Source organism: Mycobacterium sp. SP-6446 (genome assembly GCF_001954045.1).
GTDB lineage: Bacteria > Actinomycetota > Actinomycetes > Mycobacteriales > Mycobacteriaceae > Mycobacterium.
Map to the genome: position 1 here is coordinate 57,672 of NZ_MBEM01000003.1, position 41,900 is coordinate 99,571.

45 protein-coding genes and 1 pseudogene (1 of these 46 only partly in view) are annotated in these 41,900 nt (G+C 66.8%); 26 read left to right on the top strand and 20 right to left on the bottom strand.

Annotation, left to right across the window (positions count from 1 at the left end):
- On the top strand, window positions 1-320 hold the 3' portion of the coding sequence (locus tag A5736_RS00330; RefSeq protein WP_076243894.1) for a FadD7 family fatty acid--CoA ligase. Its footprint begins 1,219 nt before the window's first position; only the last 320 of its 1,539 coding nucleotides appear in the window; the start codon falls outside the window, past its left edge; the stop codon is at window positions 318-320.
- On the opposite strand, the gene A5736_RS00335 is transcribed toward A5736_RS00330, so the two are convergent.
- From A5736_RS00335 to A5736_RS00345, 3 genes are all read right to left on the bottom strand, one after another.
- Window positions 236-781, bottom strand: coding sequence for a DUF2231 domain-containing protein (locus tag A5736_RS00335; RefSeq protein WP_076243896.1), 546 nt, complete (start codon window positions 779-781; stop codon window positions 236-238). The genes A5736_RS00330 and A5736_RS00335 overlap by 85 nt on opposite strands.
- A gap of 5 nt (window positions 782-786) precedes the next feature.
- On the bottom strand, window positions 787-2,946 hold the full coding sequence (locus A5736_RS00340; protein ID WP_076243897.1) for an elongation factor G-like protein EF-G2: 2,160 nt from the start codon (window positions 2,944-2,946) through the stop codon (window positions 787-789).
- Window positions 2,947-3,113: 167 nt separating this feature from the next.
- A complete protein-coding gene (locus A5736_RS00345) occupies window positions 3,114-3,539 on the bottom strand; it encodes a TIGR03668 family PPOX class F420-dependent oxidoreductase (RefSeq protein WP_076243899.1) in 426 nt (141 codons plus the stop codon).
- 46 nt (window positions 3,540-3,585) lie between these two features.
- On the opposite strand from A5736_RS00345, the gene A5736_RS00350 reads away from it, so the two are divergent.
- The 5 genes from A5736_RS00350 (at window position 3,586) to A5736_RS00370 (ending at window position 9,227) form a co-directional block, all read left to right on the top strand.
- Window positions 3,586-4,038, top strand: a complete 453-nt coding sequence (locus A5736_RS00350; protein WP_076121436.1) for a nuclear transport factor 2 family protein — start codon at window positions 3,586-3,588, stop codon at window positions 4,036-4,038.
- Window positions 4,039-4,182: 144 nt separating this feature from the next.
- On the top strand, window positions 4,183-5,256 hold the full coding sequence (locus A5736_RS00355; protein ID WP_076243900.1) for a S1C family serine protease: 1,074 nt from the start codon (window positions 4,183-4,185) through the stop codon (window positions 5,254-5,256).
- 109 nt (window positions 5,257-5,365) lie between these two features.
- Window positions 5,366-7,138, top strand: coding sequence for a maltose alpha-D-glucosyltransferase (gene treS, locus A5736_RS00360; RefSeq protein ID WP_076121627.1), 1,773 nt, complete (start codon window positions 5,366-5,368; stop codon window positions 7,136-7,138).
- On the top strand, window positions 7,135-8,496 hold the full coding sequence (locus A5736_RS00365; protein WP_076243902.1) for a maltokinase: 1,362 nt from the start codon (window positions 7,135-7,137) through the stop codon (window positions 8,494-8,496). Before treS ends, A5736_RS00365 begins: the two co-directional genes overlap by 4 nt.
- Before the next feature lie 38 nt (window positions 8,497-8,534).
- Complete coding sequence (locus A5736_RS00370; RefSeq protein ID WP_076121629.1) at window positions 8,535-9,227, top strand: YoaK family protein; 693 nt, start codon at window positions 8,535-8,537, stop codon at window positions 9,225-9,227.
- A 67-nt stretch (window positions 9,228-9,294) separates the two neighbouring features.
- On the opposite strand, the gene ag85C is transcribed toward A5736_RS00370, so the two are convergent.
- From ag85C to A5736_RS00395, 5 genes are all read right to left on the bottom strand, one after another.
- Entirely contained in the window at window positions 9,295-10,287 is a 993-nt protein-coding gene (gene ag85C, locus A5736_RS00375; protein ID WP_076121441.1) for a diacylglycerol acyltransferase/mycolyltransferase Ag85C, read from the bottom strand.
- 222 nt (window positions 10,288-10,509) lie between these two features.
- A complete protein-coding gene (locus A5736_RS00380; protein ID WP_076243904.1) occupies window positions 10,510-11,334 on the bottom strand; it encodes an ABC transporter permease in 825 nt (274 codons plus the stop codon).
- Complete coding sequence (locus tag A5736_RS00385; RefSeq protein WP_076243905.1) at window positions 11,324-12,139, bottom strand: ATP-binding cassette domain-containing protein; 816 nt, start codon at window positions 12,137-12,139, stop codon at window positions 11,324-11,326. Before A5736_RS00385 ends, A5736_RS00380 begins: the two co-directional genes overlap by 11 nt.
- Window positions 12,136-12,597, bottom strand: a complete 462-nt coding sequence (locus tag A5736_RS00390; RefSeq protein WP_076121447.1) for a MarR family winged helix-turn-helix transcriptional regulator — start codon at window positions 12,595-12,597, stop codon at window positions 12,136-12,138. Before A5736_RS00390 ends, A5736_RS00385 begins: the two co-directional genes overlap by 4 nt.
- 71 nt (window positions 12,598-12,668) lie before the next feature.
- The gene (locus A5736_RS00395; RefSeq protein WP_076243907.1) at window positions 12,669-13,166 is read right to left on the bottom strand and encodes a metallophosphoesterase; all 498 of its coding nucleotides are present in this window, start codon (window positions 13,164-13,166) and stop codon (window positions 12,669-12,671) included.
- 38 nt (window positions 13,167-13,204) lie between these two features.
- On the opposite strand from A5736_RS00395, the gene A5736_RS00400 reads away from it, so the two are divergent.
- Window positions 13,205-13,660, top strand: coding sequence for a MaoC family dehydratase (locus A5736_RS00400; protein ID WP_076243908.1), 456 nt, complete (start codon window positions 13,205-13,207; stop codon window positions 13,658-13,660).
- Between the two features lie 87 nt (window positions 13,661-13,747).
- Here A5736_RS00400 and A5736_RS00405 read toward each other — a convergent pair whose 3' ends face one another.
- Both A5736_RS00405 and A5736_RS00410 read right to left on the bottom strand, forming a co-directional pair.
- The gene (locus A5736_RS00405; protein WP_198938102.1) at window positions 13,748-15,040 is read right to left on the bottom strand and encodes an acyl-CoA dehydrogenase family protein; all 1,293 of its coding nucleotides are present in this window, start codon (window positions 15,038-15,040) and stop codon (window positions 13,748-13,750) included.
- Window positions 15,041-15,139: 99 nt separating this feature from the next.
- On the bottom strand, window positions 15,140-16,234 hold the full coding sequence (locus A5736_RS00410) for a F420-dependent hydroxymycolic acid dehydrogenase (RefSeq protein WP_076243910.1): 1,095 nt from the start codon (window positions 16,232-16,234) through the stop codon (window positions 15,140-15,142).
- Window positions 16,235-16,285: 51 nt separating this feature from the next.
- Between A5736_RS00410 and A5736_RS00415 the strand changes: the two genes are divergently transcribed.
- Window positions 16,286-16,891 carry a GNAT family N-acetyltransferase gene (locus A5736_RS00415; protein ID WP_076243911.1) on the top strand — a complete coding sequence of 202 codons (606 nt, stop codon included), beginning with the start codon at window positions 16,286-16,288 and terminating at the stop codon, window positions 16,889-16,891.
- 4 nt (window positions 16,892-16,895) lie between these two features.
- On the opposite strand, the gene A5736_RS00420 is transcribed toward A5736_RS00415, so the two are convergent.
- Complete coding sequence (locus A5736_RS00420; protein WP_076243913.1) at window positions 16,896-17,570, bottom strand: TetR family transcriptional regulator; 675 nt, start codon at window positions 17,568-17,570, stop codon at window positions 16,896-16,898.
- Between the two features lie 70 nt (window positions 17,571-17,640).
- Between A5736_RS00420 and A5736_RS00425 the strand changes: the two genes are divergently transcribed.
- Both A5736_RS00425 and A5736_RS00430 read left to right on the top strand, forming a co-directional pair.
- On the top strand, window positions 17,641-18,756 hold the full coding sequence (locus A5736_RS00425) for a flavin reductase family protein (protein ID WP_076243914.1): 1,116 nt from the start codon (window positions 17,641-17,643) through the stop codon (window positions 18,754-18,756).
- 95 nt (window positions 18,757-18,851) lie between these two features.
- Window positions 18,852-19,952 carry an acyl-CoA desaturase gene (locus A5736_RS00430; protein ID WP_076243916.1) on the top strand — a complete coding sequence of 367 codons (1,101 nt, stop codon included), beginning with the start codon at window positions 18,852-18,854 and terminating at the stop codon, window positions 19,950-19,952.
- A 90-nt stretch (window positions 19,953-20,042) separates the two neighbouring features.
- On the opposite strand, the gene A5736_RS00435 is transcribed toward A5736_RS00430, so the two are convergent.
- Together A5736_RS00435 and A5736_RS00440 are read right to left on the bottom strand one after the other, a co-directional pair.
- A complete protein-coding gene (locus A5736_RS00435; RefSeq protein WP_076243917.1) occupies window positions 20,043-21,149 on the bottom strand; it encodes a DUF1214 domain-containing protein in 1,107 nt (368 codons plus the stop codon).
- Window positions 21,146-21,721 carry a TetR/AcrR family transcriptional regulator gene (locus tag A5736_RS00440; RefSeq protein WP_076121467.1) on the bottom strand — a complete coding sequence of 192 codons (576 nt, stop codon included), beginning with the start codon at window positions 21,719-21,721 and terminating at the stop codon, window positions 21,146-21,148. The genes A5736_RS00435 and A5736_RS00440 overlap by 4 nt, the downstream gene beginning before the upstream one ends.
- 43 nt (window positions 21,722-21,764) lie before the next feature.
- Here A5736_RS00440 and A5736_RS00445 point away from each other — a divergent pair, with 43 nt between their 5' ends.
- Together A5736_RS00445 and A5736_RS00450 are read left to right on the top strand one after the other, a co-directional pair.
- A complete protein-coding gene (locus tag A5736_RS00445) occupies window positions 21,765-22,994 on the top strand; it encodes a sulfotransferase (RefSeq protein ID WP_175611149.1) in 1,230 nt (409 codons plus the stop codon).
- 21 nt (window positions 22,995-23,015) lie between these two features.
- Entirely contained in the window at window positions 23,016-23,915 is a 900-nt protein-coding gene (locus A5736_RS00450) for an alpha/beta fold hydrolase (RefSeq protein WP_076121471.1), read from the top strand.
- Between the two features lie 22 nt (window positions 23,916-23,937).
- On the opposite strand, the gene A5736_RS00455 is transcribed toward A5736_RS00450, so the two are convergent.
- Both A5736_RS00455 and A5736_RS00460 read right to left on the bottom strand, forming a co-directional pair.
- The gene (locus tag A5736_RS00455) at window positions 23,938-24,150 is read right to left on the bottom strand and encodes a molybdopterin-binding protein (protein WP_076243920.1); all 213 of its coding nucleotides are present in this window, start codon (window positions 24,148-24,150) and stop codon (window positions 23,938-23,940) included.
- A gap of 9 nt (window positions 24,151-24,159) precedes the next feature.
- Entirely contained in the window at window positions 24,160-24,777 is a 618-nt protein-coding gene (locus A5736_RS00460) for a TetR/AcrR family transcriptional regulator (protein WP_076121475.1), read from the bottom strand.
- Window positions 24,778-24,901: 124 nt separating this feature from the next.
- On the opposite strand from A5736_RS00460, the gene A5736_RS00465 reads away from it, so the two are divergent.
- Window positions 24,902-26,227, top strand: a complete 1,326-nt coding sequence (locus A5736_RS00465) for a cytochrome P450 (RefSeq protein ID WP_076243922.1) — start codon at window positions 24,902-24,904, stop codon at window positions 26,225-26,227.
- 4 nt (window positions 26,228-26,231) lie between these two features.
- On the opposite strand, the gene msrA is transcribed toward A5736_RS00465, so the two are convergent.
- Window positions 26,232-26,768 (bottom strand): peptide-methionine (S)-S-oxide reductase MsrA, encoded by a 537-nt coding sequence (gene msrA / locus A5736_RS00470; protein WP_076121479.1) that lies wholly within the window; start codon window positions 26,766-26,768, stop codon window positions 26,232-26,234.
- Between the two features lie 90 nt (window positions 26,769-26,858).
- Between msrA and A5736_RS00475 the strand changes: the two genes are divergently transcribed.
- The 3 genes from A5736_RS00475 to A5736_RS00485 all read left to right on the top strand — a co-directional run bounded on the left by A5736_RS00475 (window position 26,859) and on the right by A5736_RS00485 (window position 28,850).
- A complete protein-coding gene (locus A5736_RS00475; RefSeq protein WP_076121481.1) occupies window positions 26,859-27,365 on the top strand; it encodes a nuclear transport factor 2 family protein in 507 nt (168 codons plus the stop codon).
- Entirely contained in the window at window positions 27,362-28,402 is a 1,041-nt protein-coding gene (locus A5736_RS00480; protein ID WP_076243923.1) for an NAD-dependent epimerase/dehydratase family protein, read from the top strand. The genes A5736_RS00475 and A5736_RS00480 overlap by 4 nt, the downstream gene beginning before the upstream one ends.
- 73 nt (window positions 28,403-28,475) lie before the next feature.
- Complete coding sequence (locus A5736_RS00485; protein ID WP_076243925.1) at window positions 28,476-28,850, top strand: DUF427 domain-containing protein; 375 nt, start codon at window positions 28,476-28,478, stop codon at window positions 28,848-28,850.
- 3 nt (window positions 28,851-28,853) lie between these two features.
- Here A5736_RS00485 and A5736_RS00490 read toward each other — a convergent pair whose 3' ends face one another.
- A complete protein-coding gene (locus A5736_RS00490) occupies window positions 28,854-29,237 on the bottom strand; it encodes a nuclear transport factor 2 family protein (protein ID WP_139329496.1) in 384 nt (127 codons plus the stop codon).
- Between the two features lie 81 nt (window positions 29,238-29,318).
- Here A5736_RS00490 and A5736_RS00495 point away from each other — a divergent pair, with 81 nt between their 5' ends.
- Complete coding sequence (locus A5736_RS00495) at window positions 29,319-30,230, top strand: DNA-3-methyladenine glycosylase (protein WP_076243926.1); 912 nt, start codon at window positions 29,319-29,321, stop codon at window positions 30,228-30,230.
- Between the two features lie 68 nt (window positions 30,231-30,298).
- Window positions 30,299-30,847, top strand: a complete 549-nt coding sequence (gene dps, locus A5736_RS00500; protein WP_076243928.1) for a DNA starvation/stationary phase protection protein Dps — start codon at window positions 30,299-30,301, stop codon at window positions 30,845-30,847.
- Window positions 30,848-30,859: 12 nt separating this feature from the next.
- Here the strand turns inward: dps and A5736_RS00505 are convergent, their stop codons facing one another.
- Complete coding sequence (locus A5736_RS00505; protein ID WP_076243945.1) at window positions 30,860-32,308, bottom strand: chloride channel protein; 1,449 nt, start codon at window positions 32,306-32,308, stop codon at window positions 30,860-30,862.
- A gap of 95 nt (window positions 32,309-32,403) precedes the next feature.
- On the opposite strand from A5736_RS00505, the gene A5736_RS00510 reads away from it, so the two are divergent.
- The 6 genes from A5736_RS00510 (at window position 32,404) to A5736_RS00535 (ending at window position 38,501) form a co-directional block, all read left to right on the top strand.
- Window positions 32,404-33,441, top strand: a complete 1,038-nt coding sequence (locus A5736_RS00510) for a pirin family protein (protein WP_083667087.1) — start codon at window positions 32,404-32,406, stop codon at window positions 33,439-33,441.
- Complete coding sequence (locus A5736_RS00515) at window positions 33,389-34,024, top strand: TetR/AcrR family transcriptional regulator (protein WP_076243929.1); 636 nt, start codon at window positions 33,389-33,391, stop codon at window positions 34,022-34,024. Before A5736_RS00510 ends, A5736_RS00515 begins: the two co-directional genes overlap by 53 nt.
- 82 nt (window positions 34,025-34,106) lie before the next feature.
- Complete coding sequence (locus A5736_RS00520) at window positions 34,107-35,063, top strand: class I SAM-dependent methyltransferase (RefSeq protein WP_076121494.1); 957 nt, start codon at window positions 34,107-34,109, stop codon at window positions 35,061-35,063.
- A gap of 40 nt (window positions 35,064-35,103) precedes the next feature.
- Window positions 35,104-36,036 carry a class I SAM-dependent methyltransferase gene (locus A5736_RS00525; RefSeq protein ID WP_139333034.1) on the top strand — a complete coding sequence of 311 codons (933 nt, stop codon included), beginning with the start codon at window positions 35,104-35,106 and terminating at the stop codon, window positions 36,034-36,036.
- Between the two features lie 114 nt (window positions 36,037-36,150).
- A complete protein-coding gene (locus A5736_RS00530; RefSeq protein ID WP_076243932.1) occupies window positions 36,151-37,581 on the top strand; it encodes an aldehyde dehydrogenase family protein in 1,431 nt (476 codons plus the stop codon).
- Window positions 37,582-37,640: 59 nt separating this feature from the next.
- Window positions 37,641-38,501, top strand: coding sequence for an SDR family oxidoreductase (locus tag A5736_RS00535; RefSeq protein ID WP_076061275.1), 861 nt, complete (start codon window positions 37,641-37,643; stop codon window positions 38,499-38,501).
- A 1-nt stretch (window position 38,502) separates the two neighbouring features.
- Here the strand turns inward: A5736_RS00535 and A5736_RS00540 are convergent, their stop codons facing one another.
- Both A5736_RS00540 and A5736_RS00545 read right to left on the bottom strand, forming a co-directional pair.
- On the bottom strand, window positions 38,503-39,333 hold the full coding sequence (locus tag A5736_RS00540; protein WP_076121501.1) for a tyrosine-protein phosphatase: 831 nt from the start codon (window positions 39,331-39,333) through the stop codon (window positions 38,503-38,505).
- On the bottom strand, window positions 39,326-40,546 hold the full coding sequence (locus A5736_RS00545) for an acyl-CoA dehydrogenase family protein (protein ID WP_076243946.1): 1,221 nt from the start codon (window positions 40,544-40,546) through the stop codon (window positions 39,326-39,328). Before A5736_RS00545 ends, A5736_RS00540 begins: the two co-directional genes overlap by 8 nt.
- Before the next feature lie 130 nt (window positions 40,547-40,676).
- Here A5736_RS00545 and A5736_RS00550 point away from each other — a divergent pair, with 130 nt between their 5' ends.
- Together A5736_RS00550 and A5736_RS00555 are read left to right on the top strand one after the other, a co-directional pair.
- Window positions 40,677-41,153, top strand: coding sequence for a DUF1348 family protein (locus tag A5736_RS00550; protein ID WP_371328345.1), 477 nt, complete (start codon window positions 40,677-40,679; stop codon window positions 41,151-41,153).
- A 56-nt stretch (window positions 41,154-41,209) separates the two neighbouring features.
- Window positions 41,210-41,900, top strand: a pseudogene (locus A5736_RS00555) (NAD(P)(+) transhydrogenase (Re/Si-specific) subunit alpha); the annotation flags it as partial.

Below are 41,900 nucleotides of genomic sequence, written 5' to 3' on the forward strand. Positions count from 1 at the left end.
GGATCAAGGAACTCATCAACCGGGGCGGTGAGAAGATCTCCCCGGAGCGCGTCGAGGGCGTACTGGCGAGCCATCCCGACGTCATGGAGGTGGCCGTGTTCGGCGTTCCCGACAAGTTGTACGGCGAGAAGGTGGCCGCGGTGATCGTGCCCCGGGAGTCGGCTTCGCCGACGCCGCACGGGTTAGCCGACTTCTGCCGGGACCGGTTGGCGCCCTTCGAGATTCCCGCCGAGTTTCAGGAGGCGAGCGAACTGCCGCACACCGCGAAGGGCTCGCTCGACCGCCGCGCGGTCGCCGAACAGTTCGGCCCGAAGGTGTGAGCCGCCGCGACGGTTCCCCACGCGGCGCGCGCACCCGATTCGCCGACCCGGTAGCTCTGCACCAGCGTTGCCACCGCGGCGGCGATTACCAGGAGTCCCACGACGGTGTGCACACCGAGGTTCACGCTGCGGCCGCGCGCCTGGCGGATGTGCACCGCGGCCAGCACGATGACGGTGGCCACCAGCGCGCCCACGAGGTAGACCAGCGTTTCGCCGAGTTCCTGATGATTCTTGATCGCGGGAGACGGACCGAGCTTGTCGCGCAACCACGCACCCGAATTGGTCGTGATGGGCGTCAGGACGAGGGTCACCACGGCCAGCACAAGAACCAGCCAGATCAGCCGGCGCCGCGCGGCGGGCCACAGTGCGCAGAGGATCGCCAGGATCGCCGCCAGCGGAGCCAGCACGACGACGAAATGGTTGAACAGGATGTGCGCGGGAAGGCCGTCGACCGTCGACATGAAGGTCAGGCCGACGTCTTCACCCTGGCGGCCGCGGATTCCGGCATGGGTTCATAGCGGGCAAACGACCGAGTGAACGACGCGGCCCCATGGGCCAGTGAGCGCAGGTCGATCGCATACCGCGTCAGCTCGACCTGAGGCACCTCGGCCCGCACCACGGTGCGTTCGTGACCGGCGGTCTCGGTACCCAGCACACGGCCGCGACGACTCGACAGGTCGCCCAGCACCGCACCGACGAAGTCGTCGGGCACCAGCACCGAGATCTCGTCGATCGGCTCGAGCAGGGTCACCTTCGTCGCGGCGGCCGCCTCCCGCAGCGCCAGCGCACCCGCCGCCTGGAACGCGAAGTCCGAGGAATCCACGCTGTGGGCCTTGCCGTCGAACAGCGTCACGCGGATGTCGACCACCGGATAACCCGCGTGCACGCCCTTTTCCATCTGCGCGCGGACGCCCTTCTCCACGCTCGGGATGAAGTTGCGCGGCACCGCGCCGCCGACCACCTTGTCGACGAACTCGAACCCGGAGCCCTCGGGCAGCGGCTCCACCTCGATGTCGCACACCGCGTACTGGCCATGTCCGCCGGATTGCTTGATGTGACGGCCATGGCCTTTTGCCTTGCCGCTGAAGGTTTCCCGCAGCGGTACCCGGAGCTCCACCGTATCCACCGTCACGCCGTAACGGTTGGACAGCGCGTCGAGGACAACGCCGGCGTGCGCTTCACCCATGCACCAGAGCACGATCTGGTGTGTTTCCTGGTTCTGCTCGATGCGCAGCGCCGGGTCTTCGGCGGCCAACCGGCCCAGCCCCACCGACAGTTTGTCCTCATCGGTTTTGGCGTGCGCCTGAATCGCAACCGGCAGCAGCGGCTCGGGCATGGTCCAGGGCCTCAGCACCAGGGGTTCGGACTTGTCCGAGAGCGTGTCGCCGGTTTCGGCGCGGCTCAGCTTGCCGATCGCGCAGATGTCGCCCGCCACGACGGCGGGCGCGCTGCGCTGCTGCTTGCCCAGCGGGAACGACAGAACCCCGATGCGTTCGTCCTCGTCATGGTCGGGGTGCGAATGACCGTTTCCGTTGGCGCCGCCGAAGAACGACGCAAAATGGCCCGACACGTGAACCGTCGCGTCGGGCCTGATGGTCCCGGAGAACACTCGGACCAGGCTGACCCGGCCGACGTAGGGGTCCGACGTCGTCTTCACCACCTCGGCCAGCAGCGGCGCATCGGCGTCACAGGCCAGCTGGGCATGCGGGGCGCCCTGCGGCGTAAACACCTCCGGTAGTGGGTGTTCCATCGGAGACGGGAATCCGCGGGTGGCGATCTCCAGCAATTCCAGGGTGCCGACGCCGGTGCCGCTGCAGACCGGGATGACCGGGAAGAACGAACCCCGGGCGACGGCCCGCTCCAGGTCCTCGATCAGGACCGACTCGTCGATCGCCTCGCCGCCGAGGTAGCGCTCCATCAGCGACTCGTCCTCGGACTCCTCGATGATTCCCTCGATCAGGGTGCCGCGCGCCTCTTCGATCCGGCCGGCGTCCGACTCGTCCGGCGATTGCGTGGTCCGCTTCCCGTTGTCGTACTTATAGTACGTCTGCGACAACAACCCGATCAGACCGCTGCAGCTGGGCAGCCCGGTCGGCAGGTAGAGCGGTAATACCTTGTCCCCGAACGCGTTTTGCGCCGCGGCCAGCGCCTCCTGGTAGTTCGCCCGGGCGTGGTCGAGCTTGGTGATCACGACGGCGCGGGGCATGCCGACCTGGTCGCACTCCTGCCAGAGGGACTTGGTCGGCTCGTCGACGCCCTCGTTCGCCGCGATCACGAACAGCGCGCAATCCGCGGCCCGCAGCCCGGCCCGCAGCTCACCCACGAAATCGGCGTATCCGGGTGTGTCCACAAGGTTGACCTTGATGCCGTCGTGCGACAGCGACGCCACCGCCACGCCCACCGACCGCTGTTGGCGGATCTCCGCGTCGTCGTAGTCGCAGACCGTCGTGCCGTCCACCACCGAGCCCGCCCGGGTCAGCACCCCGGAAGCCACCAGCAGGGCCTCGACCAGGGTGGTCTTGCCGCCGCCCGACGGCCCCACCAGCACCACGTTGCGCACATCGCGCGGACTGTTCGCGGTGGGAGCGGCTCCCGCCCCCTGGGAAGCGTTCGCCTTTTCCGCCATGACTTTCCTCCGGTTTCGCTGGCTCGCTTGGCTCGGCCCATGGGGGTCGCTCTCGCGTAAGCAACTTTTCCCCCAACTGCCGCCCAACACAAGGCCACCGACCGGTCACAAATCGGGTTGGCGGCGCGAACCGCGCAGGACCGGCAGGCCGTGTCGGCGCCGCCCGCTCAGGCGTGCCAGCTTGCCCAGCGCCGCACGGTGACCGCAATGACCGGACCGTTCAGCGAAACGGATTGGTACTGAGGGTATTTCGCGCGCAGCAGCCGATAACCCGTGTGCATCGCCGGCCCGTCGGAATGGATCGCCGCCAGACCGTCGGCGCGGACCCACCACAGCCGCGCCCAATCGTCGGCGTAGTGGTCGACGAGCAGGCTGACCTGTGGATTGCTTTCGATGTTGGCCAACCGGCGCAGCCGTTGCGTTGTTTTCGGTTTCGCATCGACCGCGGTGTAGACGACGCCACGATCGTCTGCGGGGTCGTCGTCGAGGGCGAACACCACCGGCACCAGGTGAGGTCTGCCGTCGGGCGCGACCGTGGCCAGCCGGGCCACCGGGGATTGTGTGAACCTGACCGTCGGGTCGAATTCGCCCACGACGTCAGCTTAGAAGTCAGCTTAGGAGCTGGGCTAGGTTAGCCGCATGCGAGCGGAGACGCAGATCACCAACCTGTTGTATCGCTACGCCGAATGCATAGACAGTGGCGACCTGGCCGGGGCGGCCGAGCTGTTCGGGCACGCCCGCATCCGGGTCGCCGCCGAAGAGACCGTCGATGCGGCGCAGCTGCTGAAGATCTGGAGGTCACTGATCGTCCTGCACGCCGATGGCACGCCCCGAACCAAGCACGTGACCACCAATCCGATCATCGAGGTCGACGAGGAGGCCGGCACCGCGAGTTGCCGCAGCTACTACACGGTGCTGCAGCAGACCGACGAGTCTCCGCTGCAGATAATCGTCGCGGGCCGCTACCACGACCACTTCGAACGCGTCGACGGCCGCTGGCGGTTCTCCTTCCGCGACCTGACCATGATCGACATGGTCGGCGACGTCAGCCGCCATCTCGCGCATCCCATTTCCCCGGCACGACCAGCCTGATCGCGATCAGCGATCGGCAGAGATCCCGGACTTGCCAATGCTCTGCATAGCTACCTGCACTACGGTTATACGAAGCAATGAGTGCCGCCCAGACCCGGAGCCTGGGCCGATTCTGGTTCTTACCGCGACGCAGGAGGTACGGGGATGAGCAAAGGGCACCGCCGCCCGGTCTGGTGGACATGGCTGGTCAGCGTGCTGGCTGTGGCCGGACTGAGCCTGGGCCTCACGTCGGTGCCGGCGACCGCCGCCCCCTCCGGGCCGTCCATCGCGGTCGACCGCTTCGCCGACCGGCCCCTGATACCGCTCGATCCGTCGGCGATGGTCGGTCAGGTCGGGCCGCAGGTCGTCGACATCAGCACCAAGTTCGGCTACAACAACGCCGTCGGCGCCGGAACCGGCATCGTCATCGATCCGGGCGGTGTGGTGCTGACCAACAACCACGTGATCTCGGGTGCCACCGATATCAGCGCGTTCGCCGTGGGCAACGGCCAGACGTACGGCGTCGACGTGGTCGGCTACAGCCGAAGCGCCGACGTCGCGGTCCTGCAACTGCGCGGCGGGGGTGGGCTGCCCAGCGCCGCGATCGGTGGCGGGGTCGCGGTCGGAGAGCCGGTCGTGGCGCTCGGCAATGCCGGCGGCCAGGGCGGGACGCCCAGCGCCGTGAGCGGCAAGGTCATCGCGCTCAACCAGACCGTCTCGGCGACCGACACGTTGACCGGCGCCGACGAGACGCTGGGAGGGCTGATCCAGGCCGACGCGCCGATCCGGCCCGGCGACTCAGGCGGCCCGATGGTCAACAGCAACGGTCAGGTGATCGGCATGAACACCGCGGCCACCGACAGCTACAAGATGTCCAAAGGGCAGGGCTTCGCGATTCCGATCGGCACCGCGATGGCGGTCGCCGGACAGATCCGATCGGGCGCCGGCTCGAACACGGTGCACGTCGGCCCGACCGCCTTCCTCGGCTTGGGCGTGATGGACAACGGTGGCAACGGTGCGCGCGTCGAACGCGTGGTCAACACCGGGCCCGCGGCGGCGGCCGGGATCGCACCCGGCGACGTCATCACCGGCGTCGACAACACCGCGATCAACGGGGCCACCGCGATGACGGAAGTGCTCGTGCCCCATCACCCAGGGGACACCATCGTCGTCCACTTGCGCGGAAACGGTGGTGACCGCATCGCGAACGTGACACTGGCGGAGGGACCCCCGGCCTGACTCGCGCGCGGATATCGCCCGGCGGCTCGCTAATTCGCTTGCCGCCAGGCAACTTTCCCCGCGTGATTCCGAAACTCCCGCCTCGGGTACACGTGGCATCGTGGAATTGATGAACGACGCAAGAGACGCTGTCGAACACCATCCCGCCGGGGGCAGTCACGTCGAAGGGGGCGTCGTCGAGCATCCGAGCGCCGACGATTTCGGCGCCGCCGCCGTACTGCCCGCCGATCCGACCTGGTTCAAACATGCCGTCTTCTACGAGGTGTTGGTCCGGGCGTTCTTCGACGCCAGCGCCGACGGCTGCGGCGATTTGCGTGGACTGATCGACCGCCTGGACTATCTGCAGTGGCTCGGGATCGACTGCATCTGGCTGCCGCCGTTCTACGACTCCCCACTGCGCGACGGCGGCTATGACATCCGGGACTTCTACAAAGTGCTGCCCGAATTCGGCACCGTCGACGATTTCGTCGCGCTGCTCGACGCCGCTCACCGGCGGGGCATCCGCGTCATCACCGACCTGGTGATGAACCACACCTCGGAGTCGCACCCGTGGTTTCAGGAGTCACGCCGCGATCCCGACGGGCCGTACGGCGACTACTACGTCTGGAGCGACACCAGCGACAAGTACACCGATGCCCGCATCATCTTCGTCGACACCGAAGAGTCGAACTGGACCTTCGACCCGGTCCGCCGCCAGTTCTACTGGCACCGTTTCTTCTCCCACCAGCCGGACCTGAACTACGACAACCCCGCCGTGCAGGAAGCGATGATCGACGTCATCCGCTTCTGGCTCGACCTCGGTATCGACGGATTTCGGCTGGACGCCGTGCCCTACCTGTTCGAACGCGAGGGCACCAATTGCGAGAACCTGCCCGAGACGCACGCGTTCCTCAAGCGCGTCCGCAAGGTCGTCGACGACGAGTTTCCCGGCCGGGTGCTGCTGGCCGAGGCCAACCAATGGCCGGCAGATGTCGTGGAGTATTTCGGCGACCCCAGCACCGGCGGCGACGAATGCCACATGGCATTTCACTTCCCGCTGATGCCGCGCATCTTCATGGCCGTGCGCCGGGAATCCCGGTTTCCGATCTCGGAGATCCTGGCCCAGACGCCCGAGATCCCGGACATGGCCCAGTGGGGGATCTTCCTGCGTAACCACGACGAGCTGACGCTGGAAATGGTGACCGACGAAGAACGCGACTACATGTACTCCGAGTACGCCAAGGATCCGCGGATGAAGGCGAATGTCGGAATTCGTCGCCGCCTCGCGCCCCTGCTGGACAACGACCGAAACCAGATCGAGCTGTTCACCGCGCTGCTTTTGTCGCTGCCCGGCTCGCCCGTCCTCTACTACGGCGACGAGATCGGCATGGGCGACGTGATCTGGCTCGGGGATCGCGACGGGGTGCGCACCCCGATGCAGTGGACACCGGACCGCAACGCCGGCTTCTCCACTGCCAATCCCGGTCGCCTTTACCTGCCGCCGAGCCAGGACTCGGTGTATGGCTACCAGGCCGTCAACGTGGAGGCCCAACGCGACACGTCGACGTCGCTGCTCAACTTCACCCGCACGATGCTGGCGGTCCGCCGCCGCCACGACGCCTTTGCGATCGGCACCTTCGAGGAATTGGGCGGGTCGAACCCGTCGGTCCTGGCGTTCGTGCGCCAAGCGGGGGACGACGGCGACACCGTGCTGTGCGTCAACAACCTGTCACGGTTTCCGCAGCCCATCGAACTGAGCCTGCAGCACTGGAGTGGCTACACACCCATCGAGCTGACCGGGCAGGTGGAGTTTCCGCGCATCGGCCACTTGCCGTACCTGCTGACACTGCCGGGACATGGCTTCTACTGGTTCCAGCTGTCGCCTTCCGAGGAGAACGCATGACTTCCCCAGTCGACCTGCCGGCCAAGCTGCCTTGGTCCGAATGGCTGCCACAGCAGCGCTGGTACGCCGGGCGCAACCGAGAACTTCTCGCCGCGGAGGCGGGCTTGGTCGTCCCGCTGCGGGAGGATCTCGATCTGGTGCTGGTCGACGCCGACTACGCCGACGGTTCCGCGGAGCGTTACCAGGTGATCGTGGGGTGGGACTTTGCGCCGCTGTCCGAGTACAGCACGGTCGCCACGATCGGCGCGGCCGATGACCGGACCGGAATCGACGCCCTCTACGACGCCGACGCACCGCAATTTCTGCTGTCATTGATCGACTCGTCGGCCGCGCGCGCCTCGTCGGGGGGCGAGCTGAGGTTCGTGAAGGAACCCGACGTCGAACTCCCGCTGGAGGCCATGCCCCACGTCTCGGATGCCGAGCAGAGCAACACCAGCGTGATCTTCGATCGGGACGCGATCTTCAAGGTTTTCCGTCGGGTCAGCAGCGGCATCAACCCCGACATCGAACTGAACCGGGTACTCGGCCGGGCCGGCAACCCGCACGTCGCCCGGCTGCTGGGTACCTACGAGATCGACGCGCCGGACGTGTTCGGCGACCAGACATGCCCACTGGGCATGGTCACCGAGTTCGCGTCCAACGCGGCCGAAGGTTGGGCGATGGCCACCGCCAGCGTGCGTGACCTGTTCGCGGAGGCCGATTTGTATGCCTACGAAGTCGGCGGCGATTTCGCCGGCGAGTCCAACCGGCTCGGCGAAGCCGTCGCATCCGTGCACGCCACCCTGGCCGAGTGTCTCGGGACGGCGCAGGTGAATTTCCCGCTGGACAACGTCTTGGCGCGGCTGTCGTCGACCGTGGCACTCGTCCCCGAACTGCGGGAGTACGCCCCGACGATCGAAGAGCGATTCGGCAAGCTCGCCGACGAGGCGATCACCGTGCAGCGGATCCACGGCGACCTGCATCTGGGACAGGTGCTGCGTACCCCGGAGAGCTGGCTGCTGATCGACTTCGAGGGTGAGCCCGGTCAGCCGTTGGACGAGCGGCGGGCACCCGATTCACCCTTGCGCGACGTGGCCGGGGTCTTGCGCTCGTTCGAATACGCGGCCTACGGCCCGCTGGTGGACCAGGCGGACGACAAACAACTGGCCGCCCGCGCCCGCGAATGGGTCGAGCGCAACCGCACCGCGTTCTGCGACGGCTACGCCGCCGCGTCGGGCATCGACCCGAGGGATTCGGCCTTGCTGCTGGCCGCGTACGAACTCGACAAGGCGGTCTACGAGGCCGGCTACGAGGCGCGGCATCGGCCCGGGTGGCTGCCGATCCCGCTGCGGTCCATCGCGCGGCTCACGGCCGTGTAGCGCCCGCTCCGGCGCCGGCGGTCTGCAAGCATGTCCGTGTGGCGAGTGAGATTTTCGACAGTGAGGCGCGATTGTCGTGGGTGCTGGCCGGGCTGGCCGGTGTGCTGGGGGCGACGGCGTTTACCCATTCCGCAGGCTATTTCGTGACGTTCATGACCGGGAACGCCCAACGCGCCGTGTTGGGCTACTTCCGCGACGACGTGGTGCTGTCCATCACCGCCGCGCTGCTGATGCTGTGCTTCGTGGCGGGCGTGGTGGTCGCGTCTGTGTGCAGGCGGCATTTCTGGGTGGCACATCCGCACGGCCCGACGGTACTGACGACCTTCAGTCTGCTGGCCGCCACGATGGTCGACGTCATCGACGAGGGATGGAAAGACAATCCCCTTGATTTCGCGCCAATCATGCTGGTGGTCTTCGGTATTGGCGCCTTGAACACGTCGTTCGTCAAGAATGGCGAGGTGTCGGTTCCGTTGAGTTACGTGACCGGCACGTTGGTCAAGATGGGCCAGGGCATCGAACGCCACATCGCCGGGGGGAGCGCATCGGACTGGCTCGGCTACTTCCTGCTTTTCGCGAGCTTCGTCGCGGGCGCGACCGCGGGCGGGGCTATCAGCCTGATCGTCAACGGCACCTTGATGCTGGTGGTCGCCTCGGCGGTGTGCGCGCTGACCACCGGATATACCTACTTTCACCAGGATCGCCGGGCCCTGCTAGACGAGTCGGGGCAGTGAAAAAGCATCGGCAGCAGCGCTGACCGGGGCGCTGCTGCCGATGCTGACTAGGGGCGTCAGGCGGCTCTTAGGCGGAGTTGTTGCCGCTGTTGAGCACCTGAATGATGTCGGGCTTCATCGCAACCAACTGGGCGTTCCAGTAGGGCCACGAATGAGTCCCGTTGGCCGGGAAGTTGAACACGCCGTTGCGTCCACCCGCGGCCACGTAGTTGTTCTGGAAGGTTTCGTTGGTGCGCAGCGTCAGGCCCTCCAGGAACTTCGCCGGCATGTTGTCGCCACCGAGGTCGCTGGGTGTGCCGTTGCCGCAGTACATCCAGATCCGGGTGTTGTTGGCGACCAGCCGCGGAATCTGGACCATCGGGTCGTTGCGCTTCCACGCCGGGTCGGAGGACGGACCCCACATGCTGTTGGCGTTGTAACCGCCCGAGTCGGTCATCGCCAACCCGATCAGCGTCGGCCACCAGCCCTCGGAGGGGTTGACGAAGCCCGACAGCGAAGCGGCGTACGGGAACTGCTGCGGGTAGTACGCGGCCAGGATCAGCGAAGAGCCGCCCGACATCGACAGACCCACCACGGCGTTGCCGAACGGCGAAACCTGCTTGTTCGCCTGCAGCCAGGTGGGCATCTCCTGGGTCAGGAACGTCTCCCACTTATAGGTGTAGTTCTGGCCGTTGCCCTGCGACGGCTGGTACCAGTTGCTGTAGAAGCTGGACTGGCCGCCGACGGGCATGATCACCGACAGCCCGGACTGATAGAACTCCTCGAAGGCCGGCGTGTTGATGTCCCAGCCGTTGTAGTCGTCCTGGGCCCGCAGCCCGTCGAGCAGGTAGACCGCGTGCGGCCCGCCGCCCTGGAACTGGACCTTGATGTTGCGGCCCATCGACGGCGACGGCACCTGCAGATATTCCACTGGAAGACCCGGCTTGGAGAATGCCCCCGCGATCGCCGAGCCGCCGACGACACCGACCAGACCGCTCAACAGGGCGGCCCCGATGGCCGCGACAGCCAGCCGGCGCGGCATGGTTGCCGCTGCGCCACGCAATTTCTCAACGAACTTCATAGCTCCTACCCATCCTTCATCTGCCGCGAGCAGCGGTCGAATCCGTTCTCGGGGAGTGAAACACAGCGACAGCGCGCAAATCGGCTGTCACGGCCGGAGTTTGAAGTCGCGGTTAGGCAACGATTGGGCGTCGGCCCGAAATCGTCACGCTCCGATCACAATTGGCTATCGGAAGCGCCCCGCCGCCTTCACATGAGATGGCAACTGCGCTATCGCATTCCGCTACGCAACGAGGCGGCGCGACAGTGTCGAGGCCGTCGCGATTCCGATGACCGCAGCCACCACCAACACGACGATGTCCAACGGGTTCAGTGGCGCGCCGATCAAGAAGGCCCGCAGGGCGTCGACCTCGTAGCTCAACGGGTTGACCACGCTCAGCGCGTGCAACCACCCCGGCATCACGTCGACCGGGTACAACGCATTGGAGGCGAAGAACAGCGGCATCGTGATGGCCTGCCCGATGCCCATCAGCCGATCGCGACTGCGAACCAGCCCGGCCAGCGTCATCGACAGGCAGGCGAAGAACGCGGCACCGAGCATGACGGTCGCCATCGCCGCCAGCACCCGCAGCGGATTCATGGTCAGCCCGATGCCCATCACATACGCCAGCGCCAGCACGCCGACAACCTGTGCGACCGATCGCACCCCGGCCGCGAAGGCCTTTCCGGTGATGAGCGCCGACGCGGGCGACGGTGTCACCATGAGTTTGGCGAGCACGCCGGCGTCGCGGTCCCAGATGATCTGGATGCCATAGAAGATCGAGATGAACAGCGCCGACTGGGCGATGATGCCGGGCGCCAGGAAGGCCAGATAGGACACCGACCCGGTGTTAATTACGTGCAACTTGCTGAACGTGGTACCGAAGATCAGCAGCCACAGCGCCGGTTGAATCATGCGGGTGAGAAGTTCCGTCCGGTCGTGCTGCAGCTTCTGCATTTCCACGATGGCGAATGCCCCGATGCGGCCCGCTGTCGCGCGGACTCGTTGCCATCCGCGCGGCGCGCGAATTACGACCGCCGGGGCTGTGCAGGCATGGTTAACTGGCACGGCTGGCAACCCTTCTGCTGGACCGGATTTCGCGGAAATCGGACGGCGCCTGCGTGAGATCGGAGGCGGCGTAGTGCCGGAACACGTCCTCGAGCGTCGCGCCGGGCGACACCTTGGATACCCGGGCCTTCAAGTCGGCGGGCGTACCCACCGCGCGCAATACGCCGCGATGCATCAGCGCGACGCGATCGCACAACGCGTCGGCCTCTTCCATGTAATGGGTGGTGAGCAATACGGTCATGCCGAACCGCGCCTGCATGTTCCGCACTTGGGTCCACACGCCGTCGCGGGCGATGGGGTCCAGCCCGACCGTCGGCTCGTCGAGCACCAGCAGTGACGGGCGGTTGACCAGGGCCTGCGCCACCTCCAACCGGCGCACCATGCCGCCCGAGTAGGTCCCCGCCAGCCGTTCGGCCACGTCGAGCAGCTCCATGGCGGCCAGCGCCTGTTCGACGCGCTCGGCGCGATCGGCGCGGGACACCCCGTACAGCCGGGCGAACCACTCCACGTTCTGGCGACCCGTTAAGGCCGGCTCGATCGAAAGCTGTTGTGGCACATAGCCGATATTGCTCCGGATATCTGTGGTCTGGCGGCGGGAGTCCAGCCCAAAGACGCGCAGCTCACCCTGCTGGATGGGGGCTAGCGTGGTGAGCATTCGGACCAGGGTGGTCTTTCCTGCGCCGTTGGGGCCCAGCAGGCCCATCGTCTCGCCGGGGCGTACTTGCAATGTCAGGTCGTCGACCGCGGTGAACTGGCCATAGCGGTAGGTCAGGTTCCGGCAGTCGATCGCCATCGGCAGGCTCATGAGCGTCGCTCCTGCAATAGTCGGGTCATCGTGTCCAGGACCTCCAATCCCTTTGTCAGAGATTCGATTTGGTCCTCGTCCAGTTCGCCGAGCACCTCGGACATCAGCGCTCGCCGCGCGGCGCGTGATGCGTCGACGACCTGCTGGGTGGGCTCGGCGAGCCGTAGCTGGCAGGCGCGCCGGTCGGTCTCGTCCACGGTCCGGATCAGCCACCCGTTCGCCACCAGCTTGGAGACCAGGGTTGAGGCGGTGTTGGGCACCAGCCCTAGCTCCGCGGCGGCGCGGCGCACCGAGATCCCCGGTCGCCGCCCGACGAGCCACAACAGCTCGGACTGCGACTCGGTGAGCCGCCCGGAATCCAGGCCGCGACCGGCCGATCGGCGGAGCTGCCGGCGCAGTCTTCCGACCACGCCGAACACCTCGGTGACCAAGTCGGTGCGCGTCTGCATAAGGTCCATAATAGCTCTGTTTCCGAGCTAAATATGTGTGCGAGCTGTGCGGGGGTTAGACATCAGCTACTTTTCGGGAGCTACTTTTCGAGGCGATGGAGATCGACGCCGGTGAGCACCCCATTGTCGACGCTCGCGGTCATGTAAGTGCAGAACGGTTGCCGTCGCCGATCGGTGGGAGAACCGGGATTGAGCAGCCGCAACCCCGTTTGTGTGGTCGTATCCCACGGGATGTGACTGTGCCCGAACACCAGCACATCGCTGTCGGGATAGAGCCGCGACATGCGGGCCTCACGTCCCGCCGCGGCGCCCGTCTCATGAACCACGGTGAGGTGCAGGCCCTCCAGCTTCGCGTCGGCCCGTTCGGGCAACCGCGCGCGCAGCGCGGGCCCGTCGTTGTTGCCCCAGCACGCCACCAGCCGGGCGGCCCTGGCTTCGAGCTCGTCGAGCAGCTCGGGCACGACCCAGTCGCCCGCGTGCACGACCACATCCGCGTCGGCGACCTCGTCCCACACCCGCGTGGGCAGGTCGCGAGCCCGGCGCGGGACGTGGGTATCGGCGATCAGCAGCAGCCTCACGAGTTCTATGCTTACCCGCGAGCAGAGGAGAACACCGAATGCGCACCTTCGAGTCAGTCGCCGACCTCGCCGCCGCGGCGGGCGAGACCATCGGGCAGAGCGACTGGGTGACCATCACCCAGAAAGACGTCAATCTGTTTGCGGACGCGACCGGCGATCACCAATGGATCCACGTCGACCCGGAGAAAGCGGCCGCCGGCCCGTTCGGCGGCACCATCGCCCACGGCTTCATGACCCTGTCGTTGTTGCCGCGCCTGCAGCACCAGATGTACACGGTCAACGGCATCAAGCTCGCGATCAACTACGGCCTCAACAAGGTTCGCTTCCCGGCGCCGGTACCGGTCGGCTCCCGGGTGCGGGCGCAGAGCTCACTGGTCAGCGTCGACGATCTCGGCAACGGTGCGGTGCAGGCGATCGTGTCGACCACCGTCGAGATCGATGGATCGCCGAAGCCGGCGTGCGTGGCCGAAAGTATCGTCCGCTACATCTCCTGACGCAGCTGCGCCGTCGCCGAGATTGCCGCCATGGCTGTGGTCGGCGCCCGAATCACGACCCTCACGGCAATCTCGCCGCGCGCGCCGTCAGAACTCGGCGATCGAGTGTTCCAGGCGCTCGGCCAGCCGGGCCTGGGCCTCCGCGCGCCGGGTGGGGATGTGCTGCGACGGGAAAGGCGTTGTTACGGGCTGATATTCGCGCAACGTCCGGCGGGCGACCGTCATCTTGTGCAATTCGGTGGCGCCGTCGGCGATGCCCAGTGATTCGGCGGCCACCAGCATCTTGACGAACGGCATCTCGTCGGAGACGCCGAGCGCGCCGTGCAGGTGCAGCGCGCGCTGCGCGACATCGTGGAGCACCTGGGGCATGGCGACCTTCACCGCGGCGATGTCGCGGCGCACCTTCTGGTAGTCGTGATGCTTGTCGATCAACCACGCGGTGCGCAGCACCAGCAGCCGGAACTGCTCGATCTGAATCCAGCTGTCGGCGATCTTTTCCTGCGTCATCTGGAAGTCGGACAGATGGCCATTCCTGGTCTTGCGTGACACCGCACGCTCGCACATCATATCAAAAGCCTTGCGCGCCAACGCGATTGTACGCATCGCATGGTGGATGCGGCCGCCGCCGAGGCGGGTCTGCGCGATCATGAAGGCCGATCCCTCGCCGCCCAGCACATGATCGGCCGGTACCCGGACCTCGTTGTAACGGACGTAGCCATGCGAGCCGTGCTTCGACTCGCCTCCCACCCCGACGTTGCGGATGATCTCGATGCCCGGCGTCTCGCCCGGAACGATGAACAGCGACATCTTGTCGTAGGTGCGCGCGTCGGGCTTGGTGACGGCCATGACGATGAAGAACGACGCATGCTTGGCGTTGGAGGAGAACCACTTCTCGCCGTTGATCACCCAGTCGTCACCGTCGCGGGTTGCGCTCGTCACGAACATCCCGGGATCGGAGCCGCCCTGCGGCTCGGTCATCGAGTAGCAGGAGGAGATCTCGCCATCGAGCAGTGGCTGCAAGTAGCGCGCCTTCTGCTCGTCGGTGCCGAACAGCGCGAGGATCTCGGCGTTGCCCGAGTCGGGTGCCTGGCAGCCGAACACAGACGGGGCCCAACGGGAGCGCCCGAGGATTTCGTTGAGCAGCGCGAGCTTGACCTGGCCGAAGCCCTGACCGCCGAGCTCGGGCCCCAGATGCGCGGCCCACAGACCTTGCTCCTTTACCTGCTGCTGTAGCGGCCGCAGGATGGCCATCATCTCGGCGTTCTGTTTGTCGTAAGGATCAAGGGCGACCAGATCGAGCGGTTCCAGCTCGTCGACCATGAATTTCTCGACCCAGTCCAGCTTCGCCTGGTATTCGGGGTCCGTTTCGAAGTCCCACACCGTGGCCAACCGTTCCCCGGCGCAGCGTCGCGCCGGCCTCGTTGATGGAGTCATCGTAGATGCGCCCGCGCAGACACCTCGACGCGGCGCCGCTAACCACTAGTGCAGCTTGGGGAGCACGTTGGTGCGGTAGAAGTGAATCGCTGCGATGGGGTCGTCCTGCGGGAAGTGCAAAAACGGGACGGCACCGGCGTCGAGCACCGCTTGCACCGCAGTGACGTGTGTTCCCGGGTCGGTGCCGACCGTCCAGTTGGCGAGCACCTTGTCGATCGGGTTCGATTCGGCGGCGCGCTGTATCTCGACGGGATTGGGCTGGTCGACGGCCCCGGCGGTGAACCGCCACTGGGCGGCGGCGCGGGCGGCTTCCGCGCCGTCGCCGACGACGGCGAACATTTCGGCGCGCTTACCCAGGCCGGCGGGATCGCGGCCCGCGGCTTTCGCGCCGGCGGCGAAAGCGGCGAGCAGCTTCGAATTGGTCACGTCGTGGGCCTGGGTGATCCATCCGTCGCCGTACTGGCCGGCCAGTGTCGCGCTTTTGGGCCCACCGGCCGCCACGAAGATCGGTGGAGGCGTTTCGGGCACGTCGTAGAGTTTCAGCGAGTTCGTCTGAAAATAGCGGCCGGGGAAGGAAATTCGTGAGCCGCTCCACAGCTGGCGGATCAATCCGATGGCCTCGACCAATCGGTCGTGGCGCTCGGTGTAGTTACCGAACGTGTTGGTCGTGGCCTGTTCGTTGAGCCGCTCGCCGGTGCCGACGCCCAAGAACACCCGTCCTGGATTGAGGATCGCCAGCGAGGCGAACGCCTGCGCTACCGTCGCTGGGTGATAGCGGTAGGTGGGGCAGGTCACGCCGGTGCCGAAGGAAACGCGACTCGTGTTGGTACCGACCAACGCCAGCGTCAGCCACGGGAACATCGAATGGCCCTCGTTGTCCTGCCAGGGCTGGATGTGGTCGCTCGCCCACACGTATTGGAAACCCGCCTCTTCGGCCGCTCGGGCTTGCGCCACCAGCCGATCGGTGCGGAACTGCTCGTGCGAGAGCACGAACCCCACACCCTTGCCCGCCGGCGGCGGCGTCGTAGGCCCGGCGTGGTCGGCCCCGGGTTTGCCGCACGCGCCCGACAATCCGGTCGTTCCGAGCACGCCCGCACCCGCGGCCATCCGGCCGAACGTCCGACGTGAGATGCCAGTCATCGGGCCGGAATACCCGCCGCTCCGGCGACGACACTCGCTAGCCTGACTTGTGTGAGTCCACAGGCGCGCCCGGCGCGTAAAGACGATCTCGGCGCGCTGGCGCACACGTTGGCCCGCGCGTTCTACGACGATCCGGTGATGATCTGGCTCCTCCCCGACGAGAAGGCCCGGATCGCGCAACTGCGTCGCATGTTCACGGCGATGACCCGGCACCACCATCTGGCCCTCGGCGGCGTGGAGGTGGCCTGCGACGGGCCGGGCGTGGGCGCGGCGGCGCTGTGGGATCCGCCGAATCACTGGCAGGAAACGCGGTGGGGGCAGTGGGCGATGAAACCGACGTTCATCCGCGTATTCGGTCTTCGGTCGATGCGGGGACGCGCGGTGCAGGAACTGATGAAACGCGTCCACCCCGAAGAGCCGCACTGGTATCTGGCCGTGATCGGTAGCGATCCGTTGGTACGCGGCCAGGGCTTCGGTCAGGTCCTGATGCGGTCCCGCCTGGACCGCGTTGACGCCGAACACGCACCGGCCTATCTCGAGTCGACCAAAAGCGAAAACGTGCCGTATTACGAACGTTTCGGCTTCACGGTGACCCGTGAGATCGTGCTCCCGGACGGCGGCCCGACGATGTGGGCAATGTGGCGGGCGCCGCGGTAGCGGTTCACGGGCTGCTGCGCCAGCCGGCGATGCCGATGGTGATCAACCGCAGTTGTTTGACCGCAAGCCGGCGCACGTCTTCCAGCGCCTCGGTGCTCTGGGCGTCCTCGATGGCCTCGGCGATCACGATCATCGCGTTGACGAACAGCGTCGCCAGCACGTTGAGATCCTCGGTGCTCCATTCGTGCAGGCCGGGAAATCGCGCCAGGTCGGTGGCCAGCTCCGAGGTGATCAGGCGCAGCTCGGTGCGGATCGCATAGCGCAGCACGGTGACTCCGCCCGAGCGCTCCCGATAGATAAACCGCCAGTGCTCGCGGCGTTCGGTGATGCTGGCGACGACGATCTCGACCGACGACTCGATCACGCGGGTGGGGTCGAGCTTGCCCGCCCGCGCCCCGCGCAGGGTGTCCCGCAGCGTGCGAAACGACTCATCGATCAACACCAGCCCGAGCGCCTCCATCGACTCGAAATGGCGATAGAACGCGGCGGGCACGATCCCGACCTCCCGCGTCACCTCACGCAAGCTCAGGCTGGAAAAGCTGCGGTCCTGCAGCAGCTTGAGGGCCGCGGCGATGATGGCACGCCTGGTGGCCTCCTTGCGCTCGCCGCGCGAGGGGCTTTCGCGTGCGCCGTCGCGGCCGGACTTACGCGACCGTGAGCCAGGAGTACGACTGTTCACTATTGTGAACCCTACCACATACGGGTAGAAACCCTTGACTAGCTGGGTCAGACGGGCGCACGGTGTACATATGTTCACTCAAACCGCTCAGACCTCCGGTCGGCGCTTTGTCAAAGCTTTCCAGAAGCGAGTCCTGGGTTCCGACCTGGTCGGCTTGCTCACGGGTCCCCACGGCGTCGACCGCTACACCGAGCTGGTCGCGCCGACCTGGACGTCGGGAGACGGCCGCGCCAAAGTCGTCGACGTCCGCAGGACCACTCCGCGCAGCGTCACCCTCACCCTCGCTCCGAACGAGGCCTTCGCATCAGCCCATACCATCGAGGCGGGTCAGTACGTCAACGTCACCGTCGACATCGACGGCCGCCGGCACACCCGCTGCTACTCGCCTGCCAACGCCGAAGGCAGCTCGTACCTGGAGCTGACGATCGGTCACCACGACGGCGGGGTGGTCTCGACCTACCTGTACGAGCGCGCCCGTCGCGGCATGGTGGTCGGCCTGGCAGGCGTCGGCGGGGACTTTGTGTTGCCGGCGCAGCGACCGCGGCGCATCCTGTTCGTCTCCGGCGGAAGCGGCATCACGCCCGTCATGGCGATGCTGCGGACGCTGATCGCCGAGCGCCATCCGCAAACCCCTGGAGCCGAGGTCGCGTTCATCCACTACGCGCGCAGCGCCGCTGAGGCGTGCTATCGCGAGGAACTTGCCGCCCATAACGGCCTGCCCGGGGTGCGGGTGCTGCACGGTTACACCCGATCCGACGACGGCGATTTGACCGGCCGCTTCGGGCGCGAGCACCTGGACGCCGCGATGCCTTCGCCGGATGTGGTATTCGTCTGCGGGCCAACGGCATTGGTCGAGGCGGTCCGCGAGCACTGCGACAACGTGCACACCGAAAGCTTCGTGCCGCCGGCCTTCGAGCCGTCGGCGAACCCATCCGGTGGCCGAATCACGTTCGCGGACAGCGGCATTGATGTCGTCGACGACGGCCGCTCGCTGCTGGAACAGGCCGAATCAGCCGGCCTGACCCCCGAGAACGGCTGCCGCATGGGAATCTGCCACACCTGCACCCGGCGCAAGACGGCCGGCACGGTGCGCAACCTGGTCACCGGCGCGGTCTCGACCTGCCCCGACGAGGACGTCCAGATCTGCGTGTCCGTCCCCGTCGGCGACGTCGACCTATCCCTTTAGGCCAATAAATGTGCGCGAGTGTGAATCTGGCGACGCCCACGCGGCGTGTCGCGTCGCGAAATTCACAGTCGCGGTGGACCTCGAAAGGAGTTCCCATGACACCCAACAAGATCACCCTGACCCCGGAACAGGCCGACGCCTTCGGCCGCGAACTCGACGCCATCAAGGAACGCGTGATGGCGGACCTGGGCGAGAAGGACGCCGACTACATCCGCCGCGTCATCAAGGCCCAGCGCGCGCTGGAGGTCGGCGGACGTGCCCTGTTGTTCCTGCCCCCGGCCTGGCTGGTGGGCACCGCGATGCTGGGCGTCGCGAAAATCCTGGACAACATGGAGATCGGGCACAACATCATGCACGGCCAGTACGACTGGATGCGTGACCCGACGATCTCCGGGCGTTCCTTCGAATGGGACACCGCCTGCCCGGCCGACCAGTGGCGGCACTCGCACAACTACATGCACCACACCCACACCAACATCGTGGGGATGGACCGCGACATCGGCTACGGCATCCTGCGGATGAGCGAGGACCAGCGCTGGACCCCGTACTTCCTGGGCAACCCGGTCTACGCCTTCCTGCTGATGGTGTTGTTCCAGTACGGCGTCGCGCTGCACGAGCTGGAAACCGAGCGCATCCGCTCCGGCGAGATCAGCCTGGACGACAAGCGAGAGGTCCTTCGGGCCATCTGGAAGAAGACACGCCGGCAGTCGCTCAAGGACTACGTCGCCTTCCCGCTGCTGGCCGGTCCGTTCGCACCGTTCGTCTTCGCCGGCAACCTGACGGCCAACCTGATGCGCAACGTGTGGTCCTACATGATCATCTTCTGCGGCCACTTCCCGGACGGCACACAGGAATTCACCGTCGAGGAGACCAAGGACGAATCCCGCGGCATGTGGTACTTCCGCCAGGTGCTCGGCTCGGCGAATCTGACCGGGGGCAGGCTCTTCCACCTGCTGTCCGGCAACCTGTCGCACCAGATCGAGCACCACTTGTTCCCGGACATGCCGGCGCGCCGGTACGCCGAGATCGCACCCGAGGTGCAGGAGATCTGCGCGCGCTATGGCATTCCCTACAACAAGGGCCCGCTGCTGCGGCAGTTCGGCACCGTCGTCCGCAAGATCGTCAAGCTGAGCTTCCCGGGGTCTCGGAGAGACACCGCCGGCGACCCTGTCGATGTCGTTCGTGGGGCCGCTTGATCGTCGCCGAACGTGAACTGGTGGAGGCTTTTTCGCAGAAATCTCGCCACAGTTTCACGCTCGGCGGGTTAGGTGGCGGCGCTCGGCAGGTCAGGTGACGGCGGTGGGGGCGTCCGACGCCTTCACCAGTTTCACCTCGGGCCTTGCCGGCACACCGTCGGCAAGGAACCATCGGAAGGCAAGGTTGCCGCGCGGATAGCCCAGCGCTGTCAGTGAATTCGGGTGGGCCGTGGTCCCGCGGGACAAGACGATAGTCACCGAGCCGTCGCTGTTGAGCGCGGCGCTGTGGCCGTTGATGGAGCAGCGGGCATCCGACGCGCCGAACGTGGCCATGAACTGATTCCACACCACCAGGTTCCAGAACCTGCACGACGGAGGTTGGTGCGTGATGACCAGGGCTTCGTCGTCGTCGAGCACGAAGCTGCCGTAGGAGTAGCAGGCGTCGCGCGCCGACCAGCCGAAGTTGGCGTCGGGCACTTGATACGGAGCGGCAAATTCGTTTGCGGCGTGCGCGGTCTCGTGCCCGAGTCCGTGCTCATCGTCGGCCCGCGTGCCGACGGCCAGTGGAATGATGGCAAACATCGTGCGCAACCAGGCCGCCGTCGCCCGCAGCCGGGCAGCGGTTTCGGCATCGCCGTGTCGTATCGGTTCCGCCTCGTCGAGAGCCTCGATCTGCCAGGCAACCGGGCGCCCGGTCAGCGGGTCGGCTTGGTAGTCACGGGTCATCAGCACGGCCGCGTCCGGTGTCGCGGGGAATTCGAAGCTGAAGTTGCCCTGCGCGTCGACGTCGAGGTCGGTGTCCCGGACGATCGCCACCACCCGGTCCGACCATGCCCCGGGCGACGGTTCGTTGTACGCCGTCACCGAAAAGTACACGCTGTCACCCTTGTTGCCGCTGATGCGGTAGCGCCGGTTCGGATCGACCGGGCACAGGAAGTAGTAGGCGTCGGTGTTGTCGCCGCCCCAGCGACGATCGCGGCGGAACGGGGTGTTGACCGCGACGAACTGCGGGTGACCGGGCTCGGGGAACAGGTACGTGTCGAACGCCACGCCCAAGGTGGTGGCGAGCATGCGGTAGCCGTCGGCGACGTGCCGGTCGTCGGTGACCGCTCGGTCGCCCTCGAGGAAGGAGCGGTCGAGCTCGCCGATCATGGTCACCAGCTCGCGCCACGCGGCGGTCGACTCGTGTTCGGTCATGCACGGATTCCTTTCAGCAGCAACGTGGTTGTGCGTTCGACCCAGGCGTCATCGAGTTCGGCGCCGCGGGTGAGCAAGCCCAGTAGCGTGATGCCGGCGATGGCCTCCGCCAGTTCGGCGGCCGTCACGTCGGGGCGGACCTCGCCGGCGGCCGCGGCGGCCTCGAGCCGCTCGGCGAGACCACCGCCGATGATGCCGGCGAACCGCTCCAGGAGCGCAGAATGCAGGGTCGGATCCGCTGCCATCTCGCCGACCAGCCCGGGCAGGGCCGCCCTGGCCGCCGGTGTGGTGAGGACGGCCATCGAACGGCGCACCATTTCGCGCAGGTCCTCGGGCAGCGAACCGGTATCGGGAATCTCGGTTGCGGCGCCGATCGGGAACACGGCCTCGTGCACCAGATGGGCCTTGCTCGGCCAGCGCCGGTAGATCGCGGGCTTGCTGGTACCGGCCCGCTCGGCGATGGCGGACACCAACAGGCCGGGATAGCCGGTCTCGGCGAGGAGTTCGATCGTCGCGCGCAGCACCGCGCCGTCGATACGTGGGTCACGGGGGCGACCGAGGTCTACTACCATTACGAAACTCAGAGTAACATAAGTCGCCGTGACCGAAGCCGCGATGCACGTCCGCCTCGACGACCTGGCCCAGCCCAGGTTCAGCGCCGAGGCGCAGCAGATCCTCGACATGATGGCCGCGATGGCCCCGCACTGCCCGCTGGACGCCGACGCGTTGCATGCGCAGGCCAGCTCCGACACCGGCCTGGACGATTTCGGCCGAGACGACTACCGAGAACGGCTCGACGTCTACCTCGGCGCGCTGCGGGACATCGACGGCCTGCACGGCGCCGGGGTCGTCAACTTCTACGGGCAGCTACTGCAATTGCTCAAGAACCGGCTGCTGCTGACCGACCTCGTGGGACGGCATCCCGAGATCGACGACATCGAGCTGCGGGCGCCGGTCGTGATCGCCGGTCTGCCACGCACCGGCACCACCCACTTGCACAATCTGCTGGCTGCGCCGCCGACCTTCCGAACGATGCCGTATTGGGAAAGCGTCGAACCGTTCCCGCTGCCGCAGGAGGCGGGTCTGGACCCGGATCCTCGGCGGGCGCGGATGGACGTCGCGATCAGCGTGCTCAACACCGTGATGCCGCATTTCGCGCTCATGCACGAGATGACCACCGACCACGTCCACGAGGAGATCCAGCTCCTGGCCAACGACTTCTCGACGATGCTCTTCGAGACGCTCGGCGACGTGCCGCGCTGGCGCGACTACTACCAGGCCCACGACCAGACGCCGCACTACGAGTACCTCGCGCGCCAACTCAAGGCGATGCAGTTCCTGCGCGGCGGCCGGCGTTGGCTGCTGAAGTCGCCCCAGCACCTCGAGCAGGTGCCGGTGCTGAATCGCGTCTTCCCCGACAGCATCGTCGTGTTCACCCATCGCGACCCGGTGCCGGTCGCGTTGTCGATGATCGCGATGATCACCTACTCCGCCCGCATGCACCGGTCCCCGGTGCCGGTGCAGCGGATCGCGAGCTTCTGGATCGACCGTCTGGAGGACATGCTCGGCGCGCTTGTCCGGGATCGCGACACCATCGGTCCGGACCGCTCGATCGACATCCGTTTCGATCACTTCATGGCCGACGAACTCGGCGTCGCCGAGCGGGTCTACGCGCTGGCCGGTGAACCGTTCACCGAGGAGGTGCGCGCGGCAATCGGGGACTACCTGTCGGGCCACCAGCGCGGCCGGCTGGGCAACGTCGAGACGTCGTGCGAGATGTTCGGGCTGACGCAGGACGATCTGCGGGCGCGCTTCGCGCCCTACGTCGAGCGCTTTCTGACATAAGGCGTCCGCTACCTTCGGAGCATGGTCACCATGCCCGCACTGGACGGCTCTGTCACTGTGGAACACAGGTACGTGGACCTGGGCGACGGAGTCACCATCCACGTCGCCGATGCCGGTCCGGCGGATGGGCCGGCGGTCATGCTGGTCCACGGCTTTCCGGAGAACTGGTGGGAGTGGCACCAGATGATCGGCCCGCTGGCCGCCGACGGCTACCGGGTGCTGTGCCCCGATCTGCGTGGCGCGGGCTGGAGTTCGGCGCCGCGCACCAGTTACCTCAAGAGCGAGATGGCCGACGACCTGGCGGGCGTCCTGGATCGACTGGGCGTCGCCACCGTGAAGCTCGTCGCCCATGACTGGGGCGGACCGGTGGCGTTCATCATGATGCTGCGCCATCCGGAAAAGGTGACGGGCTTTTTCGGAGTGAACACCTTGGCGCCCTGGGTGAAGCGCGATCCGTCGACCGTCCGCAACATCTGGCGGCTCTGGTATCAAATCCCGATTTCGCTGCCGATCATCGGTCCGCGGATCATCAGCAACCCCGACTCCCGTTTTGTCCGGATGCTGGGTTCCTGGGTTGGCGGTGGTTTCGCGTTGCCCGAGGACAACATCCGCATGTACATCGAGTGCATGCGACAGCCCGGGCACGCCGAGGCGGGCTCGCGCTGGTATCGCTCGTTCCAGACCAAGGAGATGCTGCGCTGGATGCGTGGCGAGTACGACGACGCCCGTGTCAACGTTCCCGTTCGTTGGCTGACGGGCACCAAAGACCCGGTGATCACCGCCGATCTGACCGACGGGTATGCCGAGCGCATAAGCGATTTCGAGGTCGAGCTGGTCGACGATGCCGGGCACTGGATCGTCGAGCAGCGACCCGAGTTGGTACTCGACCGGATACGCGCGTTTCTTCGCCTCGAAACGTAAACTGCGGCAGCGCGTTTCGGGCTTACTCGACGCCGATGGTGACTTCGGTGGACTTGATGAACACGGTCGCCTTCTGCCCCACCGCGAGGCCGAGGTCGGTCGCGGCATCCTTGGTGACCGAGGACGTGACGACCTGATCACCGCCGTCGAGCTTCACCTTCACGATCGCCATCACGCTGCCGAGTTCGACCTCGGTGATAGTCCCTTTGAGCTGATTTCGGGTGGATAGGCGCATCGCTCGAGCCTAGTGCCGCGGGCCGAGCAGGGCTACGGACGCATCGACGGCCGGTTCGACGATCTCCCTGACCGCCCTTTCGTCCTCGACGGCTAGCGCGGTCAGTTCGCGCAGACCACCCAGCAGGATCACGGCCAGCGGCGCGGTCAACGGCGGCAGGCCGGCCCGCCGGAAGCCTGGGCTGGCGCTGAGGTCGATCAGCAGGTCCGACAGCAGCTGCAGCACACGGCGCTGGACCGGGCGCGCGACGGCACCCAAGGATGGGAGTTCGCGAATCCAGCTCAACGTGATCGCCGGACGGGACTCGATGAATCCGACGTAGGCCTCGACGGCCTGACGAATCTGCCGATGCCAGTCCGCTTCGGGATCGACCGCCGCGGCGATGTTTTCGGCGAGCTTTTCGATAGTGGCAAGCACCAGCTCCAGGAAGCACTGTTCCTTGCCGGCGAAGTGGTCGTAGAACGTGCGCTTGGACGTGCGCGCGTGGCGAACGATGTCGGCAACCGTGGTGGTGCGGTAGCCGCGCTCGCCGATCGAGGTGGCCAGGCCGTCGAGCAGCCGTAACCGAAACGGGTCCGGCTCGGCGGGCGCATCGCCGCGTACGGCATCGACAGCCGCTGATGTCACGGCCGACCCCTTTCGGTGAATGCGGCACCTTGTCAGGTTTGGTACTCCAGAGTACCGTACAGGGAAAGATCTGCGGTACATCGCGGTACCACCCCGGCTTCGGGGCAGATGTTGGGAGCACGCATTGAGCGAATTAGTCACCGCCCCACCGGTTTCCCAAGCAGTCAGGTTGCCTCCGGCCGCCCGGATCCCGAAGCCGCTCTGCGGTCTGTTCTTCGCGACGTCGCGGCGGGGAATGATCAAACTCCTGGCGCGCCGCTACGGCAACGTCTTCGCGATCAACCTCCCGATGTTCGGCCGCGTCGTGGTGGTCGGTGAGCCGGACCTGGCCAAGCAGATCTTCACCACCAGCCCCGACGAGCTCGGCAATATCCAGCCCAACCTGAGCCGGATGTTCGGCAGCGGCTCGGTATTCGCGCTCGACCGCGACGATCACCGCCGTCGGCGGCGGCTGCTGGCGCCGCCGTTTCACGGCAGGAGCATGAAGAACTACGAGGCGATCATCGAAGAGGAGACGCTGCGCGAGAGCGCCCATTGGCCGGAGGGCGAGCCCTTCGCGACGATGCCGTCGACGATGCGCATCACGCTCAACGCCATCCTGCGCGCGGTGTTCGGGGCCGACGGGGCCGAACTGGACGAGTTGCGCCGGATCATCCCGCCGTGGGTCACCCTGGGATCGCGCTTAGCCGCACTGCCGAAGCCCGTGCGGACCTATGGCCGGTTCAGCCCGTGGGGCCGGCTCGCCCGATGGCGGCGCCAGTACGACATCGTCATCGACAAGCTGATCGCGGCCGAACAGGCGGATCCGAACTTCGAAGAGCGCACCGACGTCCTCGCGCTGATGCTGCGTAGCACCTACGACGATGGTTCGGTCATGTCGCGCAAGGACATTGGCGACGAGCTGCTCACCCTGCTGGCGGCCGGGCACGAGACCACCGCGGCCACGCTCGGCTGGGCGTTCGAGCGGATCACCCGGCACCCCGATCTGCTGGCGGCCCTGGTCGAGGAGGCCGACAACGGCGGCAGCGAACTACGCCAGGCGACGATTCTGGAAGTCCAGCGGGCCAGGACCGTGATCGACTTCGCCGCTCGCCGCGTCTACCCACCTACTTACCAACTCGGCGAATGGACCATTCCCCGCGGCTATTCGATGATCGTCAGCATCGCGCAGATACACGAGAACCCCAGCGTCTTCCCCGATCCGGAGCGCTTCGATCCGCAGCGCTACATCGGGACCAAGCCGTCCTCGTTCGCATGGATTCCCTTCGGCGGTGGGGCCAGGCGGTGTGTGGGTGCCGCGTTCGCCAACATGGAGATGGACGTGGTGCTTCGTACGGTGTTGCGCCACTTCACTATCGAGACCACCTCGGCGCCGGGAGAGCGGTGGCACTGCCGCGGCGTCGCCTACACGCCGAAGGACGGCGGACGGATCGTGGTGCGCAGGCGCTGAGCGTTCAGCGGTTGGCTTGGTCCGCGGTGGCGCGGCGCGGCAACTTCCAGCCCGGGCGAATGTAGTGGCAGGTGTATCCGCCGGGGTAGCGCTGCAGGTAGTCCTGGTGTTCGGGCTCGGCTTCCCAGAAGTCGCCGGCCGGGCTGACCTCCGTCACGACCTTGCCGGGCCATAGGCCGGACGCCTCGACGTCGGCGATGGTGTCCAGGGCGACGCGCTTCTGCTCGTCGTCGGTGTAGAAGATGGCCGACCGGTAGCTGGGGCCTCTGTCGTTGCCCTGCCGGTCTTTCGTTGTCGGGTCGTGGATTTGGAAGAAGAACTCCAGCAGTGTGCGGTAGTCGGTGACCGCGGGGTCGTAGACGATCTCCACGGCCTCGGCGTGCGTGCCGTGGTTGCGGTAGGTCGCGTTGGGTGTGTCGCCGCCGCTGTAGCCGACCCGCGTCGAGATCACGCCGGGCTGTTTGCGGATCAGGTCTTGCATTCCCCAGAAGCAGCCGCCGGCCAGAATCGCTTTTTGGGGGGCATGTTGGGAGTCGGTCATTGCTCGCCTTCCTGATCGGCCACAACCCCGGCCCGATCCCAGCCCAGGCTACACTCCGCCGATGACCCGCAACGGCGCGAAGAGGCCCGCGTGAGCACGCCGGCGTTCTCCCGCAGCGAACTGTCCGACGCCTTCGAGAAGTTCGAGGAGACGGTGGCCCGGGCCGCCGAAACCCGCGACTGGGACGCCTGGGTGCAGCAGTACACACCCGACGTCGAATACATCGAGCACGCGGCGGGCACCATGCACGGCCGCGACGCGGTGCGTGAGTGGATCAAGCAAACGATGACGACCTTCCCCGGAAGCCACATGGTGGCCTTCCCGACGTTGTGGTCGGTGATCGACGAGCCCACCGGACGGGTCATCCTCGAACTGGACAATCCGATGCGCGATCCGGGCGACGGCAGCGTCATCAGCGCGACGAACATCACGATCATCACCTACGCCGGCGACGGCCTGTGGTGCCGTGAAGAAGACATCTACAACCCGTTGCGCTTCCTGCGGGCGGGGATGAAGTGGTGCCGCAAGGCGCAGGCCCTGGGCACGCTCGACGAAGACGCCGAACGGTGGATGCGCCAGTACGGAGGAGCGGAATGAACGCACCCAAGTTGGTCATCGGCGCCAACGGCTTTCTGGGTTCACACGTGACCCGTCAGCTCGTCGCCGGCGGCGCCGAGGTTCGAGCGATGGTGCGCCCGAACGCCAATACCCGTGCCATCGACGACCTTGCGCTGACGCGGTTTCAGGGCGACGTGTTCGACACCGCCACGCTGCGCGAGGCGATGGACGGCGTCGACGACGTGTACTACTGCGTGGTCGACACCCGCGCGTGGTTGCGAGACCCCGCGCCGTTGTTTCGCACCAACGTCGAGGGCCTGCGCAACGTGCTCGATGTGGCCGTCAAAGAACCAGCGCTGCGCCGGTTCGTCTTCACCAGCACCTACGCGACGGTGGGCCGTCGCCACGGGCATGTGGCGACCGAAGACGACGTGATCGACCCCCGCGGGCTGACTCCCTATGTGCAATCCCGGGTTCAGGCCGAAGATCTGGTCATGCGGTACGTGGCCGAGGCCGGCCTGCCCGCCGTCGCCATGTGCGTCTCAACCACTTACGGCAGCGGGGACTGGGGAGGCACCCCGCACGGCGCCTTCATCGCCGGCGCGGTGTTCGGCAAGCTGCCCTTCCTGATGAACGGCATCCAGCTGGAGGTCGTCGGCGTCGACGACGCCGCCCGGGCAATGATCCTGGCCGCCGAGCGCGGCCGCATCGGCGAGCGATACCTGGTGTCCGAGCGGATGTTCGCGCTGAACGATGTCGTGCGGATCGCGGCCGACGAGGCCGGGGTGCCACCGCCGCGACGCGCGATCTCGGTGCCGGTGCTCTATGCCCTGGCCGCAATGGGCACCCTGAGGGCCCGGCTGACCGGCAAGGACTCCGAACTCAGCCTCAGGTCGGTGCGCATGATGCGCGCCGAGGCCGACGTCGACAGCAGCAAGGCGAAGCGCGAACTGGGCTGGCAGCCACGTCCGGTCGAGGAATCGATCCGCGAGGCGGCCCGGTTCTGGGCCGCTTTAAAGGGCGCGCAGACCACGCGCAAAGACACGAAGGACAGCACCACCGCCCCGGCCGAATAGGCTCGGCGCGCGGGAAGGCTTGAGCGCCGACGCGCGTTGCATCCCTTATCCGCGTCCATAGGAGGTATCAACCATGGCCCACCGGCAAGCCCTGGAACCCAACGCCGGGCACCCGATCACCATCGAGCCGACCAACCGAAGGGTGCAGGTTCGTGTCAATGGCGAGCTGGTCGCGGACACCACCGCCGCACTGGAATTACGCGAGGCGACTTTGCCTGCGGTGCAATACATTCCGCTAGCCGACGTGGTCTCCGACCGGCTTACCCGCACCGACACCAGCACCTACTGCCCGTTCAAAGGCGACGCCAGCTACTACAGCCTGACCACCTCGGCCGGCGACACCGTCGAGGATCTGATCTGGACGTACGAGCAGCCCTATCCGGCGGTCGCGGCGATTGCCGGGCACGTCGCCTTCTACCCCAACAAAGCCGACATCAGCGTGGCGTAGCGTTCAGTCGGTGAACACGGCGGCCGACTTGGTGTCGCTGTATTCGCGCATCGATACGATCTGCCCGTCGCGGGTCTCGAAGATGCAAACAAACGGTGAGTCGTACTCGACGCCGTCCCTCGAGGTTCCCGAGGCATGCGCCTCAACGACAACCGTGTCGCCTTCGTTGACGCAGCGGTACAGGTCGAGATTGATCTCGACGATCTGTCTGCGTCGCTCGTTGGCCCGCCGGAACGTCTCCTTGTCGAACGAAACTCGCGTGATAATGCTCCAGTAGGTGAACTCGTCGCTGAGCAGCGCGAAACCCTCATTCACATCGCCGCCCTCGCAGACGCTCTGCAGGAACATCCAGGCCAGTTCGGCTTGCGGGCCATCGAACGGCGTCATCACATCGCAATATTGTCTTGGAAGATGGTGAACGGTCAATCGCGCGGTCGTCGGCCGCAATCGGAGTGAGCTGGAGCTTTCGTGAAGAGTGCGCGCACGGTGACGTTCGCTGGGACCGTCAGCTTCGGGCACACGCTCGCGCCACTGCGCCGCGGGCCTCGGGATCCGTGTTTTCAGATGACCGCTGACGGCGCGATCTGGCGAACCTCCCTGCTGCCCAGCGGACCCGTCGCGGCGCGGATCAGCCGGGCGGCGCCCAATGCCGCCCGCGGCGAGGCGTGGGGCGCCGGCGCCGAGGAGTTCGTCGAGACGTTGCCCGCGCTGCTGGGCGCCGAGGACGACGTCTCGGGCTTCGCTCCGCGGGACCTGACGGTCGCCGCCGCGCACCGGCGGGTCCCACACCTGCGCCTGGGCCGCACCGGACGGGTGCTGGAGGCCCTGATCCCCGCGGTCATCGAGCAGCGAGTACCGGGCGCCGATGCGTTTCGGTCGTGGCGGGTGCTGGTGTCCAAGTACGGGACGCCGGCGCCGGGGCCGGTGCCCGCCGGCATGCGGGTACCGCCCTCGGCCGACGTGTGGCGCAACATCCCGTCGTGGGAATTCCACCGGGCCAATGTCGATCCGGGGCGCGCCCAGACGGTGGTGCGCTGCGCGCGCCGTGCGGATTCGCTGGAACGGTTGCTCGCGCGGCCGTCGGCGCAGGCGCGCGAAGCGCTGACGTCGCTGCCGGGGGTCGGTGAGTGGACCGCCGCCGAGACGGCGCAGCGGGCGTTCGGCGATGCCGACGCCGTTTCGGTGGGCGACTATCACATCCCGAAGATGGTCGGCTGGACGCTGCTGGGCTACCCGATCGACGACGCGGTCATGCTCGAGGTGTTGGAGCCGATGCGGCCACACCGCCACCGCGTGGTTCGCCTGCTCGAGGCGAGCGGGCTGGCATACGAGCCGCGGCGCGGCGCGCGGCTGCCCGTGCAGCAAATTCATTCTCTCTGACCTGCCGGTGTTTTCGAGCCCGGTCATCGGGTATCCGTTAGGGCAAGTACCTGCGAGGGAAGGAAGCGATGACTCAGTTCACCATTCCGGGATTGACCGACAAACAGGCCGCGCGGCTCACCGAATTGCTGCAGAAGCAGTTGAGCACGTACAACGATCTTCATCTGACGTTGAAGCACATCCACTGGAATGTGGTGGGGCCCAACTTTATTGGCGTGCACGAGATGATCGACCCTCAGGTCGAGGCGGTGCGTGGCTTCGCCGACGACGTCGCCGAACGCATTGCGGCCCTTGGTGCTTCGCCGCAGGGGACACCGGGTGCCATCATCAGGGACCGATCCTGGGACGACTATTCGGTCGACCGTGACACCGTCAAGGCGCATTTGGCCGCACTGGACTTGGTCTACACCGGCGTCATCGAAGACATTCGCCACGCGATCGACGAAACGGATGACATCGATCAGGTCACCCAGGACCTGCTGATCGAGCAGGCCGGCAACTTGGAGAAGTTCCAGTGGTTCGTGCGGGCGCACCTGGAGAGCGCGGGCGGCAAGTTGAGCCATGAGGGCTCGGCCACCGAAAAGGAAGCAGCACGCAGCGCACGGCGCAATTCGTAGCAAACGAATCGGCTATTCGGCCTGGCTTTCGGTGTCCCGAGGCTGATGTTCGGCTTCGGCGGTTTCACGATTGAGTCGCTGCGCCTCGTAGATCGTGACGTTGGTGCGCGACATGACCAACGCGGCTATCCCGACGGCGAGGATCGCCCCGGGCACCACCGAGAACGAACCCGTCATCTCCGCGACCATGATCATGATCGCCAGCGGCGCGCGGGCGACACTGCCGAAGCACGCCATCATCCCTACTACGACGAAAATTCCCGGTCCGCCCGGCACCCCGGGCAGGCCAGACATTTCGCCCAGCCGCCAGACGGCGGCCCCCACGAAGGCGCCGATCACGATCCCGGGTCCGAACAGCCCGCCGGATCCGCCGGTCCCGATCGACAAGGAAGTCGCGACGATCTTCGCGATCGGGAGGACGACGACGACCCACAGCGGGATGTGCAACAGCGATCCGCGATCGGCCGCCAACTGCGCCCAGCCGTAGCCGCTGCTCAGGATCTCCGGGATCAGCAGTCCCAACAGGCCGACCAACAGCCCGCCGAGCGCGGGCTTGACGACCGGTCCGCCGGGCAGCCGGTGGGTTAGCGCCACCGCGGCATGGAAGATCCGGGCATAGAGGTAGCCGACCGCCGCGGCCAGCAGGCCGATCACCACGAACCACAGCAGCGGCCACGCCCTTTCGAAGCGGTACTCCGCGTCGATGTAGCCGAACAGCGGGTCAAAGCCCAGAAAAGCTCCCAGCACTGCATATGCGGTTCCCGAGGTGATGAAACCGGGCAGCAGGCAGCGGTAGTCGAAGTCGTCGCGATAGGGGATCGATGCGGCTAGCACCGCCCCACCGAGCGGCGCGCCGAAGATCGCGCCAATGCCCGCGCCGATACCCAGCGCGACGGCGGTCCGGCCGTCCTCGTCGGAGAGGTCCAGGCGCCGGGTCAGCAACGAACAGAAGCCGGCTGAGATTTGTGCCGTCGGGCCCTCACGACCGCCCGAACCGCCCGAGCCTATGGTCAGCGCGCTGGCGACCATCTTCACCAACACCGCGCGAAAACGGATCGCGCGGGGATCGCCGTGTATCGCTTCGATGGCTTCGTCGGTACCGTGGCCGGTGGCTTCCGGCGCGAGCTTGGTCACGATCAACGCCGATAGCAGCGCCCCTGCCGTCGTCACCAGTGGGATCGCCCAAGGACGTACGAAGCCGCCGGACCCATGGTCGCCGCCGTCTCCGACGGGCGTCGGTATGTGGTAACCGGCCAGGTAGCCCAGCAGAAACTCGCCGGTGTATTTCAGCGCGAGATAGAAGACAACGGCTCCGAGGCCGGCCACGATACCGATGGCAGTGCCCAGCAGCAGCCACTTGCGCACGTAGCCCGACTGCCGGATCGACGCCCCGAATCGTCCGCCCGCCGCCGCTGCGGGGGCGACCGCGGGGTGCGGGTCGGCCTCCGCCGGCTCGCTCACCGGTCCCGCCACCCAAGCACCCAGCCATCGTAAGACCAGCGGGAATAACTGGACCACGGTCCGGTTATATAGGCAACCCAAATTTGAGGAGACAAATGCCTGCTATTACCGCGGACACGCTCGCCCTGCCGCGGATCGGCCGGCCCGATCCATCCGACACCGAGCGCCCGGTCCGATCGATCACCACCGGCCCGCGAGGCTACGAGGGTGAAGGCTTCCCCGTCGTCCGCGCGTTCGCCGGCGTGAGCGCCGCAGCCCTGGATCCCTTCGTGCACATGGACCAGATGGGCGCGGTGGAATACCAGCCCGGAGAACCCAGGGGAACCGATTGGCACCCGCACCGCGGCTTCGAAACCGTCACCTACATGCTCGACGGAAAATTCGCGCACCAGGATTCCCACGGCGGTGGCGGCCTGATCACCGATGGCGCCACCCAATGGATGACGGCGGGTTCGGGCATCCTGCACATCGAGACCCCGCCCGCCGAATTGGTCGAGAGCGGCGGCCTTTTCCACGGTTTCCAGTTGTGGGTGAATCTGCCGAAGAAAGACAAGTTCGCGCCCCCTCGGTACCAGGCCATCGAAGGCACCGACGCCGGGCTGCTCGCATCCGATGACGGCGGGGCGCTGGTTCGCATCATCGCCGGTGAGATCGACGGTCACCGCGGTCCCGGTATCACCCACACGCCGATCACGTTGGCGCACGCGACGATTCAAAGTGGGGCCCGGCTCAACATCCCGTGGCGGCGCGATTTCAACGCGCTGGTCTACGTCCTGTCGGGAAGCGGGTATGTGGGTCCCCTCGCGCACCCGATCAGGCAGGGGCAACTGGCCGTGCTCGGACCCGGCGACCGGATCACCGTCGGCGCCCAATCAACCCAGGAGTCGTCCCGCACCACAGCAATCGATGTGCTGCTTTTGGGCGGGCAGCCCATTCGCGAGCCGGTATTCCACTACGGGCCTTTCGTAATGAACTCTCGCGCGGAATTGATGGAGGCGCTGCAGGACTACCAAGCTGGGAAGTTCGGCAATATTCCGCCGAACGCGTTAATGCCACATCACGGGGTGGCACACTTCAATAATGGCGATAACGGCGAGTCGCCGCCCGGGCCGACCGCCCGCAGCAAAGGCTGACGAGACGCGTCAGCGGATCATGCAGGCCGCTCGTCGGGTGTTCAGTGAACGCGGTTACGACGGTGCGACGTTCCAGGCGATTGCGGTCCAGGCCGACCTGACGAGGCCGGCGATCAATCACTACTTTTCCAGCAAACGGCTGTTGTACCGCGAGGTATTGGGGCATGCCAACGACGTCGTCATCCGGGACGCTATTCGGGCGGCACAGCACGAGACCACGTTGACCGGGCGGCTGACGGCGTTCATCACCACCGCGGTACGCGCTAATTCCGACAATCCTGCCGTGTCGGCGTTTCTGATCACCGCCGTGCTGGAATCGCAGCGGCATCCGGAATTGAGCCAGACCGAGAACGATTCGATGAGAATCGGCCGCGAATTTCTGACGTGGGTGGTCGGCGAGGCGATCGAGCGTGGCGAAGTCGCCGCCGATATCGACGCGCAGGCACTGGTCGAGACGCTGGTCGTGGTGCTTTGCGGGGTGGGATTCTATGCCGGCTACGTCAGCAACTACGAAGAGATGTTGGCCGCCACCGACGTGCTCCGGCGGCTGTTGGAAGGCGCGCTGCTGCGCCCCGAACGCTGACTCGACACCGGGTGTCCGGCGCCGGTGAAATCGCGCACAAAGCGTATAGGCTAACTAACTTATTCGGTAGCATGGTGCCGATATGACTGAGCTTGACGACACCTCCGTAGAGCCTTCCTTACCGCCCTCATTACGCACCGCGGGTGACTCGTGGTCCATCACCGAACTCGTCGGCGCTACCGCCTTGGGCGTCGCTGCCTCGCGTGCCGTGGAAACGGCCGGACCCAATCCACTAATACGTGACGACTTCGCCAGGGTGCTGGTGTCCTCGGCCGGTCCCGCGTGGGAACGCCTGGCCGACGCCGAACTGGCTTGGCTCGACGACGACCCGCACGCGCGGCGTGCACATCGGCTGGGCATCGACTATCAGGCCGTGCGCACGCACTTCTTCGACGAGTACTTTGCCGACGCCGTCAGCGCCGGTATCCGGCAGGTGGTGATTCTGGCCGCCGGGCTGGACTCGCGTGCCTACCGGTTGGATTGGCCGGCGGATACCGCCGTCTACGAGATCGATCAGCCCCAGGTGCTGGAGTACAAGACCGCAATCCTGCAGCGGCACGGCGCGGTTCCGGCTGCCAGCAGGCGCCCGGTCCCGGTGGACCTGCGGGATGACTGGCCGGCAGCGTTGACCGCAGCCGGCTTCGACCGCACCCAACCGACCGCCTGGCTTGCCGAGGGCTTGCTGCCCTATCTGCCCGGCGATGCCCAGGACCGGCTCTTCGAGATGTTCACCGCGCTGAGCGCGCCGGGCAGCCAGGTGGCCATCGAGGCGTTCGGCATGAATTCGCGGAGCAACTCGCAGCGCTGGCTGCGGATGCGGGAGCGGCTCGGCCTGGATGTCAACGTCCAGGCGCTGACCTATCACGAGCCGGACCGCACGGATCCCGTCGAGTGGCTGGCCGAGCACGGCTGGCAGGTAAACAGCGTGAACAACCGCGACGAGATGGCCCGGCTGGGCCGGCCGGTACCCGACGACCTAGCCGACGAGGCCGTCCGCAGCACGCTGCTGCGCGCACGCCTCGGCGCCCCGACCCACTGACCCGCGCCCACCCCCTACCAAGGAGCACGCGATGAGCTCACTGCGCACCCACGACGACAGCTGGGACATCAAGTCCAGCGTCGGCACGACCGCCGTGATGGTCGCCGCCGCCCGCGCCGTCGAAACCGAGCGGCCCGACGCGCTCATCCGCGACCCGTACGCCAAGCTGCTGGTCACCAATGCGGGTGCCGGTGTCCTGTGGGAGGCCATGCTCGATCCGGAGATCGCGGCCAGGGTCGAAGCCCTCGATTCCGACTCCGCGGCGCACCTCCATCACATGCGCGGCTACCAGGCGGTGCGCACGAATTTCTTCGACACCTTTTTCAAGGACGCCGTCGCCGACGGGATCCGGCAGGTGGTGATCCTGGCGTCGGGCCTGGATTCCCGCGCCTACCGCCTGGATTGGCCGGCGGGCACCACGGTGTACGAGATCGACCAGCCCGATGTGTTGGCCTACAAGTCCACGACGCTCGCCGAAAACGGTGTGGCGCCTTCGGCCGATCGCCGCGAGGTCGCGATCGACCTGCGTCAGGACTGGCCCGCCGCGCTGCGTGCCGCGGGCTTCGACCCCGCGGCGCGCACCGCCTGGCTCGCCGAGGGACTGCTGATGTATCTGCCGGCGGAAGCCCAGGACCGGTTGTTCACCCAGATCGGCGAGCTCAGTCCGGCCGGCAGCCGGGTCTCGGCCGAAACCGCGCCCGCGCACGCCGACGAGCGTCGGCAGCAGATGCGCGAGCGGTTCCGGAAGGTGGCCGACGAACTCGGCCTGGAGGAGACCATCGACGTCGGGGAGCTGATGTACCGCGACGACCACCGGGCGAACGTCGCGGACTGGCTGAACGATCACGGATGGCGCGCCCGCGCGCAGCCGTCGACGGACGAGATGCGACGGCTGGGCCGCTGGATCGACAGCGTCCCGTTGGCCGACGACAAGGACGCGTTCTCCGACTTCGTGATCGCGGAGCGGTTGTAGCGGCAGCCGCCCAGGATCTTCCTTTCTGCTCTCCCAACCGGATGGTTAGGATCGCGGGTATCACCCATGAGCGCTCGCGCGACGAGCAGTGGGCAGCCTCCGGGAAGGAAGTCAATGATGACCACCGAATCGGTTACGCCGAAGACATCTGAGTCCAACGGGGCCCCGGCAGCTCAACCGGACAACGTCGCCGCGACCGTGGACCGGCTTCGCAAGACCTTCGCCACCGGCCGCACCCGGGACGTCGAATGGCGCAAGCAGCAGTTGCTGCAGCTGGCCAAGCTGATGGAAGAAAACGAGGCCGCGATCGCCGCCGCGCTGGCAGAAGATCTGGACCGCAGCCCGTTCGAGGCGTTCATCGCCGACGTCGCAACGACCGCAGGCGAGGCGAAGTACGCGGCCAAGAAGGTTCGCCGCTGGACGAAGCGCAAATACCAATTGCTCGAGATGCCGCAGCTTCCCGGCCGGGGCTGGATCGAATACGAGCCCTACGGCACCGTGCTGATCATCGGCGCCTGGAATTACCCGTTCTACCTGACGCTGGGCCCGGCCGTCGGCGCGATCGCCGCGGGGAACGCCGTCATTCTCAAGCCGTCGGAGATCGCCGCGGCGTCGGCGCACTTGATGGCCGAGCTGGTGCCTCGATACCTCGACAACGACGCGATCGCCGTGGTCGAGGGCGACGGCTCGGTGAGCCAGGCGCTCATTGCGCAGGGCCTGGACCGCGTGCTGTTCACCGGCGGCACCGAGATCGGGCGCAAGGTATACGAGGGTGCGGCGCCGCACCTGACGCCGTGCACGCTGGAGCTCGGCGGCAAGAGCCCGGTGATCGTGGCGGCCGACGCCGACGTGGAAGTCGCCGCCAAGCGGATCGCGTGGATGAAACTGCTGAACGCCGGGCAGACTTGTGTGGCTCCCGACTATGTGTTGGCGGACGCCACGATTCGCGACGAGCTGGTGGACAAGATCGGCGCCGCCATCACGAAGTTCACCTCGGACAAGCCGAACGGCATGCGGATCGTCAATCAGCGTCAGTTCGACCGCATCAGCGGCTATTTGTCCGGCGGGGACGGCAAGGTCGCCGTCGGCGGGGCCTGCGACGCGTCGAGCCTACGCATCCAGCCCACCGTCGTCGTCGATCCGGATCCGGACGGCCCGCTGATGCGCAACGAGATCTTCGGACCGGTGCTTCCGGTGGTCACCGTCCAATCCCTGGACGACGCAATACGTTTCGTCAATTCGCGGCCCAAACCGCTTTCCGCGTACCTGTTCACCAAAACCCGCGAGACCCGCGAGCGGGTGATCAAAGAGGTGCCGGCCGGCGGCATGCTCGTCAACCATCTCGCGTTCCAGGTGTCGACGGCCAAGCTGCCGTTCGGCGGGGTCGGCGCGTCGGGCATGGGTGCGTATCACGGCCGCTATGGCTTCGAGGAGTTCAGCCACCGCAAGTCGGTGCTGACCAAGCCGACGCGGCCCGACCTGTCGAGCTTCATCTACCCGCCCTATACCGAGCGGGCCTTCAAGATGGCCCGCAGGATGTTCTGACATTCCTGTCGCGCCAAATCGCTTGCTAAACACAAATTTTCACCGCAGAGAGGAACCTGATGCCCGGAGTGCAGGATCGCGTCATCGTCGTCACCGGAGCCGGTGGGGGATTGGGCCGTGAATACGCCCTCACCCTCGCCGCCGAAGGCGCCAGCGTCATCGTGAACGACCTCGGCGGGGCCCGCGACGGCACCGGCGCCGGACACAACATGGCCGACGAGGTGGTCAAGGAGATCCGCGACGCGGGTGGGCGCGCGGCCGCCAACTACGACAGCGTCGCCGAGCCCGAGGGCGCCGAGAACATCATCAAGACCGCGCTCGACGAGTTCGGCGCGGTGCACGGTGTGGTGAGCAACGCCGGGATCCTGCGCGACGGCACCTTCCACAAGATGTCGTTCGAGAACTGGGACGCCGTGCTCAAGGTGCACCTCTACGGCGGGTACAACGTCATCCGCGCCGCGTGGCCGCACTTCCGTGAGCAGAGCTACGGGCGGGTCGTCGTCGCCACCTCCACCAGTGGCCTGTTCGGCAACTTCGGCCAGACCAATTACGGCGCGGCCAAGCTCGGCCTTGTCGGCCTGATCAACACGCTGGCGCTGGAGGGCGCCAAGTACAACATCAACGCCAACGCGGTCGCCCCGATCGCGGCGACCAGGATGACCCAGGACATCATGCCGCCCGAGGTGCTGGAGAAGCTCACGCCGGAGTTCGTCGCTCCCGTCGTGGCCTACCTGTGCACCGAGGAATGTGCCGACAGCGCATCGGTTTTCGTCGTCGGTGGCGGCAAGGTGCAACGCGTGGCGCTGTTCCAGAACGACGGCGTCAACTTCGACAAGCCGCCGTCGGTTCAGGACATCGCCGCCCAGTGGAGCGACATCACCGACCTCTCCGCGGCGCAGAAGGCCGGATTCAAGCTCTGACTCAGCCGAGCAGCGCGTCGCGCAGCTTGTCCACGTCGGCCGCGGAGATGCCCGCGCCGCGCAGGTAGCCGTCGAGCGATCCGAATTCCTCGTCGATCGCTTGGCGTGCCGCGGCCAGGTATTCCTCGCGGACGCCGAGGACCCCGTCGGACAGCCGGGCCTCGGTGAAGGTCACCACTTCCGGGGTGAGTTCGCTTTGTTGGCGCTGGGCGATCATCTCGGAGATCCGGGCCCGCAGCTGCGGGGCCGCGTCATTGCTGCGCAGGAAGTCGGCGACGATGGTGTCGCGGTCGACGCCGATCGCCTCCAGCACGGTGGCGACCACGAAGCCGGTGCGATCCTTTCCCGCGAAGCAGTGCGTGAGCACCGGGCGTCCGGCAGCGAGCAGCGTGATGACGCGGTGCAGCGCGCGTTGTGCCCCGTTGCGCGTTGGGAATTGGCGGTATTCATCGACCATGTAGCGGGCGGCGGCCTCGTTGACCGACATGTCGGAGTCGGCGCCTTCGCCGGTGAGCAGGCGCTGGAACGCGTGTTCGTGCGGTGCCTGGTCGTCGGTGCCGGCCTCGTCCTCGCCGAGGTCCGGGAAGGGCAGCAGGTGGATCTCGACGCTGTCGGGAACGAGCCCCGGACCGCGGCGGGCTACTTCCCGGGTCGCGCGCAGGTCGGCGACGTCGGTGATGCCGAGGCGGCGCAGCGTTGCCCGCCCTTCGTCGTCGAGGCGGCTCAGCTCGCTGGACCGGAACAGCCGCCCGGGCCGCAAGACGGACGCGGAATCCGCGACGTCGCGAAAGTTCCAGGCGCCCGGTAGTTCCCGGACGGCGGCCTCAGCCATGCGACGTGACCGCCGCCGCGAGCGCGGATTGCTCCCGGCCGAGTTCGGTGCGCGCGACGGTCCGCATATGCACCTCGTCGGGTCCGTCGAAGATCCGCATCGCCCGGTGCCAGGCGTAGAGCCGGGCCAGCGCCGTGTCCTCGCTGACGCCGGCGGCCCCGTGCACCTGGATGGCACGGTCGATGACGTCGCAGGCCACCTGCGGCGCGACCGCCTTGATCTGCGACACCAGCAGGTGGGCGGCCTTGTTGCCGTGCTGGTCGATGGTCCACGCGGCCTTCTCGCACAGCAGCCTGGCCTGGTCGATCTCGTTGCGCGACTTGGCAATTGCCTGCTGGACCAAACCCTGGTCGGCCAGCGGACGGCCGAATGCGATCCGGGTGTTCGCGCGGTGCACCATCAGGGCCAGGGCCCGCTCGGCCCCGCCGAGCGCGCGCATGCAGTGGTGGATGCGGCCCGGCCCCAGCCGCGCCTGGGCGATCGCGAAGCCGCCGCCCTCTTCGCCGAGCAGGTTGGTGACCGGTACCCGGACGTTGTCGTAGATGATCTCGCAGTGCCCGGGCTGGTCCTGGTAACCGAAGACCGTCGTCGAGCGGACGACCGTCACGCCGGGCGTATCGATCGGCACTAGGACCATCGACTGCTGTTGGTGGCTGGCCGCTTCGGGGTTGGTGCGGCCCATCACGATGAGGATCTTGCAGCGCGGGTCCGCCGCACCCGAGGTCCACCACTTGCGGCCGTTGATCACGTAGTCACCGCCGTCGCGCACGATGGAGGTCTCGATGTTGCGCGCATCGCTGCTGGCGACCGCGGGCTCGGTCATCGAAAATGCGCTGCGGATCTCACCGGCCAACAGCGGCTCCAGCCACTGCTTGCGCTGCTCGTCGGTGGCGAACAGGTGCAGCGTTTCCATGTTGCCGGTATCGGGTGCCGCGCAGTTGAGCGCCTCGGGGGCGATCTCGAGGCTCCAGCCGGTGAGCTCGGCCAGCGGGGCGTATTCCAGGTTGGTCAGGCCCGACTCGGCCGGCAGGAACAGGTTCCACAGGCCGGCCGCTTTGGCCTTGGTCTTGAGTTCCTCGATGACGGGCGGAACGGTGTGGTCGTTCGGGCCGGCCTCGTGGCGGTATTTGTCGTAATCGGCCTCGGCCGGAAAGACATACTCGGTCATGAAGTCGGACAGCCGCTTGTGGTAGTCGCTCGCTTTGGCCGACATCGCGAAGTCCATGTCCGTCACGATAGGACACGTGCTGGGGCACCAAATTTCAGGGCGTCGGACCGTCGAGCCTGTAATTCTGCAGAGAAAGTGCGAGTAGGCATCTGCGGATTTACAGGCTCGGCGCACGATGAAAGTCATGACCGACGCTGAGAGCCGCCCGCCTTTCCCGCCGTTCACCCTCGAGACCGCGCTGCAGAAGGTGCAGGCCGCCGAGGACGCCTGGAACACTCGCGACCCCGCGCGCGTCAGCCTCGCCTACACGCCCGACTCGCACTGGCGCAACCGGAGCGAACGGATCGTCGGCCGGGAAGAGATCGTGGCGTTTCTGACCCGCAAATGGCAGCGCGAACTCGACTACTCGCTGCGCAAGAGCCTGTGGGATTTCCACGACGACCGCATCGCGGTGCGCTTTCAGTACGAGTGCCGCGATGAGGCCGGTCAGTGGTACCGGAGCTACGGCAACGAACTGTGGGAGTTCGCCGCGTCGGGGTTGATGGCCCGCCGCGAAGCCAGCATCAACGACGTCCCCATCGACGAATCCGAGCGCCGCTATTTCGGCCCCCGCCCGGCGTCAGAACATGGCCAAGAGATTCCGCTCTGGTAGCCGACCGATAGGGTGTCTGCGCGAAGCCCAAAGTAAGGAAAGTAGATGTACGCGCCATGACAGATGCGCAGACGACGGTGGGGGTGGTCGCCGAGTCCGCGACCGACGAGCGGCGCGTCGCGTTGGTGCCGAAGGCGGTCGCGTCGCTGGTGAACAGCGGTTTGGCCGTGGTGGTCGAGTCCGGTGCGGGTGAAGGCGCGCTGCTTCCCGATGGGCTCTACACCGAGGCCGGGGCCAGCATCGGGGACGCCTGGGCTGCCGACGTGGTCGTCAAGGTAGCCCCGCCGACCGCCGACGAGGTCGGCAGGTTGCGCAGCGGTCAGACGCTGATCGGCTTCCTGGCGCCGCGCAATGCCGATAACGCGATCGGCGCGCTGAAGCAGGCCGGGGTGCAGGCGTTCGCGCTGGAGGCCATCCCGCGGATCTCGCGGGCCCAGGCCATGGATGCGCTGTCGTCGCAGGCCAACGTGGCGGGGTACAAGGCGGTGCTGCTGGCGGCCTCGGAGTCGACCCGGTTTTTCCCGATGCTGACCACCGCCGCGGGAACGGTGAAGCCGGCGACCGTGCTGGTGCTCGGCGTCGGAGTGGCCGGGCTGCAGGCGCTGGCGACGGCCAAGCGGCTGGGCGCGCGGACGTCCGGCTACGACGTGCGTCCGGAGGTTGCCGACCAGGTGCGCTCGGTGGGGGCGCAGTGGCTGGACGTCGGGATCGACGCGGCCGGCGAGGGCGGCTACGCCCGCGAGCTCA

Coding starts and splice junctions, on each gene's coding strand:
- A5736_RS00445 (WP_175611149.1), top strand. CDS start 21,765: ATGCACGTCCGCCTCGACGACCTGGCCCAGCCCAGGTTCAGCGCCGAG.
- A5736_RS00515 (WP_076243929.1), top strand. CDS start 33,389: ATGGCGATAACGGCGAGTCGCCGCCCGGGCCGACCGCCCGCAGCAAAG.
- dps (WP_076243928.1), top strand. CDS start 30,299: ATGACTCAGTTCACCATTCCGGGATTGACCGACAAACAGGCCGCGCGG.
- A5736_RS00335 (WP_076243896.1), bottom strand. CDS start 781: ATGTCGACGGTCGACGGCCTTCCCGCGCACATCCTGTTCAACCATTTC.
- msrA (WP_076121479.1), bottom strand. CDS start 26,768: ATGACCGACTCCCAACATGCCCCCCAAAAAGCGATTCTGGCCGGCGGC.
- A5736_RS00430 (WP_076243916.1), top strand. CDS start 18,852: ATGACACCCAACAAGATCACCCTGACCCCGGAACAGGCCGACGCCTTC.
- A5736_RS00440 (WP_076121467.1), bottom strand. CDS start 21,721: ATGGTAGTAGACCTCGGTCGCCCCCGTGACCCACGTATCGACGGCGCG.
- A5736_RS00480 (WP_076243923.1), top strand. CDS start 27,362: ATGAACGCACCCAAGTTGGTCATCGGCGCCAACGGCTTTCTGGGTTCA.
- A5736_RS00350 (WP_076121436.1), top strand. CDS start 3,586: ATGCGAGCGGAGACGCAGATCACCAACCTGTTGTATCGCTACGCCGAA.
- A5736_RS00455 (WP_076243920.1), bottom strand. CDS start 24,150: ATGCGCCTATCCACCCGAAATCAGCTCAAAGGGACTATCACCGAGGTC.
- A5736_RS00435 (WP_076243917.1), bottom strand. CDS start 21,149: ATGACCGAACACGAGTCGACCGCCGCGTGGCGCGAGCTGGTGACCATG.
- A5736_RS00355 (WP_076243900.1), top strand. CDS start 4,183: ATGAGCAAAGGGCACCGCCGCCCGGTCTGGTGGACATGGCTGGTCAGC.
- A5736_RS00520 (WP_076121494.1), top strand. CDS start 34,107: ATGACTGAGCTTGACGACACCTCCGTAGAGCCTTCCTTACCGCCCTCA.
- A5736_RS00425 (WP_076243914.1), top strand. CDS start 17,641: ATGTTCACTCAAACCGCTCAGACCTCCGGTCGGCGCTTTGTCAAAGCT.
- A5736_RS00490 (WP_139329496.1), bottom strand. CDS start 29,237: ATGACGCCGTTCGATGGCCCGCAAGCCGAACTGGCCTGGATGTTCCTG.
- A5736_RS00365 (WP_076243902.1), top strand. CDS start 7,135: ATGACTTCCCCAGTCGACCTGCCGGCCAAGCTGCCTTGGTCCGAATGG.
- treS (WP_076121627.1), top strand. CDS start 5,366: ATGAACGACGCAAGAGACGCTGTCGAACACCATCCCGCCGGGGGCAGT.
- A5736_RS00340 (WP_076243897.1), bottom strand. CDS start 2,946: ATGGCGGAAAAGGCGAACGCTTCCCAGGGGGCGGGAGCCGCTCCCACC.
- A5736_RS00450 (WP_076121471.1), top strand. CDS start 23,016: ATGGTCACCATGCCCGCACTGGACGGCTCTGTCACTGTGGAACACAGG.
- A5736_RS00550 (WP_371328345.1), top strand. CDS start 40,677: ATGAAAGTCATGACCGACGCTGAGAGCCGCCCGCCTTTCCCGCCGTTC.
- A5736_RS00485 (WP_076243925.1), top strand. CDS start 28,476: ATGGCCCACCGGCAAGCCCTGGAACCCAACGCCGGGCACCCGATCACC.
- A5736_RS00385 (WP_076243905.1), bottom strand. CDS start 12,139: ATGAGCCTGCCGATGGCGATCGACTGCCGGAACCTGACCTACCGCTAT.
- A5736_RS00510 (WP_083667087.1), top strand. CDS start 32,404: ATGCCTGCTATTACCGCGGACACGCTCGCCCTGCCGCGGATCGGCCGG.
- A5736_RS00545 (WP_076243946.1), bottom strand. CDS start 40,546: ATGTCGGCCAAAGCGAGCGACTACCACAAGCGGCTGTCCGACTTCATG.
- A5736_RS00530 (WP_076243932.1), top strand. CDS start 36,151: ATGATGACCACCGAATCGGTTACGCCGAAGACATCTGAGTCCAACGGG.
- ag85C (WP_076121441.1), bottom strand. CDS start 10,287: ATGAAGTTCGTTGAGAAATTGCGTGGCGCAGCGGCAACCATGCCGCGC.
- A5736_RS00535 (WP_076061275.1), top strand. CDS start 37,641: ATGCCCGGAGTGCAGGATCGCGTCATCGTCGTCACCGGAGCCGGTGGG.
- A5736_RS00410 (WP_076243910.1), bottom strand. CDS start 16,234: ATGACTGGCATCTCACGTCGGACGTTCGGCCGGATGGCCGCGGGTGCG.
- A5736_RS00390 (WP_076121447.1), bottom strand. CDS start 12,597: ATGGACCTTATGCAGACGCGCACCGACTTGGTCACCGAGGTGTTCGGC.
- A5736_RS00400 (WP_076243908.1), top strand. CDS start 13,205: ATGCGCACCTTCGAGTCAGTCGCCGACCTCGCCGCCGCGGCGGGCGAG.
- A5736_RS00540 (WP_076121501.1), bottom strand. CDS start 39,333: ATGGCTGAGGCCGCCGTCCGGGAACTACCGGGCGCCTGGAACTTTCGC.